The sequence below is a fragment of the Endozoicomonas sp. G2_2 genome, from assembly GCF_017744135.1.
Lineage (GTDB): Bacteria > Pseudomonadota > Gammaproteobacteria > Nevskiales > Salinisphaeraceae > Salinisphaera.
The window spans coordinates 1-40,713 of sequence record NZ_JAGHQU010000021.1 but is presented as its reverse complement, the minus strand read 5'-3'; the positions used below and the strand labels follow the sequence as shown (position 1 = coordinate 40,713).

General features: G+C 63.7%; 31 protein-coding genes. 12 read left to right on the top strand and 19 right to left on the bottom strand.

From position 1 onward, the window contains the following. A partial coding sequence (gene putA, locus J7355_RS16995) for a bifunctional proline dehydrogenase/L-glutamate gamma-semialdehyde dehydrogenase PutA (protein ID WP_209064838.1) occupies positions 1-1,487 on the top strand: 1,487 nt, incomplete at its 5' end. A gap of 226 nt (positions 1,488-1,713) precedes the next feature. Here the strand turns inward: putA and putP are convergent. The 4 genes from putP to hldE all read right to left on the bottom strand — a co-directional run bounded on the left by putP (position 1,714) and on the right by hldE (position 8,197). After that, positions 1,714-3,207 (bottom strand): sodium/proline symporter PutP, encoded by a 1,494-nt coding sequence (gene putP / locus J7355_RS16990; protein WP_209064836.1) that lies wholly within the window; start codon positions 3,205-3,207, stop codon positions 1,714-1,716. A 207-nt stretch (positions 3,208-3,414) separates the two neighbouring features. Then, a complete protein-coding gene (locus J7355_RS16985; RefSeq protein ID WP_209064834.1) occupies positions 3,415-5,388 on the bottom strand; it encodes a CotH kinase family protein in 1,974 nt (657 codons plus the stop codon). A gap of 81 nt (positions 5,389-5,469) precedes the next feature. Then, a complete protein-coding gene (locus J7355_RS16980) occupies positions 5,470-6,756 on the bottom strand; it encodes a 3-deoxy-D-manno-octulosonic acid transferase (protein ID WP_209064832.1) in 1,287 nt (428 codons plus the stop codon). A 1-nt stretch (position 6,757) separates the two neighbouring features. Further along, positions 6,758-8,197, bottom strand: coding sequence for a bifunctional D-glycero-beta-D-manno-heptose-7-phosphate kinase/D-glycero-beta-D-manno-heptose 1-phosphate adenylyltransferase HldE (gene hldE / locus J7355_RS16975; protein WP_209064830.1), 1,440 nt, complete (start codon positions 8,195-8,197; stop codon positions 6,758-6,760). 125 nt (positions 8,198-8,322) lie between these two features. On the opposite strand from hldE, the gene J7355_RS16970 reads away from it, so the two are divergent. After that, complete coding sequence (locus J7355_RS16970; RefSeq protein ID WP_209064829.1) at positions 8,323-9,282, top strand: hypothetical protein; 960 nt, start codon at positions 8,323-8,325, stop codon at positions 9,280-9,282. Here J7355_RS16970 and J7355_RS16965 read toward each other — a convergent pair. From J7355_RS16965 to J7355_RS16940, 6 genes are all read right to left on the bottom strand, one after another. Beyond that, positions 9,252-9,995, bottom strand: a complete 744-nt coding sequence (locus J7355_RS16965; RefSeq protein WP_209064827.1) for a 3-deoxy-D-manno-octulosonic acid kinase — start codon at positions 9,993-9,995, stop codon at positions 9,252-9,254. The genes J7355_RS16970 and J7355_RS16965 overlap by 31 nt on opposite strands. 13 nt (positions 9,996-10,008) lie before the next feature. Next, the gene (locus tag J7355_RS16960) at positions 10,009-10,932 is read right to left on the bottom strand and encodes a branched-chain amino acid transaminase (protein WP_209064825.1); all 924 of its coding nucleotides are present in this window, start codon (positions 10,930-10,932) and stop codon (positions 10,009-10,011) included. 112 nt (positions 10,933-11,044) lie between these two features. After that, entirely contained in the window at positions 11,045-12,016 is a 972-nt protein-coding gene (gene rfaD, locus J7355_RS16955; protein WP_209064823.1) for an ADP-glyceromanno-heptose 6-epimerase, read from the bottom strand. 26 nt (positions 12,017-12,042) lie between these two features. Next, a complete protein-coding gene (locus tag J7355_RS16950) occupies positions 12,043-13,146 on the bottom strand; it encodes a glycosyltransferase family 4 protein (protein WP_209064821.1) in 1,104 nt (367 codons plus the stop codon). A 9-nt stretch (positions 13,147-13,155) separates the two neighbouring features. Then, positions 13,156-13,965, bottom strand: a complete 810-nt coding sequence (locus tag J7355_RS16945; RefSeq protein ID WP_209064819.1) for a lipopolysaccharide kinase InaA family protein — start codon at positions 13,963-13,965, stop codon at positions 13,156-13,158. Between the two features lie 53 nt (positions 13,966-14,018). Next, positions 14,019-15,161, bottom strand: coding sequence for a glycosyltransferase family 4 protein (locus J7355_RS16940; protein WP_209064817.1), 1,143 nt, complete (start codon positions 15,159-15,161; stop codon positions 14,019-14,021). A 241-nt stretch (positions 15,162-15,402) separates the two neighbouring features. Between J7355_RS16940 and J7355_RS16935 the strand changes: the two genes are divergently transcribed. Beyond that, the gene (locus tag J7355_RS16935) at positions 15,403-16,650 is read left to right on the top strand and encodes a glycosyltransferase (protein WP_209064815.1); all 1,248 of its coding nucleotides are present in this window, start codon (positions 15,403-15,405) and stop codon (positions 16,648-16,650) included. 141 nt (positions 16,651-16,791) lie between these two features. Here the strand turns inward: J7355_RS16935 and J7355_RS16930 are convergent, their stop codons facing one another. Further along, entirely contained in the window at positions 16,792-17,664 is an 873-nt protein-coding gene (locus J7355_RS16930) for a polysaccharide deacetylase family protein (protein ID WP_209064813.1), read from the bottom strand. 94 nt (positions 17,665-17,758) lie between these two features. Next, entirely contained in the window at positions 17,759-19,033 is a 1,275-nt protein-coding gene (locus J7355_RS16925) for a glycosyltransferase (RefSeq protein WP_348523051.1), read from the bottom strand. A 436-nt stretch (positions 19,034-19,469) separates the two neighbouring features. On the opposite strand from J7355_RS16925, the gene asnB reads away from it, so the two are divergent. Then, positions 19,470-21,353: an asparagine synthase (glutamine-hydrolyzing) gene (gene asnB / locus J7355_RS16920; RefSeq protein ID WP_209064810.1), complete on the top strand. Its 1,884-nt coding sequence runs from the start codon at positions 19,470-19,472 to the stop codon at positions 21,351-21,353. Between the two features lie 13 nt (positions 21,354-21,366). On the opposite strand, the gene J7355_RS16915 is transcribed toward asnB, so the two are convergent. The 3 genes from J7355_RS16915 to J7355_RS16905 form a co-directional block, all read right to left on the bottom strand. Further along, complete coding sequence (locus J7355_RS16915; RefSeq protein WP_209064808.1) at positions 21,367-22,386, bottom strand: glycosyltransferase; 1,020 nt, start codon at positions 22,384-22,386, stop codon at positions 21,367-21,369. Between the two features lie 286 nt (positions 22,387-22,672). Then, positions 22,673-24,133 (bottom strand): glycosyltransferase family 4 protein, encoded by a 1,461-nt coding sequence (locus J7355_RS18090; RefSeq protein ID WP_209064806.1) that lies wholly within the window; start codon positions 24,131-24,133, stop codon positions 22,673-22,675. After that, positions 24,087-25,061 carry a glycosyltransferase gene (locus J7355_RS16905; protein ID WP_209064804.1) on the bottom strand — a complete coding sequence of 325 codons (975 nt, stop codon included), beginning with the start codon at positions 25,059-25,061 and terminating at the stop codon, positions 24,087-24,089. Before J7355_RS16905 ends, J7355_RS18090 begins: the two co-directional genes overlap by 47 nt. 247 nt (positions 25,062-25,308) lie before the next feature. Between J7355_RS16905 and J7355_RS16900 the strand changes: the two genes are divergently transcribed. Together J7355_RS16900 and J7355_RS16895 are read left to right on the top strand one after the other, a co-directional pair. After that, on the top strand, positions 25,309-26,406 hold the full coding sequence (locus J7355_RS16900; RefSeq protein ID WP_209064802.1) for a glycosyltransferase family A protein: 1,098 nt from the start codon (positions 25,309-25,311) through the stop codon (positions 26,404-26,406). Positions 26,407-26,453: 47 nt separating this feature from the next. Then, positions 26,454-27,176 (top strand): class I SAM-dependent methyltransferase, encoded by a 723-nt coding sequence (locus J7355_RS16895; RefSeq protein ID WP_209064800.1) that lies wholly within the window; start codon positions 26,454-26,456, stop codon positions 27,174-27,176. Positions 27,177-27,210: 34 nt separating this feature from the next. Here the strand turns inward: J7355_RS16895 and glnE are convergent, their stop codons facing one another. The 3 genes from glnE to groES form a co-directional block, all read right to left on the bottom strand. Further along, positions 27,211-29,973, bottom strand: a complete 2,763-nt coding sequence (glnE, locus tag J7355_RS16890) for a bifunctional [glutamate--ammonia ligase]-adenylyl-L-tyrosine phosphorylase/[glutamate--ammonia-ligase] adenylyltransferase (RefSeq protein WP_209064797.1) — start codon at positions 29,971-29,973, stop codon at positions 27,211-27,213. Between the two features lie 145 nt (positions 29,974-30,118). Beyond that, positions 30,119-31,765, bottom strand: coding sequence for a chaperonin GroEL (gene groL, locus J7355_RS16885; RefSeq protein WP_209064795.1), 1,647 nt, complete (start codon positions 31,763-31,765; stop codon positions 30,119-30,121). Between the two features lie 56 nt (positions 31,766-31,821). Beyond that, positions 31,822-32,109 carry a co-chaperone GroES gene (groES, locus tag J7355_RS16880; protein WP_209064840.1) on the bottom strand — a complete coding sequence of 96 codons (288 nt, stop codon included), beginning with the start codon at positions 32,107-32,109 and terminating at the stop codon, positions 31,822-31,824. Between the two features lie 292 nt (positions 32,110-32,401). Here groES and J7355_RS16875 point away from each other — a divergent pair, with 292 nt between their 5' ends. The 6 genes from J7355_RS16875 (at position 32,402) to J7355_RS16850 (ending at position 40,539) form a co-directional block, all read left to right on the top strand. Next, the gene (locus tag J7355_RS16875) at positions 32,402-33,688 is read left to right on the top strand and encodes an acetyl-CoA C-acetyltransferase (RefSeq protein WP_209064793.1); all 1,287 of its coding nucleotides are present in this window, start codon (positions 32,402-32,404) and stop codon (positions 33,686-33,688) included. 322 nt (positions 33,689-34,010) lie between these two features. Further along, positions 34,011-35,348, top strand: coding sequence for a sodium-dependent transporter (locus J7355_RS16870; protein ID WP_209064791.1), 1,338 nt, complete (start codon positions 34,011-34,013; stop codon positions 35,346-35,348). A 52-nt stretch (positions 35,349-35,400) separates the two neighbouring features. Beyond that, the gene (locus J7355_RS16865; RefSeq protein ID WP_209064789.1) at positions 35,401-36,741 is read left to right on the top strand and encodes a sodium:alanine symporter family protein; all 1,341 of its coding nucleotides are present in this window, start codon (positions 35,401-35,403) and stop codon (positions 36,739-36,741) included. 104 nt (positions 36,742-36,845) lie between these two features. Further along, complete coding sequence (hemH, locus tag J7355_RS16860) at positions 36,846-37,847, top strand: ferrochelatase (protein WP_209064787.1); 1,002 nt, start codon at positions 36,846-36,848, stop codon at positions 37,845-37,847. A 61-nt stretch (positions 37,848-37,908) separates the two neighbouring features. Further along, complete coding sequence (sohB, locus tag J7355_RS16855; RefSeq protein WP_209064785.1) at positions 37,909-38,964, top strand: protease SohB; 1,056 nt, start codon at positions 37,909-37,911, stop codon at positions 38,962-38,964. 162 nt (positions 38,965-39,126) lie between these two features. Then, complete coding sequence (locus tag J7355_RS16850) at positions 39,127-40,539, top strand: DegQ family serine endoprotease (RefSeq protein WP_209064783.1); 1,413 nt, start codon at positions 39,127-39,129, stop codon at positions 40,537-40,539. Between the two features lie 51 nt (positions 40,540-40,590). On the opposite strand, the gene J7355_RS16845 is transcribed toward J7355_RS16850, so the two are convergent. Beyond that, positions 40,591-40,713 (bottom strand): transposase (locus tag J7355_RS16845; RefSeq protein ID WP_209060178.1); only part of this gene is annotated, 123 nt, incomplete at its 5' end.

Sequence of the window (40,713 nt, the reverse complement as noted above, 5' to 3'; positions counted from 1 at the left end):
GCCCCATACCCTCCCCGGCCGATACCAGCCAGACGGTCGGTGATGTCATCTGGGCTGAAGCGCACGACATTGAGGCCGCGCTCGCCAGCGCCCATGCCGCTGCCGACCGCTGGAGCGCGACGCCGGCAGCGAAACGCGCGGCCGCGCTGCGCCGCTATGCGGACCTGCTCGAAAGCCATACCGCCGAACTGATCGCCCTGTGTGCCCGAGAGGCCGGCAAGAACATCGGCGACGGTGTGGCCGAGGTGCGCGAAGCGGTGGACTTTTGCCGCTACTACGCCTGCCAGGTCGAGGACGAGTTCGATGGCGACAAGCCGCTGCCCGGCCCGACCGGCGAGCGCAATACCTACCGCCTGGACGGCCGCGGGGTGTTCGTGTGCATCTGCCCGTGGAATTTCCCCCTCGCGATCTTCACCGGTCAGGTCACCGCGGCGCTCGCAGCGGGCAACGCGGTGATCGCCAAGCCCGCCGAGCAGACCTGTCTTATCGGCGCGCGGGCGGTCGAGCTCATGCACGAGGCCGGCATTCCGGGCGACGTGCTGCACCTGCTCCCGGGCGACGGGCCCTCGGTCGGCGCAAAGCTGGTCGCGGACCTGCGCGTTGCCGGGGTCGCATTCACCGGGTCGCTGGCCACCGCCAAGGCCATCAACAAGACGCTGGCCGAGCGCGATGGCCCGCTTATTCCGCTGATCGCGGAGACCGGTGGTCAGAACGCGATGGTGGTGGATTCGTCCGCCCTCATCGAGCAGGTCGTCGCCGATGTTATCCGGTCCGGCTTTCAGAGCGCCGGTCAGCGTTGTTCGGCGTTACGCGTTCTTTATGTACAGAACGACATTGCAGACACCCTCGTCGATATGCTCTCGGGCGCCATGGCCGAACTCTCGATCGGCGACCCGTGGAATCTATCGACGGACGTGACGCCGGTAATCGACGCCGACGCACGCGACGGACTTCGCGACTACGCGGACAAGGCCGGCAAACAATTCAGGGAGATCTATACCTGTCGGCTCGACGACAAGACCCAGCGCGGTACGTATTTTGCCCCGCGTGCCGTCGAACTCGAGCGCATCGACCAGCTCGGCGACGAGCAGTTCGGCCCGATCGTGCATATCGTGCGCTTCGAGGCCGAACAGATCGACGATGTCGTCGACGATATCAACGGCCTCGGCTACGGCCTCACCTTCGGCATTCACAGCCGTATCGACACGACCGTCGAGCGCGTCGTACGTCGGATCAAGGTCGGCAACGCCTATGTCAATCGCAATATGATCGGCGCTGTTGTCGGCGTCCATCCCTTCGGTGGCGAAGGGCTTTCGGGTACCGGCCCGAAAGCCGGCGGACCGCACTACCTGCATCGCTTCGCTACGGAGCGGGCCATCAGTCGCGATACCACGGCGGCCGGCGGCAACGCGTCACTCATGTCGCTGGAAGAAGACGAGCCGGCACGCAACGAGTTCGTCACGCCCGAGCCACAACGCTACGCCTGAAAAAGCGCGTACTGATGTAGAAAAGCCGACGGCTGTGAGCCGTCGGCTTTTTTATTGGCAATACCGGCGCAGCGTATTTTCCTGCGGACAATCCCGCGCCGGGCGCACCCTGTTCACGCGACTGTCGTCAGGCAACACAGCCCGCGGTACGAATTGCCGGGTGTGTCTCGAAACGACCCGCCCCCGCGAGGCCGGCACGGCCTCGCGGGGCGAGCCGACACCGGGCCTACCGAGCCTCGACGGCGCGGAACTCGCCGGTCGACTGCGTCGCCAGACTGACGACATAGATCGCCAGCCAGGCCACGATAAACCCGGGGATGATCTCGTATACCCCGGGGCCGCCCAGGAAACTGGCGTTCCAGCCAAGCGCGATCCACACGATCACTGTGGCGGCGCCCGCGACCAGACCGGCGACCGCGCCCGTACCCGACATGCGCGGCCAGGTCAGCGAAAGAATGATGAGCGGGCCGAAGGCGGCACCGAAGCCGGCCCAAGCGTTGCTCACCAGCCCGAGCACCTCGGAATTGGGATCGCTCGCGATGAACGCCGCCACGATGCCGACCAGCAGCACGCTGATGCGACCGATCATTACACTCTCGCTCTCGGACGCTTCCTTACGCAGGAACAGCCGGTAGAAATCCTCGGTCAGCGAAGACGAAGCCACCAGCAGCTGACTGGAAATCGTGCTCATGATCGCAGCCAGCAGTGCGGCGAACAGAAAGCCGGTCACCAGCGGGTGGAACAGCAGATCGGCAAGGACGATGAAGATCGTTTCGGCGTCCCCGACGTCCAGCCCGTTACGCACCGCGTATGCGCGGCCGAACACACCCACGCACACCGCGCCGATCAGCGAGATGCCCATCCAGCTCATGCCGATGTTGCGCGCCTTGGGTACTTCGGCGACGCTGCGAACCGCCATGAAGCGCACGATGATATGCGGCTGCCCGAAATAACCCAGCCCCCAGGTCACAGCCGATAGAAAACCGACCAGCGTCAAGCCGTTGGTCAGCGACAAATAGTTTGGATCGACCTCAGCGAGGGTTTGCGAGGCCTGCGCGAAGCCGCCGCCGCCGCTACCGAAGAGCACCACGGCCGGCATGATGATAAGCGCCAGCATCATGATCACGCCCTGACAGAAATCGGTCAGGCTGACCGCGAGAAAACCGCCCACCACGGTATAGAGCAGCACGACCGCGAGCGTCCCCCAGATACCCACCGAATAGTCGGTGAAGGATGCAATGTTGACGACATCGCCGAACGCGCTCTGCACGAGCTTGCCGCCCGCCACGAGACCCGAGGCGGTATAAACCGAGAAGAACACCACGATGATGATCGCCGACACGGTCCGCAGTGCGAGCGCCCGTGTCGGGAAGCGCTTGGACAGGAACTGCGGGATGGTCAGGCTGTTGTCGTAGCGCTCGGTTTGCTCGCGCAGGCGCGGTGCGACCACGATCCAGTTCACGAACGCGCCGACGAACAAGCCGATACCGATCCACGCCTCGACCAGCCCCGAGGCATAGAGCGCGCCCGGCAGACCGAGCAGCAACCAGCCGCTCATGTCGGAGGCCCCCGCCGACAGTGCGGCCACTGCCGGGCTGAGGTTTCTCCCGCCCAGCATGTATTCCTCGGATGAAGCCGTGGACTTGAACCACGCATAAAAGCCGATGCCGACCATCAGCCCGAAATAGAGGATCAGACTGATCCATACACCTGTTGCCATGAGGTCCCCCCGTTTAAAAAGTCATAGCTTGGCCAGAGTTTCACATCCTATCTCCGGTGTGAAGGGCGGCAAGTGCCGCTCAAGCCTGACGATTCACGTGCCGACGCGTTCGAGCGCCACATGTTTCACGGGCATCGGAGACGCCGCCCGACCCGCCAACGAAAAGCGCCGGCTCATGGCCGGCGCTGTATCGGGGTCGAAAGACAATCAGTCGACGACCGGGCTGACCGTGCCGTCCGAACCGTAATCGAAGGCAAGAATGCCGAAATACGCCTGATCGTTCGTCGCGTCGTAATACTCGTCGAATGCGCTCTGGCAGTAGTTCTTGGCATCGCGTACCACGACCTGCAGGTAATACCGGGTGCCCGGTGTCAGCGGCATGCTCGGTACGGTCGATGTGCCGGATAAACCGTTCTCCCGATACACATTGCCGTCGAGCAAGCGCATGGGCTCGTCGGCGGTCGCGGTACAGGCGTCGCCGGCCCGGCCGGTAGCCAGAGCCGGGGTCGTGGACACGCGGACGTCGTAGCGCAGCGCATCGTTCTGGATATCGTAGGACTCATCCCAGCGCAGCAGGACGTTGCCGCCCTGTTCCGCAACAGACAAATAGACCGGCATAGGCCGTTCCAGCGTGTCGTCGTACTCGGCCCGCGCGGCGGCAATGGTCGTCGTCAACCGATCGATCTCGGCCTGAATCTGCTCGGCCGCGCTTGCCGGGCCTTCGAGCGGCAGCTCGTTAATATCGGGGTTCGTTGTGAGTATCGCCTTGATGTCGTCGATCGGGTAGCTGTCGATCAGGCTTTGCACGTTCGCGGCGTTGACCGCGCCGGCCTGCAGCGCATCGAGCTTGTCCGTCAGCGCCTGCACGTTGCCGGCGCCTGCCCGGATGTACTCGCGTACCAGCACCATCCCCCACCAGTTGGCCAGGCCTTGCTGCCACCGGGGTTGAACGGGATTCGCGGCCGCCTCGTTGGGCTGCCCATAGAAATCCCATCCGCCGTCGTAGTCCCAGGGCGTGAAATAGAACCGTTCGAAGTCCTCGACACCGTCGCCATCCACGTCCGCCGGGCGATAGAGATAGAAATTCTGCGAGTTGGTGTCGTTGTTCGACAGCAGAATATTGATCGCCAGCCAGGTCCGGAAATTGTCCGGATGGAAGTAGCGGGCGAAATCGGAATTGAAATCGGGCTCGCCGTCGTTGATCGCTTCGAGCATGGCGATCAGCACGTCTGTGTTTTCGTTGTCGCCCTTGGATTCGAGCAGGGTCTCGAATTCGTCGGAATCCGCGTCCGCACGGATAAGCGGTGTCTCGTCCGGCGACAGGAACTCGAACTGCTCGGCCTTGAAGATATTCGATTCCTCGAGCTGACCGTGGTTCTCGGCCCAGTCGTCGTCCATGTACTCGACGTTGGTGAACAGGCCGAAGTCCTGTTCACCGGCGCCCGGGTTGGCCCCATCGGTCACATACAGATGGATGAACTGGGTGCGCAGGCTCGGGAAATCCGCGACCTGGGTGAACAGGTCGAAAGCCAGCTTGTTGCGGATGCGGCTCAGATCGTAGGGGTGCTTGTTGAGCTGAAAGCGCTCCATGCCGAACCAGTCGTCATCGAAGCCGTCGTCGTCCTCGTTGTCGAACTCGATCTTGTACGACTTCTGCTTGGTCAGACGTGTGGACGCCCCGCGGACTTCCATCTCGCCAATGAAGCTGAAATCCGTGCCCGGAATACTGGCCGTGATCTGCAGTTCCGGATCGAACGCGTCGCTGCCGTCGGTATCCCCGAGATTGTCGGGATCATCCCCGCCATTCAGATCGGCGAGCGTGCAGCCCGTGTAATCCTCTTCGTCTTCTGTCGTCGCCGGATCGTCGCCCTGACAGGCGCTGCCCGTCGGCGCGTTTATCATGACGTTCACACGCACGACTTCGGTATCGTCCGGCAGCGCATAGCTGACGGTCGCGTTGGCGCCCGGATCGACGATGTCGCCGTTGGCATCGAGCCCGGGAACCTGGGACGGATCCACGGTCGAGCCGCCGCCTGTGTCGCCATCGCCACCGCTACTACCGCCGCCGCTACCGCCGTCATCGTCCGAGCCGCCGCCCCCACCACCACAGGCACCCAGCCCGGCAGTCACGAATACGAGCATCCAGGGCGCGAGTCGACGCGCCCAATTCGAATTGTTCATTGTTACCCCCGTGTGCAAGCCGCATGCAGGCGCGGCCGGAATGCTTCATATAGCACAAAAGAGGAATTATTCGAAGCGGCGTCAGCGGCCCGTCGACAGCACCCGCTCGATCATCGCCACGCTGCGATCAAGCGCGCCCGCCTGGGCACGTACATGGGCGCGCCCGGCCGCGCCGGCAGCGCGTGCACGTTCGCGATCGACGCCCCAGAAACCCGACGCGTCCGCCAGTTTGGCCGGCGTGCGGCAAACGTGGGCCGCGCCGCATTCGACCAGGCCGTCGACGATGTCCTGCCACTCCTCGATATACGGGCCAACGCAGAACGGGCGACCCAGCGCCGCGGGCTCGATCACGTTATGGCCGCCGATACCCGGTACCAGGCTGCCCCCGACAAACACCACGTCGGCCGCGGCGTAGAACATGGGCACCTCGCCCAGCGTATCGGCGAGCACGATATCGGTACTCTCGGTCACGGTATCGCCCGCGCTCCGTCGGGCGATTGACCAGGGACTGCTTGCAAGCAATGTGGCGACGGCGTCGAAACGCTGCGGGTGCCGGGGCGCCATAACAAGCAGGCCGCCAGATTCGCGTGAACGAAGCCGTTCGAACGCCTGCAGCAGGATCTCTTCTTCGCCCTCGTGGGTGCTGGCGGCAACCCAGATGGAACGGTCTGACGCCTGCCACTGGCTGCGCAGGCGTGCACCCATGGTTTCCGTATCCGGGTCGTCGGGTGCGTCGTACTTCAGATTGCCCGTGGCCTCGACCCGATCATCCGGAGCGCCCAGGCAAACGAACCGGCCGGCGTGCGCGTCGCTGGCGGCGCCGATTGCCCGCACGCGCGCGAGCATGAAACGCGTGGCATTTTTCAGCGGCCAGCGCACATAACGCGCGGCCGAGGCGCGGGAAACGCTGGCATTGACGAGCACCAGTGGCACCCCGCCGCGCTCCGCGGCGGCGATGAGATTTGGCCAGAGCTCGGTCTCGACCAGAATGCCGATACGCGGCGCAGCCTGGGCGATGAACCGGCGCGTGGCGCCTGGCGTATCCAGCGGCACATAGCGAATGGACGCCCGATCACCAAAGCGTTTGAAAGCGCGCTCGCGCCCGGTTGGGGTCATCGTGGTGATCAACAGCGGACACTGCGGAAACCGCCGCTCCAGTGCCTCGACCAGTGGCGCGACCAACACCACCTCGCCCACCGACGCAGCGTGTATCCAGATCGCGCCGTGCGGCACGGGGCCGATGCGGCCGAGGCGCTCGCCGAGATTTTCTCGATAGGCAGGCTCGCGACGGCCACGCCAGGCGAAATAGCCGAAAACCAGCGGTAAAACGAGCCATGTGGCCAGGCAATAGACGACCCGCCAGAGCATTTCAGTCGCTGTCGGGGGCGTCGTTCATGCGTTCGATAATCGCCGTGGTGGAGTAACCGTCGACAAAATCAAGCACGCGCACCTCGCCACCGGCCGCGCGCACGCAATCCCCGCCGGCGATCTCGTCGGGCGCGTAGTCGCCGCCCTTGACCAGCACATCCGGTGTGAGTCGGCAGATCACACGTTCCGGCGTGTCTTCGGCAAACGGCACCACCCAATCCACCGCGGCCAGGCCACGCAACACCTGCATCCGGTGTTCCAGATCGTTGAGCGGTCGCGAAGCACCCTTGAGCCGGCGTACCGAGGCGTCGTCGTTGACCGCGACGATCAACCAGTCGCCCAGGGCGCGGGCCGCCTCGAGATAGGCAATGTGGCCCGGATGCAACAGATCGAAACAGCCGTTGGTCATGACCACCCGTTCGCCGCGCGCGCGCAGATCGGTAACGATACCGGCCAGCGTGTCTTCATCGACTAGGCCAACGGCGCTGCCGCGCTGGTTGCGCGCGGCGCGCTTGAGTTCGGCCGGCGTGACGGTGGCTGTGCCGAGCTTGGCCACAACAATACCCGCCCCGAGATTTGCGATGGCCGCTGCATCCGCCAGTTCGAGGCCCGCCGCCAGGCCCGCGCCCAGCAGCGCGATGACGGTATCGCCCGCCCCGGTCACATCGAAGACTTCCTGCGCCTGCGCCGGCAGGTGCAGCTGGCCGGCTACCGAAAACAGGCTCATGCCCTTCTCGCTGCGCGTCACTAGCAGGCTGTCGACGTCCAGGCGTTGCCGCAGGGCATCGGCATGGCGCGCCAGGCTGTCGTTGTCGGTAACCTCGCCCGTGACGGCCTCGAATTCATGCAGGTTCGGCGTAATCAGGCTCGCGTTGCGGTAGCGCTGCCAGTCACTGCCCTTCGGGTCGACCAGCACCGGTATATCGCGCTCACGGGCAGCGCCAATGATCGCCTCGACATCCGCGAGCGTGCCCTTGCCGTAATCGGAGCAGATCACCACATCCGTGTCCGCCAGAGCCGCGCGGTAGCGTTCCAGAAAGACATCCCGCGCAAAGGCGCCTTCAAGGGCGAACGACTTCTCGAAATCCAGCCGAATGAGCTGCTGGTTGCGGCTCATCACGCGCAGCTTGGCGATGGTGGGATGGCTGTCGCTGACCAGCAGATCCGGCGCGACCCCTTCACGCTCGAGCAGCGCGGCAGTGGCCTCGCCCGGCTCGTCGTCACCCACCACGCCGATCAGCCGGGCATTCGCGCCCACGCGGGCGAGGTTCAACGCCACGTTGGCGGCGCCCCCCAGACGACGCTCCTCGTCGGCAATGCGAACCACCGGCACGGGTGCTTCGGGCGAGATTCGGCCGGTATCGCCATACCAGTAGCGGTCCAGCATGATGTCGCCCACAACGAGGACGCGTGCGTTGTCGAACGAGGGGATCGTCAGCATGCTTTCACCGGGCGAACAATTCGCGCATCATACAAACCCTGCTGCGCGCTGTGTAGCGCCGGCCCTCGCGACTTCATCGTCTTTCGCGCCTATGATTGCCGACCGGCTCATCCGGCCTGCCTCGCATGGCTGATCCCGCCCCCGACAACGACACGCGCAGCGGTCTGCGCTCGCCTCGCCACTGGGGCAGCTGGGTGCTGATGGGACTGGGCTGGCTGCTGGCGCGGCTGCCTTACCGTATGCAAATGGGCCTCGGCCGCGTCTTCGGCGATATCGCCTACCACGTTATCGGCGAGCGGCGGCGCGTTGCCGAAGTGAACCTACGGCTGTGTTTTCCCGAACTCGGCGAACGCGCGCGCCGGCGCATCCTGCGTGATCATTTCCGCTCGGTCGGCATGGGCGCTATCGAAACCGCGATCTGCTGGTGGGGGCCGACGGCCAAGATCGAGGCGCTGGCCCATATCGAGGGCCTAGAAAACCTGCAGGCCGCCGCCGAACGGGGACGCGGGATCATCCTTTTGTCGGCCCACTTCACTTCACTCGAGCTGGGCGTACGCATGGCCAAGCGGCCGCTGCGCGAACTCGGTTATGTCACCACGGCGATGTACAAGGCGCCGCACGATCCCGTGGTCGATCACGTCATGCGCACGCGCCGCGAGGCGCATATCGGTGGCTCGAGCATCCGCGACGACGACGTGAAGGGCCTGCTGCGGGCGCTGCGGCGCAAGGACGCCGTCTGGTATGCAGCCGATCAGAAACCGCCCAAGCGTCTTGGCGTGGTGGTCGATTTCTTCGGGCAGCCGGCGCGCACGCATGTGGCGCTCAGTCGGCTCGCGCGCATGAGCAAGGCCAGCGTGGTGCCGTTCTTTACCCTGCGCCGTGAAGACGGCGACGGATATCGCCTGATCATCAAACCGTCGATCAGCGCGGACCTCGGTGAAGACGAAACCGCGGATGCGCGTCGCATCAACGAAATGATCGAGTCGGTGGTACGCGAGGCCCCGGCGCAGTACTTCTGGCTGCACCAGCGGTTCAAGCGCTCGGGTTACAACCCCTACAAACCGGCCGCGAAGACCGACGTATAGCCACCGCGCAAGGCGGCCCAGTTCGCGTCCAGAAAATTGAAACGCATGGACGCGCTTCGGAACTTGTCCAGAGAACGGTGCAGGCGTGCGATGTTCGCCTCGCGCCACTTGCCCGGCTTGCGCAGCCGCGCCTTGTCGAAATCGATCAGGTGAAAGCCGTCATCGCCGTCGACCAGCACGTTGCGCGCGTTCAAATCCGCGTGCCATACGCCGGCACGGTGGAAACGCGCGAGCGTACCGCCAAGTTCCTGCCAGGCCGTGGACGGCAACGGCGCTTCGGCAAGCCGGTCGGCAAGCGGCACACTATCCGGGATCTGCACGGTGATCAGGTCACCTCTATAGATGCCCAACGAAGCGTTGACACGTGCCGCCACCGGCGCCGGTACCGGCAATTCGCGGTCGCGCAGCGTGGTCAACAGGCGAATCTCGCGAACCGGGCGCGCGCGCGCCAGGCCCGTGTAGAGAAACCGATCCGGATTGAGCGTCGCGAGCGCCCCGCCGCGTCGGTTGTGGCGCAGAACCCAAGGCGTGCCGTCGATCCCGGTCACGAAGTGCGCGGTGCCGCGACCCTCGGCTTCACCGCGCAGCGCATCGCGCGCCTGCCACCAGCCCGCATCGAACAGATCCGGCGCCGGCTCCTCGAGCCGCACGTCGTCCCAGACGATATACTCGCCGGCGATTGTCGCCTCGCGCAGGGTCATGTGTGTCGACAAGCGCAGCGCCCGCTCAGACGAAGGTCAGCCAGTCCGCATGGTCGTCGCGGCGGCCGCTGACCTGGTCGAAATAGCGGCTTTGCAGCGCTTCCGTCACGGGGCCGCGCTTGCCTTCGCCGATCGTGCGATCGTCGAGTTCGCGCATGGGGGTCACTTCGGCCGCCGTGCCGGTGAGGAACGCCTCGTCGGCGATATACACCTCGTCACGGGTGATCCGACGTTCGATGCACTCGATCCCCATCTCCTTGGCGTAGGTGAAGATGGTGTTGCGAGTGATCCCGTCGAGCGCGCTGGTCAGATCGGGGGTGATCAGCTTGCCGTCGCGCACGATGAACAGATTCTCGCCGCTGCCCTCGGAGACGAAACCGTCGCAGTCGAGCATGAGTGCTTCGTCGTAACCGGCCTTGTTGGCCTCCGTCACGGCGAGCATGGAATTGAAGTACGGGCCGTTCGCCTTGGCCTTGGTCATGGCCGAGTTGACATGGTGACGCGTGAAAGACGATGTCTTCACACGAATGCCCTTTGTGATGTTCTCCTCACCCAGGTAGCTGCCCCAGGTCCAGGCCGCGATCGCGACATGCGAGGTCAGATCATGGGCATGCAGACCCATCGCCTCGGAGCCGTAGAAGATGACCGGGCGGATATAGGCGGACTCGAGCTTGTTCTCGCGCACGACTTCGATCTGCGCGGCACTGAGTTCATCCTCGCTGTAGGGCATCGGCATGCCGAGGATCTTGGCCGAACGGCACAGCCGTCTGGTGTGATCGGCCAGCCGGAAGATCGCGGTGCCCCGGTCGGTGTTGTAAGCGCGTACGCCCTCGAAGGCACCCATGCCGTAGTGGAGGGTGTGCGTGAGCACGTGAACCTTGGCGTCACGCCAGTCGACGAGTTCCCCGTCGAACCAGATCAGGCCATCGCGGTCGGCCATCGAAGTCATGTGCTCATCTCCTTGGGCTTGCAGACATGCCGCGTGAACACCGCAGCACGGCGCGCTATTTGACCATAGAGGCGCGGGTGCAGGCCAGTGTTATTGCTGCATTGCGCAGCTTTTAGCGGGGATCATCGGGCGCTTCGGCCGCGCCATGTTCGGCGAGCCAGTCCAGATAGCGGCGTACGCCCTCTTCCACGGTCGCGAACGCGCGGCCGTAACCCGCCTCGCGCAGCGCGTTGACGTCGGCCTGGGTGAAGCTCTGATAGCGGCCGATCAGGGACGCCGGAAATTCGATATAGCGTTTCTCGCCGCGGCCGTACCAGGCCGTGACGGCATCGGCGACGTCGTTGAACGTCTGGCTGCGGCCGGTACCGCAGTTGAAGATGCCGGAGACGCCGGAATCCAGTAGCCACAGATTGACGTCGACACAGTCTCCGACATAGACGAAATCCCGGCGCTGCTCACCGTCCCCGTAGCCGTCGCTGCCCTCGAACAACCGGCATTCGCCGCTGTCCTCGATCTGCCGGGAAAAGTGCCAGGCCACGCTGGCCATCTTGCCCTTGTGCTGCTCGCGCGGGCCATAGACGTTGAAATAGCGCAGACCGGCAACCTGGGAGTTCGTCCGGGCCGACTGGGCACGCACATACTGGTCGAACGCGAACTTGGAGAACGCATACATGTTGAGCGGCCGCTCGGCTTCACGTCGCTCCACGAAATCCGGGCCCATGCCGTAGACCGAGGCCGACGAGGCATAGATGAACGGGATGCCACGCGCCACGCACCAGTCGTGCAGGCTCTTGGAATAGCGATAGTTGCGGTCCATCACATAGCGGCCGTCCCACTCGGTGGTATCCGAGCAGGCGCCCTGATGGAATACGGCCGTGACGTCGCCCAGATCCGTGCCCGCCTCGACGCGGGCTAGCAGATCGTCGTATTCCAGATAGTCGCTGAAATCGAGATCGGCCAGGTTCAGGCATTTGCGACCATCGGCCAGATCGTCGACGACGAGAATGTCACGCTCGCCGCGGGCATTGAGACCGGCGACGATATTGCTGCCGATGAAGCCGGCGGCTCCGGTTACGATGATCACTGGCGCGCTACCCCGTACTGTGCTTGCTAACGATCCCCACCCTGCGCGGTGTCGACGCCGAGATCCAGACCCAGCGTGCGGTACCAGCGCAGATAGCGATCGGCCATGGCGGCGGCAGTATACGCGAGCGATTTTTCGCTCGCCGCATTGGCCAGGCGACGTGCCAGATCCATGTCGCCGCGCACTCGTTCGAGCGCGTCAGCGAGCGCCTCGGGCGAACGCGGCGGCACCAGCAGGCCATTGTCTTCGTCGCTGACGATATCGGGAATGCCGTCGACGTCGCTGGCCACGATCGGCAACCCGGCATGCATGGCATCGAGCAGCGCCGACCCAAGCCCTTCGTGCACCGACGGAAAGGCAAAGATGTCGAACGCGGCCAGATGATCGCCCACGTTGTCCACATGGCCGGTGAACCGTATCGCGTCGTTATCGCCCGCCAGCTCGCGCAGCATGGCCTCGTCGCGGCCGCCACCGACCATCACGAAGCGCCAGCCCGCGTCGCGCTTACTGAGGATGTGCGCGGCCGCGATCAGATCGCGCTGACCCTTCTGGCTGTCGTCGAGCGCGCCGACATGCCCCACGACGCAGTCGCCGTCGAACTCCTGGCGCAACACCGCCGCGGCGACGCGATCCACCTCGAACCCGCCGGCCGCGCTCGGAATCCGCTCGGTCGATACACCCGGCTGATACGCCTGAACCACGCGATCGATCGCGCGCGACAACACGGCGACCGCGCGGGCCTTTCGATACATCTGCCGGGTCAGCCAGCTCGATGAAGGCACGTTGTCGACACGGCGCGTAAAGACATACTCGCAACCCGCCAGCACATGCGCGGCATGGGCGAAATGCGCGCCCTTGCCATCGTGGGCGTGAAGAAACGCGCCCCGCACCTCGCGCACGCTCAACACGAACGGCTTGCTGATCGGCAGACGCACCAGATTGGGCACATCTGCAAGCCGTTGAGCCAGCGGCTCGTCGCGGCGCAACACAACCTGTTGTGCGATGCCGCGCGCGGCCAGCTCGCGAATGAGCAACTCGGTCTGACGTTCCCCGCCGCGAAAACCGCGGGCCAGGTTGACGTGCGTTAGCCGCGACTTCGCCGGCCCTTGCCGCTTCGTGCGCTCGCTCATGATCAACCTTTACTCAAATGCCGCTCGAAAATCGGCGACCGTGGTGGCAGCCAGCGCGCGTCCGAGGGGCGTCGACTGCATGTGGATCGACAAGAGCCGCGCGAATTCGCGCCACTCGTGCACGGATATGAAATCCCGGGACGTGAACCGCAACTGTGCCAGCGATGCAGCGAGGCGCCGACGTGCGCGTTTCGGCCGTAGCGAGCGGCGCAGATCGTTATCGATCCATATCAATCCGCCGCGCCCTGCCGCCCGATCCACCACATCGCCCTCTGCATGCAGATGCAGAACATTTTCCAGGTGGCAATCCTTGTGATGATAGCCGTTGCGATAAAGCGTGGCGATATCGGCCGCGATCCGATCCAGAATCACGGCTCTGGTTGACGCGTCCACCGTCTGGCGCAGCACCACACGCAAGGTGTCGTGGTCCGGCAACTCGCGCATGAACAGAAGTGACTCCGCCTGCGCCCAGGGTACGACCCGTATCCCGAAACCCAGGAGTGGCGCGGTTGCTATCCCAAGGCCATGCATGGTTCGGTTGGCCGACATCTCGCGCCTGGCTTGCGATGACCAGTACTTGCGCAGGTTGTCGCGCGGCGCAGTCTTCACCCGCGAAAGCTTGCTTACCAGGCCAGGCCGGTCGGGATGGCGACATATGCGCGTATAGGTACCCTCGTAAAGCGGCTCCGCACACGCGAAATTCGGTGGGTCTGCAGCAATCCCGGCGTCAAGCCACCATAGATCTCGCGGCGTGAACAGACCGCGGCACAAGGTCATCGACATCCTGACAACCCGCGAGGCCGAGCGCATACGAGACATCGAAACGCCCGCGTCATAGGCATATCGAGCATCCAGAGCAAACTCATACGCAACTAGCGAAACGCATCGTAAAACGCCAGCAGCTCGCGCCGCATACGCTCGACCGAATAGTGCTGTGCTGTCGCCTCGCAGGCCGCACGGGCCTTGGCTAGAGCGGCGTTGTCTCGCTCTCCGAACGCCCGCATCGACCGGGCGAACCCGCCGACGTCGAATGCGTCGAACAACTGACCGGTTTCCGGCCCGGCAACCATCGCGCGCGCTGCCCCCGTTCGCTCGGATGCAATGACGGGCAAGCCTGCGGCCATGGCTTCGGCAATCACGATGCCGAACGCTTCGTAAAGCGCCGGGTGCACGAGCGCATCCGCCGCCCAGAGATAAGGCCGCACATCGTCACTGGGCCCCATGAAATGCACGCGCTGCTGCACACCCTGCCTGCGCGCCGCACGTCGATAATGGGCCATTCGGCTATCGCGCCCGACGACGATCAGATGCGCAGCTTCCGGTACCCGGGCCAATGCCGCGATGGCTGTCTCCAACCCTTTGCGTTCGAAACCGGAGCCCACGAACACGAATACGGGGGCGTGATCGGGAATGTCCAGTTGAGCGCGTGATTTTCGGCCGATTTCCACGGCCCATGCGTCACGCCTGAATTTTTCAACGTCGATACCGTTCTCGATGACACACAACCGGGCGCCGCAGGCCGGAAATCGGCGCTGTATGTCAGCCCGCACCATCTCCGAATTACAGATCACCGCCTTGAGCTGATCGCTGGCGTACATCTGACGCTCCATATCGAGCTTGTCCCGGTGATAGGAACCCAGTTGCCGCCACCAGCGCTTGAAGCGCGATGCGCCCCTGTGACGTTGCTCAAGCCATTCCGCATGCACGCCCCCATCGGCCCGGAAGATATCGACCTGGGGCATGTGAACCTGTGATTGCACCAGATCGACGGACAGCGTGCGCAGCTGCTGATCGAGCGCATGGACGAAAGCCTTTAGACGCCAGCGGCGGCCGATCGCGAATGGCCGGCACTCGATCACGCGGACATTCGCCGGGAGCGCGCCTCCCCAATGGCGCGTCAACACCACCCACTCCACATCGTCTTCAGCAAGCGCATCGAAAACGCTGGACGTGATCCGCTCGGTGCCGCCATCACTGCGGTAGCGATTAAAGATCAGACCGATGCGAATGGCCATGCTTATTCGTCTGTCGTGGTATCGACGCCCAACTCCCGATAGAAGCGAGGCATTCCGCTTCGCCCATTAGGGGCAACCTGCAGGCGCGTAATTGTGCCATATACACATATATCGCCACCCCTGCTGACGCGATTTGCGGTCGCGTCACCCGCTTTTTGTCGCCACAATGCCCCATTTCGACGGCCAGTTTAAATGCCGTGTAGCGGTTCGTCCCCTACTCTCGCCCTACGCCCAACATTCTATGAGCAGCCAGACGCGACATGTTGCATTCTTCCTGCCGACGTTTCCGGCCGGCGGACAGGAACAAACCACACTGTTGCTGATGAAAGGGCTGGTCGAGCGCGGCCACCGCGTCGATCTGCTGCTTGAACGCAAGACCGGCGCCTACCTGTCGCGCGTGCCGGATACGATCAGGGTGCACGAATTGCGCCGTCGTTCGCGCTGGAGCGGTTACCGGCGTTTCATCACCGGTTGGCCAAGCGAAGGGTTTCGTCACCTGTACGGCTCGCTGGGACTGGGGCAGCGCTCGATACCACTGCACCGCTTGATCGCACTCGTCGATTACATGGAATCACAGCGTCCGGATGTGGTGATCAGCGCTCACGACCGCGCGCCCCTGCTCGCCGTTTGGGCTGCGGGCATCGCACGGCAACGCGTCGCTACGGTGATCATCGAGCGCAGCATCTTTTCCCGAAACTTCGCCGCCTCGCGCGCCGATGCACGTACGCACAAGATCATGCAGCACCGCCTGACGCTGATGCGTCGGCTTTACCCGATGGCCGACATGCGGGTCGCCGTGTCCAACGGTGCCGCGGCCGATCTGGCCGATATTCTGGGCCTGCCGCGTAGCGCGGTCCGCACGATGTACAACCCCGTGGTCCGCCCCGAACTGACTGCACGCGCGGCCGAGTTCGTAGACGATCGATGGATACACAACGACGACGTGCCGTTGATCGTGACGGCAGGACGCCTCGCCCCCGAAAAAGCGCAGCACGTGCTGGTCGATGCCTTCGCCCGGCTGCGCGCGCGCGGAGTCGACGCCCGACTGGCTATCTTGGGCGAAGGCCCCGAACGTGAACGACTGACGCACCGCATCGCTGAGCACGGCCTGGAGGCACATGTAAGAATGCCCGGATGGGCCGAGAACCCTTACGCTTGGATGGCCCGTAGTTCGCTTTGCGTGCTGCCATCGGAGTTCGAAGGCCTGCCCAATACGTTGATCGAAGCAATGGCGTGCGGTTGTCCTGTTGTCGCCACGGACTGCCCCGGCGGTACCCGGGAGATTCTCGCCGACGGTGCGCACGGGCGTCTCGTGCCGGTCGGCGACTCGGACGCACTGGCGGAGGCCATGGCGCTGACGCTCGCCAACCCGCCCTCGCCGGCCGAGTTGCAAGCGCGCGCCGCAAAATTCTCGCTCGAGCGCTCGGTCGACGCTTACGAGGCCGAAATCGAGCGCTTATGTACCAGGCCGCCCGATCGCCACGCCTGAGTTCGACCCCCGAACACCGAGACCATTTCCGGGCGCGAGCAAGATCCATGGCCAGCCAATAAAGCCATGGGCTGAGAACCCGAGATCCGACGATTTTAGGGCGGTTCGCGGCGCCCGCTCACGTTGCAAGCAAGACCAACATCAAGATTTTCGGGCATTGCGAGCCGCATGCTTTCTGTCGCGTTCACGCATGCGCACGACTTCCCACGCCAGATCGCGACGCGGCCGGTCGAGACGGCGCAGAACCGGTATTTCGCTGCGCCAGCCGTGGGTCTGGGTGACATAGGCCTTCCTGTAGTCCGCCGCCGCCGTCGCCCGTCTCACGCGTTCGTCGGTATCACCGAAAGGATAGGCCAAGGTCGTTACCGGATGTCCGAGCCAAGCCTCAAGCTGTGCGCGCCCACCCACCAGTTCTTCTTCCAGCTCCGCATCCGTCACGTGACGCAGGTCCGGATGGCTCACGGTATGCGCGCCGATCGTGATCAATGGATGCGCGTCGAGTTCGCGCAGCTGGTCCACCGTCAGGTAGTCCGCGGTCAGCGTCGCGGCGTCCAGACCATAATCGGCCATGATTGCCTGCTGGTGTTTCTGGCGCTCGGCGTTGGTCATCTGCTTCAACACGGTGCGCAGCGCGGCGAATGCAGCCTGGGCGTCGTCGCGCGACGCGCCCTCTAGCCACGTGCGCACGGATGGCCGGTTCCAGTCATCGTCACGCGCTACCGCCGCGGCGACTCGAGACAACAAGGGACAGCTGCGATCCACGAATCCGGTGGTCACGAACACCGTGGCCGGGGTCCGGTGCTTCTCGAGTATTGGAAGCGCCACCGTCAGGTTGTCGGCGTAGCCGTCGTCAAATGTGATCTTGGCCTGATGCGCATGACGGCGCAGAAATTCGTCGAGATCGTCCGGGTGAACATGCGTGACTCGGTCCGAGCTGACGGCGGGTGCCGAAAGCGGATCGGCCACGCCGTGACCATAGAAAACGCGGCGATAGCGCGATCGAATACGTGCCATTGAAAGAACCCGACGTTGAATACCAATGCACCGGTGGATCGGCGCAAGCGGTTGCAATATACCCAGCGCCAGCGCGGCAGACCAAAATCCCGCGCTATTCCTGCATCGCAAGCACGCGGGCGACGAGCGCGCGATAGCGTTGTGTGGCGGCGGCGATCGAATAGTGCTCGGCGCGCGTACGCAACAGATCCGACGCATGCGGCGCGTCGATCGTTTCGGCCATCGCCCGCGCAAAGGCCTGCACGTCGCCCACCGGTACAAGACGACCGTAGCGACCATGATCAACAATTTCGCGCGGGCCATGCATACAGTCCGTTGCAACAACGGGGCAGCCGCAGGCCATGGCTTCTATCAATACGGTCGGCAAGCCCTCCCAATCCGAGGACAGCGTCAGCAGCGACGCCCGTGCCATCCACGCATGCGGGTTATCGACCCACCCCGGCAACGTAACGCATTCGCTTAGACCGAGCTCGTCACGCAGCGCTTCGAGAGCGACGCGCTCCTGCCCCTCCCCGAGAATCGCAAGCCGCACGTCCGCGCGCGCAGCGCGCAGGTGCGCAAATGCCTCAATCAATAGCCGATAGTTTTTCTCCGGGCTGAGCCTGCCGACCGCCACGACAAGCGGGGCAACATCTTCGAACCATGGATGAGTCACCGGTTCGGCCGCGCGTTCGATGAGCGCTGCGGAAACGACCGGGTTCGACAACGTTTCAACTCGATGCGCCGCGACCCCGACGATACGTACAAGATCTCGTCCTACGCCGTCGGATACCGTGATCAGCGCATCCGCCCGGGAGTAGAAAGATCGGCACAGCGCGAAGAAATGGCGCCAGCGCAAGGGGTGTCTGCGCGCCGAACGTCGTTGAACCGCTTCAGCGAAAAAAGTCCCGTGGAATAGCCCGATCAGGCGAGGTGGATAGTCGATGCAGGCCCGCGCATATCCGGCAATGAGTACCGAGGACCACACGTTGGCCAGCAACAAGGCCGGGCGTTCGCGTTCGAGATAATCCACGAGTGCCGGCACATAACTCAGTTCCGTCAGACGGTTGGCCGAAACGAAACGCGAACGAAAGCGCATAATCGGGTGGCCACGCAGCGCCCGATCGCGACAGGCTCTCGTTGTCGCCTCGTCGGCTGGCGCTAACGGCACGACACGAACGCGCTCGGGTATCCTCTCGCTGTAGTGCCCGCAGGCCTGCTGAATTAGCAGGTCGACCGGATAACCGGCAGCGAGCAGAATATCGATCTGGGCGAGCGCAATCTGGGCGACGCCGCCACCCAGATCAGGGCAATAGACAGCGACTCGCGAGGCGTATTCAGTCAATGTGTGCCTCCCGCCCGCTCGCGGCCCGGGGCGCCGGGACCTCACATGGCAGAAGTATCGAGATGCCAAGGCGGCACACACGCCCTTTCCGTGAGTACATGGTGAAATGCCCGTTTCAGGGATTTGAGCGCGACGTGCCGCAAGCGTTACCCGTGCATCCGGGCACGCAACTGATAGTCTTGCTGGCGGCGCCGGGCTTCAGTTAGCAATCAAGATCGCATCAAACAGCGCCGCAGAAAAGGAGCGTCCGCGTCGTCGCGCTATCTGATCGCTCTCTGAGGCATTCACCGCGTTGCGGTCGAGTGTCGCCGTTACCGGGCCACTCGTAAAAGGCCATGCGCGTTGCGAACTTGTGGCATTCGTTTCGGAGCCCGGGCGATCTGCCGTGCGATCGACACCGCTACCCGTCATTTACCGAGCTAGCGACGCTATCGTTGCACCGACTCATGCGCAACAACCGACCAGACGAACAATGTGCGGCTTGACAGGAATTCTACAGCGTCGACCCGATGTCGACTCGCTGTGCACGAACATCGATCGCATGCGCGATGCCCTATCGCACCGCGGCCCGGACGATCGTGGCAGCTGGATCGACCGAGACCATGGCCATGTCGCACTCGGCCATCGGCGTCTGGCAATCATGGATATCTCGCCGCTGAGCGCGCAGCCGATGGTTTCTGCCGACGCGCGCTACGTCGTTGCCTTCAACGGTGAAATCTACAACTTCCGCCGCCTGCGAGACACCCTGCAAACCAAGGGGCATCTCTTCAAAAGCCAATCCGATACCGAAGTCATGCTCGCCGCCTTCGTGGAATGGGATATCGAACCCGCACTGCGCGCATTCGAAGGCATGTTTGCGCTCGCGGTGTGGGATCGCGCGCGCCAGGCATTGTTTCTGGCTCGGGATCGCTTCGGCGAAAAGCCGCTTTACTACGGGGCGCACGACGGGCGGCTGCTGTTCGGCTCGGAACTCAAAGCGCTGGCGGAGCATGAACATTTTGCCAGCGATATCGACCGCGGCGCACTGACCGAACTCATGCGGCTGTCCTATATCCCTGGGCCCGGCTGCATATTCAAACACTATCGCAAGCTGCCAGCCGGCACTTATTTGCGGGTGGATGCCGATCTCGACATCGGCGAGCCCAAACGCTATTTCGATATCGACTCGCTCGCCAAGGCTTCGCCCGCGCCCTTGTCCGACAAAGACGCCGTCGACGAACTGGAGCGGCTATTGTCTGCGTCGATCGCCGACCGGATGGTGGCCGACGTTCCGGTAGGCGCTTTCCTGTCTGGCGGGATCGATTCGTCTTTAATTGTCTCGCTGATGCAGGCCCATACAAGTCGTCCCGTTCAGACCTTCACGATCGGTTTCGACGATCCCGGCCTCAACGAAGCGGCTCAGGCACGCGCGACCGCCACCATTCTCGGCACGGAGCACCACGAGATCACCGTAACCGACGAGGATCTGCTCGCGGTCGTACCCCAACTGCCCCAAATCTACGACGAGCCGTTCGCCGATCCCGCCCAGATCCCCGCGATCTTGCTCGCTGATCTCGCGCGTGCCCAAGTGACCGTGGCGTTGTCCGGAGATGGCGGCGACGAACTGTTCGCCGGCTACGATCGCTATCACGACATCGGTCGTCACTGGTGCAAACACGAGCAAGAAAATCCGGCATTTCGCACGATCCAGGCGCAGTGGCTCGGCCTGAAAGCGAGAGTTCAACCCCGCAAGGGCGCGAAATACCGGCGCCAGCGCGCCATGAAACGGGCCGGCTACGACCTGCCGCGCTTCTACCGCGATGCAGTGAGCTGCTGGGATGATCCGCAGTCTTTAGTACTCGGAGGACACGAGGCGCCGACCGCCTTCCTGCGCCACGATATGGCTACAGCGACGCAGGATGCCCAGCGCTGGATTCAGGCTACGGACGCGCAGTGTTATTTGCCAGACGATATTCTCGCCAAGGTCGATCGGGCAGCCATGTCCGCAAGCCTGGAAACGCGGGCGCCGTTCCTGGACACGAATGTGGCCGCCTTCGCGCTTGGCCTGCCACAGTCACAGCAATACCGTGACGGCAAGCCGAAGTGGCTATCGCGCCAACTGCTGTATCGTCATCTGCCGGCAGAAACCGTCGAACGACCGAAGCACGGTTTCGAGGTCCCCCTGGCCGCGTGGCTACGCGGGCCGTTGCGCGAATGGAGCGAGGACATGCTCGACCCGAGCCGCATGCACCGGCAGGGCTATCTCGACGTAGCGCGTGTGCGGCGCGTCTGGCATCGGCATACCGCCGGCATGCAGGACGCCAGCCCTCAACTGTGGTGCGTGCTGATGTTCCAGGCCTGGCTCGACTCGTTCCCGCGCGCATGACGCGGCGCGGACGTTAGAGGCGCGAGTGCCCCCGAGCGGTCTTTTGTCCGAACCGCCCTACCGCATCGATGAATGCGTCCACGTGACGTTCGAACGCAAACGTGTCGCGTGCATGGGCCTCCGCGGCGGTCGACATTCTTTGGTGCGAGACCTCATCGCTGACAACGGCCGCCACCGCGTCAGCCAACGCTTGCGGCCGCGCAAACGTAGCGGGCCTGAGCTTATCGGTACCCGGATCGTAGACCTGCGTGGACTGCATTGAGGACGGCGTCCCGCCTAAACGCGCATATGTGGCGTACGGTTCGCCGGCGGTGACCAGCAGGCCGGTTCGACCGTGACGAACCGTCTCGGCCATACCATCCACACACGTGGCAACTACCGGCACACCGAATGCCTGTGCCTCGATGGTGACGTTGCCCAGGGGTTCCTGCAAAGCCGGGTGTAAAAGCACATCCAGTGAGCGATAGAACGCTGGCATGTTCACAACCGTACCGAGAAAGCGGATCTCGGACTCGAGGCCAAGCGTCGCGACCAGGGCCTCCAGATGCCAGCGATCCGGGCCATCGCCGGCAATATCCAGAACACAGTCCATGCCGGCTGCGCGTAAGCGCGCGACCGCGTGAATCGCGAGACAGACGCCTTTCTCCGAAGCCAGACGCGCCGCGACGCCGATACGCGGACGCCGTTTCAAGGGCGTACGTCTGTCCGCATTGCACGCGTCGGCCGCCACCATCACGTCAGGCCGAATTCCACCCAGGCAAACCTGCGCAGGACCTTCGTAGCCCCACTTGAGTTGAAGCATGCGCATGGACGCGTGGGTATTACAGATCGCGCCGCTTATCTCGCGCGTGAACCGATCCGCTGCAGCTGGCGCATGCTCGAACCAGCAGCCGCCGCCTTCTCGATAGACCAGTACCGCCCCGCTACGCCGAACGGCTTCTGCGACTGCCTCGCGCGCGAACCCGCTCCAGGACAGCAGGACGTCGCTTTCGAGGCGTTTGATTCGCGCCGCCAGCGCGCGCTGGCGCAGCATCGCCGGGTACTTCGGCAGTCGCAGCCGGCCGGCGCGCTTGAACGACACCGCCGTATCCACAAACGGTAGGATATGCGGGGCCAGCGCCGGATGCAGTGCGCTACCGTAGACCACGTCGTGTTCGAAGGCTTGCTGTATCCGCGCATGGCCGATTAGCGAACGAAACTGATGTTCGACGCCGGCCGGCACATCGAGATTTATTCTGTGCAGCAGACGCATCGTCTAACTCCGATAAAACCAGGACGTCGGCATCACAGTCACCGGGGTAGCGGCGACCACACCCCGCTCAAGGCGCGCCGCGCACCACGCGCATGATCGCGCGATCGAGCGCCGGGCCATAGTCGGCAAGCGCGAATCGGTCGCGGACGTGGGCCAGCCCCGAAATGCTGGCGCGTTGGTAGCGGGCATCGTTTTCAACCAGCGCAGCGACTGCCGCGGCGAGGCGTGCCGGAGTGGGCGCGCGGGGTGCGATGAGATCGTCGGTGGACGGGTCATAAACCCACGGCACGCCGATGTCTGCGTCGCCCCCGACCTCTCGCGCATAGTCCGCCAACGACCATTCCGGCGCTACAAGCGACAGCGCGTGCATGTCTTCGGCCAGTGTTTCCGGCAACCCGTCGACAGCTGTGGCCACGACCGGGCAGCCGCGCGCCTGGGCTTCAATGCTGGTGCGACCGAACGGTTCGCGCAACGACGGAACCAGAAGCACATCAATCCCATCGTAGAAGGCAGCCATGTCGCCAACCGCGCCCTCGAAACGTACTGCATCTGGTAATCCCAGATGCCGAGCTTCGGCGCGCAACGCCGATTCGCATTCACCGGTGCCTGCGACAGCGAGTCGAGCGTCGACACCGTGCTTGTCGCGGAGAATGCGAAGCGCATGAATTGCGAGTCGATGGCCTTTCAATTCCGTCAGCCGACCGGCACTGCCCAGCCAGAGCGGTCGCGAACGTGGCACCGCCGATCGTGCGGCGTCCATTGGCAAAATCGAATCGATTGCGCAGTAGACGCGCTCCGTCGGCCCATTCCAGCCCCAGCGCAGCGCCAGGATACGCTCAGCCGCCCGGCTGTTGCTGATGACGCCGCGCGCGCTGTCCAGGTAGGTGTGCGCATGGTGGCGTTGCGCACGCCATGCCTGCCCGTGTTCGTAATGCACCAGGGCAAGCCGGGCTCGCTGCGCGATATCGGCAATCTCACGATTTCCGATCGTGTTCCAACCGACGAGGGCGGATTCGTTACCACGCACCACGCGAGCCACGGCGTTACGCGCCCGCAGCCCGCGGGCGAACCGCGGAAGACGGAGCCCGTACCACCACCGAAGACTGCGACGAACGACCGTACGCAATGGCGGCCCCACAACGGCCTCGAACCGCGGGTGGATATCGTCGCCCACGATAACCGTGTCGGATGCTTCACGCGCGCGGCGATGCGCGGCGTACTGCGCGAACGACACTTCGGCGCCGCCCACCACGTCGAGATTGAGACGAAAGATCACCGCCCGGGGCGCATCGCCCGATAAAGGCGGATCAGCGCGCATATTGGTCCCTGGAGCGGTCAGGCCAGACATCGAAGTTAAATCGCCGCTGGGAACTTTTCGCCATATGCCGCGCGCCCTACCGCACGCGGCATCGCGCCGATTGCATGGCCGTTCCTTGGCGCGAGTCCACACGAAGGACCCCTGCCATTTGAAATACGCCGTCTCATTCGACGGACTCGCGCGAGCTGGCTCGGCTATCGAGATAGCCACGCACGCGCCCTGCGCGAACCTGCCATTGCCAACCGTACTTGAGCCGGAAATGCTGGGGACCGAGCGCGAACGGCGCGTATCGGAGCCATGCGCGCAACGCCCCGTACCAGTAGCGTAACGGCACACCGAGCAGATACAGCCCGCGCGACGTGCGGCCATGCGTGAGTGCCATACTGCGCCCCCACAAATAGGCACGCGCCCATACCGCTTCAACGCTCAACTGCTCTACGCGGACGCGATGCTCGGCGCGCGCACTGGGCACGAAGACATAGGGGTAATACCCCGTACGCGCCAACCGATACTCGAATTCGGTCTCATCGCCCATCAGGCGATGCGTGCCGCCCGGACCCAGCCGCTCGTCGAATCGATGTTCGCCGATCGCAGTGCGGCGTATCGCCATATTCGGCCCCAGGGGCACGCCGGTCGTCAGGCCTTCGTCTTCACGCGGCGCGTAATACGCGAACATCGGGCTCTGGCGGACATACCGCTGGTCCTGAACCCAGGCCGGCGCATTCGGCGGGAATACCGGAATGATAGGCCCACCGAAAATCGAGTGGTCGGGCCAGCGTTCGACTGCATCGAGATAGGCTTGTAGCCAGTGCGGCCCCAGATCGACATCGTCGTCGATGAAGACCACTAATCCATGGTCGACCCGTTCAAGCGCGCGATTGAGTGCGCGCGGCTTGCCGGGCCGTGGCTCGTGGAGCGCTTCGAGGTCGAGGCGTGAATCGTGCTGAAAACGTGCCAAAACCGTCGCGGTGTCATCGGTACTCGCATTGTCCACTGCGAGTACACGCCAGTCCTGCACGCGCATTTTCTGGCCGGCGAGGCACTCAAGAGTCGCTTCCAGCGAGCGCGCCCGGTTATGGGTCGCGAGGATGACCGTCACACAGGGGTTTGGTGCACATGATCCTGATTCGTTCGGCATGGCGAGGCGTCGACAGGGAAGCGATGCGGGCGGCTACCGGCGCACCCGGTCTGCAGCATGCATATTTAGAACGCTGCGACTAAGTTGCACTGTAAACAGCGCCGAAATTGTACTTGATGCCGTATACGCCTGTTGATGCCGCACGCGCTTCGAAACACGATAGCGTATCCCGACAGCCCACCGCGTGCCGGGCCGGCAGCACCCATGCACGGGCTGATAGGCATCCGATTACAATGCCACGCTGCACGTGAACATCTTACCCGGCTCGACAACGATGCCCACGCCTCCTCGCGTTACGGTTCTCATTCCGGCGTTCAACGCCGAGCGCTTTGTGGGGGCCGCCATCGAAAGCGTACTCGCACAAACGTTCAAAGACTTTGAACTCCTGGTCATAGACGATGGCTCCACAGACTCGACGGCCACGCGCATTTGCACGTTCGGTCGGGATGCACGTCTGCGCGTCGTATCGCATTGCAAGAATCTCGGCCGGCCGGCGACACGCAATCATGGAATAGACCTGGCACGTGGCGAATACATTGCTTTTCTGGACGCCGACGATGTCTGTGCCCCTGAACGACTCGAGCGCCAGGTGGCCCATCTCGATTCTCATCGCCATGTCACCGGCGTCGGTAGCTGGATGTCGTCCATCGACGACCACGGTTGCCCATTGACGGATCAGACTTATGCGCTGCCGCGAGACGCTGACAATATCGCCTGCCGCATGCTTTTCGAATGCTCACTGGCACAAAGCGCGATCACGATCCGACGATCCGCGTTTACGGCATATCGCTATGACGAGAGTTTCTGGATCGCTCAAGATTACGAACTCTGGGCACGCATGATCGTGACCTGCCGATTCACCAATCTCCCAGAACCACTCACGTGCTATCGCCGCCACGCCGCTCAGGTTTCGATCACTGACACCAAATCGCAGCGCATGGCGGATCTGCAAATTCAAGCTCGGCAGTTGGCCGCCCTTGGTATCCAATACCGCGACGAAGACCTGATTCGTCACGAGTGCGTGTTCAAGTTCAAGGGGCGACGCCCCGTGCTGGAACAGACTGGCGCGCCGCTCGACGTCGACTATCTCCGGTGGGTCCGGGCGTGGCTCGAAGCGTTATTCGAGCCCAACGCGCAACGTGGCATCTACCCCGAGCCGGCTTTTACGCATATGCTCGCCGCCCGATGGCTTTTCGCCATTCGCAAGGCCGCCCGTAATAGCCCATGGCGGCTTGTGGCGATCGAATTTATCAACGCTCGATTGTTGCGTGCAGTCGGGCTTTACGCGTGGCAGAAGGTGAAAATGCAATTCACCGTGCGAAATTCCGACGTCGACGCCGCTTGATCCAGGCACGTTACGATAACGTCATCGATGCCCAATCATCCCCGCGCATGAGTTTATTTCGCAAGCCCGCCAAACCCACCCCACCGGCGCGATCGAACGGAGAGATTCTGCGCGCCTACGAAAACAACGAGAACATTACACGCGAGGAATGCCGGATTCTCTACGATCTGGTCGAGGATCCGTGGGATCTGGGCTCGGAGGTGCACTATCGATCTTACGCTCGACTGATCGAGGTCACGGCCAAATACGTGGACTGGGCCAATACCGACTGGGTTCTGGATTACGGCAGTGGCGTGGGCACATTCACCCGTGCGCTCAAGGACGCATACCCGCACATCAAGTCCATCGGCATCGATTTCGACAAGGCACGCGCTGCAGCCGACCGGCGTTTCGGCAAGGATCTGTTCGATCGATACTACGAGATGAATGCGCACGTCTCGGAATATGAGCTCGTGCGCACCGGCCTGCCGGATATGGATCTGGGGCGCCTGTGCGTCTGTTTCATCAACAGCACTTATTACATGTTCACGGAACAACGGCGACGCCAGCGCATTGCCCATTTTTCGCGGCTACTCTCGTGCTTTGAGGCTAGAGCACAGAGCGATGCCATGCGCTACCTGCTCGTGACCGCAAACAACACGGACCGCGCTGCGGTCGACGCCATCAACACGCGTGGCGCCGAACTCGTTTACCTGTCCCGCGATCTCGAACTGGCCAGCCGTGTCGAGCAGTTCAATTCCGAACTACACACGCGCGTCTGGGTCAGTTAAACCCATCGATGGGCCCGGGCGGCGAGTCTTCAATTCAGGTATCGCCGACAATCCACGCCTGCCAGAGCGCGGCTACGGCACGCCGCAGATCGCTCGCCTCGTCGGCATGCATCATGGCGCGATTGCGCTGCAAAGAATCCGCATGAATGCGCTGACGATATTGCCTGTAGGCTTTCGTGAGCGTCTTCACGTCGTCGTAATCGGCAATACCGGCTGACTCGAGTGTTTCCAGCACGCGAATCGCATCGGTAAAACGCAACAGTTCCGGGCAATCACTGCCATAGCGCAAGGCCGAGAACTGGGCGATGAACTCGATATCAATGAGGCCACCGGGCATCTGTTTGACGTCGAGCCAGTCGCCACTGCTTTCGTCCTTAACCCGGCGCATGCGGTCGCGCATTTCACAGACTTCGCGCGCGAGCTTCCCCGCATCACGCGGCTGGGCGAGCACTTCGCGCCGAATTTCTGAAAACCGTTCGCCGAGGCCGGCATGGCCGCTCACGTGGCGCGCGCGCACCAGCGCCTGGTGCTCCCAGGTCCAGGCCTGTTCCTTTTGATAGCGCGCAAATGCGTCGACGTGGGTCACCATCATTCCGGCCTTGCCGCTGGGCCGCAGCCGCATGTCGATTTCGTAGACCCGCCCCGCCGCGGTCTGCGTACTCAGAACGTGGATGAGCCGCTGTGCCAGGCGGGTGAAGAATGCCTGGTGGGTCAAACTGCGCTCGCCGTCCGTCATGGCCTCGGTCTCGCCGTCGTAGATGAACACGAGATCGAGATCCGAGGTATACCCGAGCTCCAAACCGCCGAGCTTGCCGTAGGCCACGATGGCGAACGCGGCACGTTCGCCGTTCGCGTCGCGAGGCGTGCCGTAGCGCCGTGTCATCTGGCGCCATGCCATGTCGAGGGCGGCGTCGAGAACGACTTCGGCGAGTTCGGTGAGGTGATCGGAGACGATCATCAACGGCATGGAATTACTGACGTCGGCCGCGGCGATTCGCAGGCTGGCGCTCTGCTTGAAGCGACGCAGGGTATCCATGCGCAACTCGAGATCGTCGGCATCGATACTGGCGAGATCCTCTTCCAGGCTTTCGGCGAGTTCCGCCCGGCGTGGCGGCCGGTAGAGCTGGCGCGGGTCCAGCAGACTGTCCAGTAGCGCCGGCTGATCACGCACGCGGCTGGTGATCCATTCACTGGCCGCGCAGAGCCGCATGAGCGTGGATAGTGCGGCCGGGTGCTCGACCAGCAGCGCCATGTAGGTGCTTCGCCCGACGATCGCCGAAAGCACGACAATTGTCCGGGTGAGCGCCTTGTCGGGATCGCTTGCGCGCGCGGCCGCGCCGAACAGCAAGGGGATGAGGCGCGCGATCCACCGCCGGCCGCGGTCTTCCAGCGCGCGGTAGAGGCTTTGATCCTGCATCTCGGTGAGAGCCTCGCGCACGGCATCCACATCCTGGATGCCGTACTCGGCGACGAGACGCCGCGCGGCGTCGTCATCCATGTCGCCGTCCCAGAACGCGATTAGCGACTGGCTTTGTGAATCGGGGCCTTCGTCCGCCTGCGGGGAGACAAAAACCTGCTCGAACGCCTGGTGCACGCTATCCCGGGTGTCCCGCATCGCCTGCGCGAACGCGCTCCAGTCCGGGAAGTCCATCGACTGGGCCAGGGCCTGGCGTGCCTCGTCGTCATCGGGGAGGTCGTGTGTCTGGCGATCATCCGCCATCTGCAGGCGATTCTCTGCCCGGCGCAGGAAGCGATACGCGCTGTCGAGCTCGCGCGCGGTGTGTTCGGGCAGGTGCTCGCCGTTGGCCAGCCGGGCGAGCGTCGGCAACAGACGATTGTCCTGCAGCGACGGCTCCTGGCCGCCGCGGATCAGCTGGAACGCCTGAACGATGAACTCGACTTCACGAATACCGCCACTGCCGAGCTTGATGTTGTCCTGCAATTCGGCACGCACGACCTGGCGGTCGATGAGCGCCTTCATGTCGCGGATAGACTCGAAGGTCCCGTAGTCGAGATACCGGCGGTAAACGAACGGCCGCAATCGACGAATCAGATCTCGGCCGCCCTCGATGTCACCGGCCACGGGGCGTGCCTTCACCCAGGCATAACGCTCCCACTCGCGGCCGTGCGCCTGATAGTAGTTTTCCATTGCGCCGATGCTGGCCGTGAGCGCGCCCGCATCGCCGAATGGCCGCAGGCGTGTGTCCACCCGGTAGACGAAACCCTCGGGCGTGGTTTCGCTCAGGTTCTGTACCAGCCGTCGGGCAATACGCTTGTAATAGCCGTCTGCGTCGAGGCTGTGCGCCCCGTCCGATTCGCCCGGCTGGCCGTAGGCGAAAATCAGGTCGATATCGGACGAGAAATTGAGTTCGCCACCACCCAGCTTACCCATGCCGATGACGATCATGCGCTGGGTGTCGCCCTTTGCGTCTCGTAGTACGCCGTAGCGCGCCGCAACCGAGGCCTCGGCTTCCTGCAAGGCCGCTTCGATACACCGGTCGGCCAACAGGGATAGCCCTGTCAGCGTGTCTTCGAGGCGGTCGATGCCCGCCAGGTCACGCCAGGCGATCAGCGCCATGCTCTCGTCGCGGTAGGCGCGCAAAGCGGCCATGAAATCGTCGCGGTCGACATTCGGCGCCGCGTCGATTTCCAGTGGCTGCCCGGAGTCCAGGCGCCCGGCTTCGGCCAGCGTCTCGAGCCGATCGCGGTGCGCGTCGCACCACTGCGAAAGAAAGGCGCTGGCGGGCGCGATACGCGCCAGGGTCTCGTCAATGGATGACGACTGCGAGGCTGGCATGAACTGTCCTTGAAGCAAATGACGGCAAGCCGGCTCAGCCTAGCGGCACGGCGAGCGATTGCATACCGGCGCGAACACCGCGCATAAAAAAGCCCCGCGCGAGGCGGGGCTCTTCGTTCACGCAGGGTGCGTGGAACGACATGATTTACATCATGCCGCCCATACCACCCATGCCGCCCATGCCGCTCATGTCGGGGGCGCCCTTGTCGTCCTCTTCGGGGACGTCGGCAACGGCTGCCTCCGTGGTGAGCATCAGGCTGGCGATGGAAGCCGCGTTCTGCAGCGCGGTACGGCTGACCTTGGTCGGATCGAGAATACCCATCTCGACCATGTCACCGTACTCGCCGGTGGCCGCGTTGTAGCCGTAGTTGCCTTCCTTGGAAAGCACTTCGTTGACCACCACGGACGGCTCGGCGCCGCTGTTGAACACGATCTGGCGCAGCGGCTCTTCGACCGCACGGCGCAGGATGCGGATGCCCGCGTCCTGGTCCGGGTTGTCGCCCTTGGCCTTCTCGACCGCCTTCAGGGTGCGCAGCAGGGCCACGCCGCCGCCAGGCACGATGCCTTCCTCGACGGCCGCACGGGTGGCGTGCAGGGCGTCTTCGACGCGGGCCTTCTTCTCCTTCATCTCGACTTCCGTCGCGGCACCCACCTTGATCAGCGCCACGCCGCCGGCGAGCTTGGCCACGCGTTCCTGCAGCTTTTCCTTGTCGTAGTCCGAGGAGGATTCCTCGATCTGCGCACGGATCTGCTTGATGCGGGATTCGATATCCTTGTTGGAGCCCGAGCCATCGATGATGGTGGTGTTCTCCTTGGAGATCTGAACCTTCTTGGCTTCGCCGAGATCATCCAGCGTGGCCTTCTCGAGGCTCATGCCGAGATCTTCCGAGATCACGGTGCCGCCGGTGAGCACGGCCATGTCTTCCAGCATCGCCTTGCGACGATCGCCGAAGCCGGGCGCCTTCACGGCGGCGACCTTGACGATGCCACGCATGTTGTTGACCACCAGCGTCGCCAGGGCTTCGCCCTCGACGTCTTCGGAGATGATCATCAGCGGACGGTTGGCCTTGGCCACGTTCTCGAGCAGCGGAAGCATCTCGCGGATGTTGGAGATCTTCTTGTCGTGGAGAAGGATGTAGGGGTTCTCCAGCTCGGCCTGCATCGTCTGGTTGTCGGTGACGAAGTACGGCGAGAGATAACCACGGTCGAACTGCATGCCTTCGACGACGTCCAGCTCGTTGGACAGGCCGGAGCCTTCCTCGACCGTGATCACGCCTTCCTTGCCGACCTTGTTCATCGCATCGGCGATGATCTTGCCGATGTCGGCATCGGAGTTGGCCGAGATCGAGCCGACCTGCGCGATCGCCTTCTCGTCGTCACAGGGCTTGGACAGCTTGGCCAGTTCCTCGACGGCGGCGTCCACGGCCTTGTCGATGCCGCGCTTGAGATCCATCGGGTTCATGCCCGCCGACACGGCCTTCACGCCTTCGCGCACGATGGCCTGGGCCAGAACCGTGGCGGTGGTGGTGCCGTCGCCGGCGATGTCGGAAGTCTTGGAAGCGACTTCCTTGACCATCTGCACGCCCATGTTCTCGAACTTGTCGTCCAGTTCGATTTCCTTGGCGACCGACACACCGTCCTTGGTGATCGTCGGCGCGCCGAAGCTCTTGTCGAGCACCACGTTGCGGCCCTTCGGACCTAGCGTGACCTTCACGGCATTCGCGAGCGTGTTGACGCCGCGGACCAGACGCGAGCGCGCGTCTTCGCCAAAACGTACTTCTTTAGCTGCCATTGCTAGCTTCCCCTAATACTGTGTTCGATAACGGTAGACAGGAGCGACGCGGCCTATCAGGCCACCACCGCCAAGATGTCGTCTTCGCGCATCACGACGACTTCGTCACCGTCGATCTTGACTTCGGTGCCCGAGAACTTGCCGAACATGACCTTATCGCCAACCTTGACTTCAGGCTTGCGCGTCTCGCCGTTGTCCAGCGGCTTGCCGTTACCCACGGCGATCACTTCGCCGCGCTGCGGCTTTTCGGCGGCGGTGTCGGGAATGACGATCCCCCCGGCCGTCTTCTGCTCTTCCTCGAGCCGCTTGATGACGACACGGTCATGTAAAGGACGGATATTCATGCCACCCTTCTCCTCGAAACGTTGGTTGTAGATCAAAACGTCCTGCCCGACGTGCCGAGTCGGCCGCCGGGCGAAACCGTCACCATTGACGATCTCAATCACCGCCATTGATGCGGCCACCCCGAACCCTTTCAAGAGCGCGCCGCGATTTTTTTGCGTCCTGCGGCGGTTACGGAAGCCACTGACCGGCTTGCACATTTGAAAGGGCTTCTTGTCACTTTGCACTGCAACATTTATCTTGAAGCCATCATTCATCCGTGCCGGCATTCCGCCCGGCGTTTCTGGAGGAGTCATGGCAGATAACATGCCGCGTCGCGTCGCCATTGTCGGTGGCGCCCGTATTCCCTTCTGTCGCTCGAACACGAAGTATTCCCACCAGTCCAACAAAGACATGCTCACCGCCTCGATCAAGGCGCTGTCCGAGAAGTACAAGCTCGCCGGCAAGCAGATCGGTGAAGTGGCGGCTGGCGCGGTGCTCAAGCATTCGCGCGACTTCAATCTCGCCCGCGAAGCCGTACTGGGCACGGATCTCGACCCGCACACCCCGGCGTTCGACGTGCAACAGGCCTGCGGTACCAGCCTCGAGGCCACGCTGCTGCTGGCCAACAAGATCGCCATGGGCCAGATCGACTCCGGCATCGCCGGCGGCGTGGACACCACATCCGATGCGCCGATCGCAATTAATGAAGAGTTGCGCAAGATCCTGCTCGACGTGAACCGCGCCAAGACCGGCGGCGAGCGTGCCAAACTGCTGGCCAAGGTGCGGCCGCGCCATCTCGTGCCGAGCTTCCCCGGCGTCGGCGAGCCACGCACCGGCCTGTCCATGGGCGAGCACTGCGAGCTCATGGCCAAGGAATGGAAGATCTCGCGCAAGGCCCAGGACGAACTCGCCGTGGCGAGCCACAAGAATGCCGCCCAGGCCTACGTCGACGGATTTTACGACGATCTGGTCTTTCCGTATCTGGGCGTCGAGCGCGACAACAACTTGCGCCCGGATACCAGCGTCGAACAGATGGCCAAGCTCAAGCCTGCCTTCGACAAGGAAAACGGCACTCTCACCGCGGCCAACTCCACGCCGCTGACCGACGGTGCCTCCAGCGTGCTGCTCACGAGCGAGGAGTACGCCAAGGAGAACGATCTTCCGGTACTGGCCTATTTCACCCCCTACTCGCGCACCGCAGCGGTGGACTTCGTCGACGGCGGCGAAGGCCTGCTGATGTCGCCCACCTACGCCGTTGCCGACATGCTCGACGCGGCCGGCCTGACCCTGCAGGACTTCGACTTCTACGAGATCCACGAAGCCTTCGCTGCACAGGTTCTGTGCACGCTTAAGGCGTGGGAGTCTAAGAAATACTGCAAGGAGCGCCTGGGGCGCGACACCCCGCTCGGCTCGATCGACACATCCAAGCTCAACGTGAAGGGCTCTTCGGTCGCGCTTGGTCACCCGTTTGCCGCCACCGGCACGCGCATCGTGGCCACCCTGGCCAAGATCCTCGACGAGAATGGCGGCGGTCGCGGCCTGATCTCGATCTGTGCCGCCGGCGGCCAGGGCGTGACGGCCATCCTGGAAAAGCCGTAATGCATCCGGCCGGCTGACGTACAGCCAGTGGACAGGGAAAGGCGGGCCTTCGAGCCCGCCTTTTTCTTGCGCGCTCATGAGCCTGCGCGCACTGTCTAACATCGTACGGGACAGCGTGGCACAAAGATGGCAGGATAAAGACAACCGTCGCGGGGGCGGCGGATTCTGGGGGAAAACGCGGCTATGCAGGCACGGTTCGTGCTGTAGTTTCACGTCATCGTGAAAGCCGCCGCAGTCAGACACGGCGTGACGCACGCCGTGGGGGAGTAGCAACAATGCACGAGCAAGCCAGCATCCTGTTCATCGGCCGCGCGGTGCACGCATGAGCGTCACACGCGAACACTGGGGCAGCCGCATGGGCTTCATCATGGCGTCTGCCGGCTCCGCGGTCGGGCTGGGCAACGTCTGGAAGTTCCCCTACATGGCCGGCGCCAACGGCGGTGGCGCATTCCTCATCATCTATCTCGGCTGCGTGCTGTTCTTCGGTCTGTCGCTGGTGATGGCAGAACTGGCCATTGGCCGCACCACGCAGCTCAACCCCGTTGGCGCGTTCCGCAAGCTGGCTGGCCGCGGCTGGTCGGTCGTCGGCGGTCTCGGAGTGGCGACGGCTTTCATCATCCTGTCTTTCTATATCGTCGTGGCCGGCTGGACCCTGGCCTACGTCGTGTTCATGGGCGCCGGCAGCTTCGGCGGCCTGAATGTCGAACAGAACGGAACGATTTTCACCGACTTCGTCTCCTCGCCGGTACAGCCGCTGGTATACGCGGCGATCTTCACCGTGCTGATGATCGGCGTGGTGCTCGGGGGTGTGGCATCCGGCATCGAGCGTGCCTCCAAATGGCTGATGCCGCTGCTCTTCCTGCTGCTCGTCGTGCTGGCGATACGCGCCATCACGCTGCCGGGCGCTGGCGCGGGTCTGTCGTTCTATCTCATGCCGAACTGGAGCGAGGTCACCGCCGGCACCTGGGGTGGCGCGGTCAGCCAGGCGTTCTTCTCGTTGTCGCTCGGCATGGGCGCGATGCTGACCTACGGCTCGTACATGTCCAGCGAGCAGAACCTGCCGCGTGACGCGTCCATGGTCGTGGGTCTGGATACGCTGGTTGCACTGCTGGCCGGCCTGGTGATTCTGCCGGCGGTCTTCGCTGCCGGGCTCGAGCCGGGCGCCGGGCCGGGACTTACCTTCATGACCCTGCCCGCCGTGTTCACCGAGATGCCCGCGGGGACGTTGTTCGGCATCGCGTTCTTCGTCCTGCTGTCCATCGCCGCACTCACCTCCGCGGTTTCGCTGCTCGAGGTGGTCGTGAGCTATTTCGTGGATGAAAAGGGCCTGAGCCGCCCGGCCGCGACCATCGGCGCGGGCATTGTGATCTTCTTGATCGGCGTGCCGGTCTCGCTTTCCCAGGGCGTGTGGTCCGACGTGACCATCGCCGGCAAGGGCTTCCTGGATCTGGCGGACTTCATGACATCGTCGGTGATGATGCCGGTCGGCGGTCTGTTCATCGCCCTGTTCGTGGGCTGGTTCATGGGCCCGCGGGCAGTCGAGGCATTGAAGTCACACCCCGGACAGGCCATGCCGCTCGCCGGCCTGTGGCTGTTCATCCTGCGCTTTGTTGCGCCGCTGGGCATCGCCTGGATTCTGATTCAGGGCTTTTTCGGCTAACGTCACTCAATCGCGGCCGCGGGTCGCTGTCTTTATTCTGGGGGAATCGATCATGGAAACGCTCTCCAATCTGCTGAGCACGATCAGCGGCTGGGTCTGGGGTCCGGTCATGCTGATCCTGCTGCTCGGCACCGGTATCTATCTGACCCTGGGTCTGCGCGGCATACCGCAGCGCAAACTCTTCTACGGCTTCTCGATGATGTTCGCGGGCCGCAAGCAGACCAAGGAACCGGGGGATATCACGCCGTTCCAGGCTCTGGCGACCGCGCTGGCGGCAACGGTGGGCACCGGCAACATCGCCGGCGTGGCCACCGCCATTCACCTGGGCGGGCCCGGCGCGATCTTCTGGATGTGGGTGACGGCCATCGTCGGCATGGCCACCAAGTACGGCGAGGCCGTTCTCGCGGTCAACTACCGCGAAACCAACGCCGAGGGCGCCTATGTGGGCGGACCGATGTACTACATCCGCAACGGCCTGGGCGCGAACTGGAAATGGCTGGCGTTTGCGTTCGCCCTGTTCGCCACCGTGGCGGCTTTCGGCATCGGCAACACGGTGCAGTCCAACTCGGTGTCGCAGGTGTTTCGCGATACCCTGAATGTGCCGTCGTGGCTGACCGGCCTCGTACTGGCGGCCGGCGTTTTCGCCGTGATCATCGGCGGCGTGCAGCGTCTGGCGCGGGTCACGGAAAAGCTCGTGCCGATCATGGCGATTATCTACGTCCTGGGCGCCGCACTGGTGCTGGTGCTCAATGCCGGCGAAGTGCCGGCGGCGATCGGCCTGATCTTCTCCGACGCGTTTACCGGCACGGCCGCAACCGGCGGTTTTGCCGGCGCCGGCATCATCATGGCGATCCGTTTCGGCGTCGCCCGCGGCATCTTCTCCAACGAGGCCGGCCTCGGCAGCGCGCCGATCGCCCACGCCGCCGCGCGCACGAACAGCCCGGTGCGTCAGGGTGTGGTCGCCATGCTGGGCACCTTCATCGATACCATCATCGTGTGCACCATGACCGCGCTGGTGATCATCGCCACGGGCGCCTGGTCTTCGGGCACCACCGGCGCGCAGCTGTCGGCCGAGGCGTTCACCACCGGCATGCCCGGACCGGGCGGCTGGATCGTGAGCTTCGGTCTGGTGATCTTCGCCTTCTCCACCATGCTGGCATGGAGCTACTACGGCGAACGTACCGCCGAGTACATCTTCGGCTCCAAGGTCATCACGCCTTATCGCGTGCTCTGGGTGATCGCCGTCTTCGTGGGCGCGATCGCACAGCTTGATTTCGTCTGGCTGGTCGCCGACGTCATGAACGCGCTGATGGCCGTGCCCAACCTGATCGCACTGGTACTGCTGGGCCCGGTGGTGTTCAAGCTGACCCGCGCCTACTTCAACAAGACCTAGACGCGGCCCGACAGACCGGACAGCGCGGGATGCAACCTCGTGGTTGCATCTCGCGTCATCGACCCTACGTATCGTATTCCGCAATACGATAGCGAGCGCAAATGATGAGTTCCCGCCGTGCACCGCGCCCGATCGGCGTGCTGTTCACCAACCTGGGTACACCCGACGATACCTCGGTCCCCGCGGTCAGACGCTATCTCGCGGAGTTCTTGAGCGACCGGCGGGTCGTCGACCTCAACCGCGCGCTCTGGCTTCCCATCCTCTACGGTTTCATTCTCACCTTTCGGCCCAAGAACTCGGCCGAGGGCTATCGCTCCGTGTGGATGGAAGAAGGCTCGCCGCTGCTGGTCTATGCACGCCGGCAGGTCGAACAGATCCAGTCGCGCCTCGACAGCGAACTGGAGCAGCCGGTGCACGTTGCCCTGGCGATGCGCTATGGCAACCCCTCGATCGAAGCCGGCCTGCAGGAACTGGATGCGGCCGGCTGCAAGCAAGTGCTAGTGCTGCCGGCCTATCCGCAGTATTCGGCCACCACGGTCGCCACCACCTTCGACAAGGTCAGCGAAGTGCTTGCCGACTGGGCCGAGCCGCCGGCGCTACGCCAGATCAATCGCTATCACGACGAACCGGCTTATATTCAGGCACTCGCCAATTCGGTGCGTGAACACTGGGCCGAGCACGGGCGCGGCGAAAAGCTGGTGCTGTCGTTTCACGGCATTCCCAAGCGCTACGTGAAACAGGGCGACCCCTACCCGCGCGATTGCGGCATCACCGCCCAGCTACTGGCCGCGGAACTCGGCCTGTCGCGCAACGAGTACAAGGTCTGTTTTCAGTCCCGATTCGGGCGCGAGCCCTGGCTGCAGCCCTATCTCGACGAGACCATGAAAGCCTGGGGTGCTGCCGGCATGAAAAGCGTGGACGTGATGTGCCCGGGCTTTTCCTCCGACTGTCTGGAGACGCTCGAAGAGATCAAGGAAGAAAACCGCGAGTATTTCGAGAACGCGGGCGGTGGCTCTCTGCGGTATATTCCCGCGCTCAACGCGCGTGACGATCATGTCGATCTGTTCACGCATCTGATCAAGCGCGAACTGTCCGGCTGGCTCTAGCCTGCCGGTCTGGCGACGGCGGTATCCGCTCGCCCCGCGCTGACAACCGGAACCCGCTTATATGGAGCTGATTGCCGATTTCGCCGTGAACTACGGCCTGTTTCTGGCCAAGGCTGCCACCGTGGTCATCGCCATCGGCCTGGCCGTTGCATGGATCCTGAGCATTCTGGCCGAGGCGCGGGCCGAGCGTGACGGCGAGAGCCTGCAGGTCACGCACGTCAACGATCGGCTCGAGCGCATGGCCGAAACGCTCAACGCCACCCTGCTCAACCCCAGCGAGCGCAAGGCGCGCGCCAAACGGCGCAAGGTCGAGCAGAAACAGAAGCGCAAGGCAGAAAAGCTCGGCAAGCGCCACGAGCCCGCCCGCCTTTTTGTGCTGGATTTTGACGGCGACATCCGCGCATCGGCGGTCGACTCCCTGCGCGATGCGATCACCGCCGTGCTGCAGGTGGTCGAGTCCGACGACGAAGTCATGATCCGGCTCGAGTCCGCCGGCGGCATGGTGCACAGCTACGGCCTGGCTGCCTCCCAGCTCGCCCGTCTACGCGATGCCGGCGTGCGGCTGACGGTCTGTGTCGACCAGCTGGCCGCCAGCGGCGGCTACATGATGGCCTGCGTGGGCGAGCGCATCGTTGCCGCACCGTTCGCGATCATCGGTTCGATTGGCGTGGTCGCCCAGATTCCCAACTTTCACCGTTTGCTCAAGGACAAGCAGGTGGATTTCGAACTGCATACCGCCGGCGACTACAAGCGTACCCTCACCGTGTTCGGCGAGAACACCGAAGAAGGCCGCGCCAAGTTCCGCGAGGAACTCGAGGACACCCACGGCCTGTTCAAGCATTTCGTGGCCAAATACCGGCCGGCGCTGGATATCGATCGGGTCGCCACCGGCGAGCACTGGCATGGCACCCAGGCGCTCGAGCTGGCGCTGGTCGACGAAGTCTCCACCAGCGACGACGTCATGCTCGCGGCGGCCAAGGACGGTCGCGATGTCTTCACCGTCGGCATGCGGCACAAGACCGGACTCATCGCCCGCCTGACCGAGCAATCGCGGCTGGCCATCAGCCGCGTGTTCGCAGAGAGCGGGCTCGCGCGTGTCGTGCATCGCCAGACGTGACGGCGGGTATCGAAGACTGCATGAACAGCGTGTTGCGCCAACCGGCGCAGGCAGCACTTGAACAGGGCGCGATGAAACTCGCGCGCCGCTGAGCGGTCTTAGGCAGCGGGACGATCCGGGGTACGCCGGTCGTATGGTGAACACACCAACGAGTAAGGACCTATGACGCCAACTGCTTCCTCGCGCTTCTTCGCGCTTGTCTTTTCCTGTCTGATTCTGCTGGCCGCGAGCAACGCCCAGGCGGCGGTGCCGAGCGGCATGCTCGCCGGCGACAACCCGTCGCTCGCGCCGATGCTCGACGAGGCTCTGCCCGCCGTCGTCAACGTGGTGGTCACGGGCAAACCCCAGCAGATGCCCGACAATCCGCTGTTTAACGACCCGTTCTTCCGGCGCTTCTTCGACATGCCGGACCAGCAGCAACAGCGCCGCGCGCCGCGCCAGCCCACGGCCGCGGGTTCGGGTGTGATCGTCGACGCCGGCAAGGGCTATGTTCTGACCAATCACCATGTCGTGAAGGACGCCGAGAAAATCGTCGTGCGCCTGAACGACAACCGGGAATACGACGCCGAACTGATTGGTGACGATCCCGAAACCGATATCGCCGTTCTCCAGATCGACGCCGACGACAGCCTTACCGAACTGCCGATTGCCGACTCCGACAACCTGCGCGTGGGCGATTTCGTCGTGGCCATCGGCAACCCCTTCGGCCTGCGTCAGACGGTCACCTCGGGCATCGTCAGCGGCCTCGGTCGGCACGGGCTGGGCAACCGCTACGAAGACTTCATCCAGACCGACGCGTCGATCAACCCCGGCAACTCGGGTGGCGCGCTGGTCAACCTCAAGGGCGAACTGGTCGGCATCAATAGCGCGATCCTGTCGCGTACCGGCGGCAACATCGGCATCGGCTTCGCGATTCCGAGCAACCTGGTGAACAGTGTCTACACCCAGATCGCCGAAACCGGCGAGGTCCAGCGCGCGCGTCTCGGCGTGGTCGGCCAGAACCTCACGAGCGATCTGGCGTCGGCCTTTGATCTCGACATCACCCAGGGCGTCGTCGTGGCGCAGGTCATGGACGACTCCCCCGCTGCCCGTGCCGGCATCGAGGAGCGTGACGTGATCACCCACGTCAATGGCAAGAAGATCAACGACTTCTCCGAACTCGCCAACGCCATCGGTCTGCGCTCGCCGGGCGAGAAAGTCACCGTGAGCCTCATCCGCAACGGCAAGAAGCGCGAGGTCAAGGCCACCCTGGCGAATGCTCAGGATCTCGCCACGACCGATGCCGCGGGCGATACCGGCACCGACCTGGCGCCCGGACTCGAAGGCGCCACATTCGGCCCGATCACCGAGGACAACCCGCTGGCCGGCGAAGTCGAAGGCGTCGTGGTCAAGAATGTCGAGCGCGCCAGTGCCGCCGCGCGCGCCGGCTTGCGCCCGGATGACGTGATCACATCGATCAATCGTCAACCGATCAGCGACGTCTCCCAGCTTTCCGAGCTCGCGGGGCCGGACGTCAAGCAGCTGCTGCTGCACGTGCGCCGCGGTAACGGCGCGCTGTTCCTGTTGATCCGCTGATCGCAGCCGCGCGCTGCAAGGCCCGGCCCCGCGCCGGGCCTTTTTTATGGTTCATCGCACTTTACCGGGAAACGCGGCTTTGATTTTGAGGAAGAAGTAGTCGGCGTTACGAAAGCCATAGGCTTGGCGTTTGATGACTTTAATGCGGTTGTTCATGCCTTCGAGCACGCTGGT

Bases quoted from the DNA above. Each gene is read 5' to 3' on its own strand.
- putP (WP_209064836.1), bottom strand. From the start codon at position 3,207: ATGGCAACAGGTGTATGGATCAGTCTGATCCTCTATTTCGGGCTGATG.
- J7355_RS16985 (WP_209064834.1), bottom strand. From the start codon at position 5,388: ATGAACAATTCGAATTGGGCGCGTCGACTCGCGCCCTGGATGCTCGTA.
- J7355_RS16980 (WP_209064832.1), bottom strand. From the start codon at position 6,756: ATGCTCTGGCGGGTCGTCTATTGCCTGGCCACATGGCTCGTTTTACCG.
- hldE (WP_209064830.1), bottom strand. From the start codon at position 8,197: ATGCTGACGATCCCCTCGTTCGACAACGCACGCGTCCTCGTTGTGGGC.
- J7355_RS16970 (WP_209064829.1), top strand. From the start codon at position 8,323: ATGGCTGATCCCGCCCCCGACAACGACACGCGCAGCGGTCTGCGCTCG.
- J7355_RS16960 (WP_209064825.1), bottom strand. From the start codon at position 10,932: ATGACTTCGATGGCCGACCGCGATGGCCTGATCTGGTTCGACGGGGAA.
- J7355_RS16950 (WP_209064821.1), bottom strand. From the start codon at position 13,146: ATGAGCGAGCGCACGAAGCGGCAAGGGCCGGCGAAGTCGCGGCTAACG.
- J7355_RS16945 (WP_209064819.1), bottom strand. From the start codon at position 13,965: ATGTCTCGTATGCGCTCGGCCTCGCGGGTTGTCAGGATGTCGATGACC.
- J7355_RS16940 (WP_209064817.1), bottom strand. From the start codon at position 15,161: ATGGCCATTCGCATCGGTCTGATCTTTAATCGCTACCGCAGTGATGGC.
- J7355_RS16935 (WP_209064815.1), top strand. From the start codon at position 15,403: ATGAGCAGCCAGACGCGACATGTTGCATTCTTCCTGCCGACGTTTCCG.
- J7355_RS16930 (WP_209064813.1), bottom strand. From the start codon at position 17,664: ATGGCACGTATTCGATCGCGCTATCGCCGCGTTTTCTATGGTCACGGC.
- J7355_RS16915 (WP_209064808.1), bottom strand. From the start codon at position 22,386: ATGCTGCGCCAGCGCGCGCTGGCGGCGCGAATCAAACGCCTCGAAAGC.
- J7355_RS16905 (WP_209064804.1), bottom strand. From the start codon at position 25,061: ATGCCGAACGAATCAGGATCATGTGCACCAAACCCCTGTGTGACGGTC.
- J7355_RS16895 (WP_209064800.1), top strand. From the start codon at position 26,454: ATGAGTTTATTTCGCAAGCCCGCCAAACCCACCCCACCGGCGCGATCG.
- glnE (WP_209064797.1), bottom strand. From the start codon at position 29,973: ATGCCAGCCTCGCAGTCGTCATCCATTGACGAGACCCTGGCGCGTATC.
- groL (WP_209064795.1), bottom strand. From the start codon at position 31,765: ATGGCAGCTAAAGAAGTACGTTTTGGCGAAGACGCGCGCTCGCGTCTG.
- groES (WP_209064840.1), bottom strand. From the start codon at position 32,109: ATGAATATCCGTCCTTTACATGACCGTGTCGTCATCAAGCGGCTCGAG.
- J7355_RS16875 (WP_209064793.1), top strand. From the start codon at position 32,402: ATGGCAGATAACATGCCGCGTCGCGTCGCCATTGTCGGTGGCGCCCGT.
- J7355_RS16870 (WP_209064791.1), top strand. From the start codon at position 34,011: ATGAGCGTCACACGCGAACACTGGGGCAGCCGCATGGGCTTCATCATG.
- J7355_RS16865 (WP_209064789.1), top strand. From the start codon at position 35,401: ATGGAAACGCTCTCCAATCTGCTGAGCACGATCAGCGGCTGGGTCTGG.
- hemH (WP_209064787.1), top strand. From the start codon at position 36,846: ATGAGTTCCCGCCGTGCACCGCGCCCGATCGGCGTGCTGTTCACCAAC.
- sohB (WP_209064785.1), top strand. From the start codon at position 37,909: ATGGAGCTGATTGCCGATTTCGCCGTGAACTACGGCCTGTTTCTGGCC.
- J7355_RS16850 (WP_209064783.1), top strand. From the start codon at position 39,127: ATGACGCCAACTGCTTCCTCGCGCTTCTTCGCGCTTGTCTTTTCCTGT.